Origin of the sequence: Corallococcus sp. CA041A, assembly GCF_003612075.1 — a bacterium.
In the GTDB taxonomy this organism is placed as follows: domain Bacteria; phylum Myxococcota; class Myxococcia; order Myxococcales; family Myxococcaceae; genus Corallococcus; species Corallococcus exiguus.
In genome coordinates, this window is the sequence record NZ_RAWF01000027.1 from 1 (window position 1) to 51,940 (window position 51,940).

43 protein-coding genes and 1 pseudogene are annotated in these 51,940 nt (G+C 69.7%); 28 read left to right on the top strand and 16 right to left on the bottom strand.

Annotation, left to right across the window (positions count from 1 at the left end):
- The 7 genes from D7V77_RS07505 to D7V77_RS07535 form a co-directional block, all read left to right on the top strand.
- A partial coding sequence (locus D7V77_RS07505) for a tol-pal system YbgF family protein (RefSeq protein WP_233596747.1) occupies positions 1-671 on the top strand: 671 nt, incomplete at its 5' end.
- Positions 672-698: 27 nt separating this feature from the next.
- Positions 699-1,913, top strand: a complete 1,215-nt coding sequence (locus tag D7V77_RS07510; protein ID WP_120575581.1) for a LysM peptidoglycan-binding domain-containing protein — start codon at positions 699-701, stop codon at positions 1,911-1,913.
- 140 nt (positions 1,914-2,053) lie between these two features.
- Entirely contained in the window at positions 2,054-3,184 is a 1,131-nt protein-coding gene (locus D7V77_RS07515) for a DNA-processing protein DprA (RefSeq protein ID WP_120575582.1), read from the top strand.
- A 23-nt stretch (positions 3,185-3,207) separates the two neighbouring features.
- Positions 3,208-5,799, top strand: a complete 2,592-nt coding sequence (gene topA / locus D7V77_RS07520; RefSeq protein WP_120575583.1) for a type I DNA topoisomerase — start codon at positions 3,208-3,210, stop codon at positions 5,797-5,799.
- 163 nt (positions 5,800-5,962) lie between these two features.
- Positions 5,963-6,718: a MotA/TolQ/ExbB proton channel family protein gene (locus D7V77_RS07525; RefSeq protein ID WP_120575584.1), complete on the top strand. Its 756-nt coding sequence runs from the start codon at positions 5,963-5,965 to the stop codon at positions 6,716-6,718.
- A 25-nt stretch (positions 6,719-6,743) separates the two neighbouring features.
- The gene (locus tag D7V77_RS07530) at positions 6,744-7,268 is read left to right on the top strand and encodes a biopolymer transporter ExbD (RefSeq protein ID WP_120575585.1); all 525 of its coding nucleotides are present in this window, start codon (positions 6,744-6,746) and stop codon (positions 7,266-7,268) included.
- Between the two features lie 2 nt (positions 7,269-7,270).
- Positions 7,271-7,849: a biopolymer transporter ExbD gene (locus tag D7V77_RS07535; protein WP_120575586.1), complete on the top strand. Its 579-nt coding sequence runs from the start codon at positions 7,271-7,273 to the stop codon at positions 7,847-7,849.
- Positions 7,850-7,911: 62 nt separating this feature from the next.
- On the opposite strand, the gene D7V77_RS07540 is transcribed toward D7V77_RS07535, so the two are convergent.
- Positions 7,912-8,304, bottom strand: coding sequence for a TraR/DksA C4-type zinc finger protein (locus D7V77_RS07540; protein ID WP_120575587.1), 393 nt, complete (start codon positions 8,302-8,304; stop codon positions 7,912-7,914).
- Positions 8,305-8,532: 228 nt separating this feature from the next.
- Between D7V77_RS07540 and trmFO the strand changes: the two genes are divergently transcribed.
- The 11 genes from trmFO (at position 8,533) to D7V77_RS07595 (ending at position 22,636) form a co-directional block, all read left to right on the top strand.
- Positions 8,533-9,897, top strand: coding sequence for a methylenetetrahydrofolate--tRNA-(uracil(54)-C(5))-methyltransferase (FADH(2)-oxidizing) TrmFO (trmFO, locus tag D7V77_RS07545; RefSeq protein ID WP_120575588.1), 1,365 nt, complete (start codon positions 8,533-8,535; stop codon positions 9,895-9,897).
- Positions 9,894-11,513, top strand: a complete 1,620-nt coding sequence (locus D7V77_RS07550; protein ID WP_120575589.1) for a PD40 domain-containing protein — start codon at positions 9,894-9,896, stop codon at positions 11,511-11,513. Before trmFO ends, D7V77_RS07550 begins: the two co-directional genes overlap by 4 nt.
- A 103-nt stretch (positions 11,514-11,616) precedes the next feature.
- A complete protein-coding gene (locus D7V77_RS07555; RefSeq protein WP_120575590.1) occupies positions 11,617-13,887 on the top strand; it encodes a kinesin in 2,271 nt (756 codons plus the stop codon).
- Positions 13,888-13,951: 64 nt separating this feature from the next.
- Positions 13,952-14,854, top strand: a complete 903-nt coding sequence (locus tag D7V77_RS07560; protein ID WP_120575591.1) for a tyrosine recombinase XerC — start codon at positions 13,952-13,954, stop codon at positions 14,852-14,854.
- Between the two features lie 24 nt (positions 14,855-14,878).
- Positions 14,879-15,268 (top strand): DUF1801 domain-containing protein, encoded by a 390-nt coding sequence (locus D7V77_RS07565; protein ID WP_233596748.1) that lies wholly within the window; start codon positions 14,879-14,881, stop codon positions 15,266-15,268.
- 80 nt (positions 15,269-15,348) lie between these two features.
- Positions 15,349-15,876: an ATP-dependent protease subunit HslV gene (hslV, locus tag D7V77_RS07570; RefSeq protein ID WP_120575592.1), complete on the top strand. Its 528-nt coding sequence runs from the start codon at positions 15,349-15,351 to the stop codon at positions 15,874-15,876.
- A 12-nt stretch (positions 15,877-15,888) separates the two neighbouring features.
- Complete coding sequence (gene hslU / locus D7V77_RS07575; RefSeq protein ID WP_120575593.1) at positions 15,889-17,286, top strand: ATP-dependent protease ATPase subunit HslU; 1,398 nt, start codon at positions 15,889-15,891, stop codon at positions 17,284-17,286.
- Positions 17,287-17,345: 59 nt separating this feature from the next.
- Positions 17,346-18,572 carry an aspartate aminotransferase family protein gene (locus D7V77_RS07580; RefSeq protein ID WP_120575594.1) on the top strand — a complete coding sequence of 409 codons (1,227 nt, stop codon included), beginning with the start codon at positions 17,346-17,348 and terminating at the stop codon, positions 18,570-18,572.
- A gap of 92 nt (positions 18,573-18,664) precedes the next feature.
- Positions 18,665-19,990, top strand: a complete 1,326-nt coding sequence (locus D7V77_RS07585) for a tetratricopeptide repeat protein (RefSeq protein ID WP_120575595.1) — start codon at positions 18,665-18,667, stop codon at positions 19,988-19,990.
- A gap of 18 nt (positions 19,991-20,008) precedes the next feature.
- A complete protein-coding gene (gene dnaK, locus D7V77_RS07590) occupies positions 20,009-21,856 on the top strand; it encodes a molecular chaperone DnaK (RefSeq protein WP_120575596.1) in 1,848 nt (615 codons plus the stop codon).
- Between the two features lie 3 nt (positions 21,857-21,859).
- Positions 21,860-22,636, top strand: a complete 777-nt coding sequence (locus D7V77_RS07595) for a tetratricopeptide repeat protein (RefSeq protein WP_120575597.1) — start codon at positions 21,860-21,862, stop codon at positions 22,634-22,636.
- 18 nt (positions 22,637-22,654) lie between these two features.
- Here D7V77_RS07595 and D7V77_RS07600 read toward each other — a convergent pair whose 3' ends face one another.
- The 6 genes from D7V77_RS07600 to D7V77_RS07625 all read right to left on the bottom strand — a co-directional run bounded on the left by D7V77_RS07600 (position 22,655) and on the right by D7V77_RS07625 (position 32,182).
- A complete protein-coding gene (locus D7V77_RS07600; RefSeq protein WP_120575598.1) occupies positions 22,655-23,137 on the bottom strand; it encodes a MaoC family dehydratase N-terminal domain-containing protein in 483 nt (160 codons plus the stop codon).
- 2 nt (positions 23,138-23,139) lie between these two features.
- The gene (locus tag D7V77_RS07605) at positions 23,140-23,535 is read right to left on the bottom strand and encodes a MaoC/PaaZ C-terminal domain-containing protein (RefSeq protein ID WP_120575599.1); all 396 of its coding nucleotides are present in this window, start codon (positions 23,533-23,535) and stop codon (positions 23,140-23,142) included.
- Between the two features lie 123 nt (positions 23,536-23,658).
- The gene (locus tag D7V77_RS07610) at positions 23,659-29,361 is read right to left on the bottom strand and encodes a myxosortase-dependent M36 family metallopeptidase (protein WP_120575600.1); all 5,703 of its coding nucleotides are present in this window, start codon (positions 29,359-29,361) and stop codon (positions 23,659-23,661) included.
- A gap of 545 nt (positions 29,362-29,906) precedes the next feature.
- Positions 29,907-31,076, bottom strand: coding sequence for an SDR family oxidoreductase (locus D7V77_RS07615; protein ID WP_172809084.1), 1,170 nt, complete (start codon positions 31,074-31,076; stop codon positions 29,907-29,909).
- A 23-nt stretch (positions 31,077-31,099) separates the two neighbouring features.
- Positions 31,100-31,696: a dephospho-CoA kinase gene (gene coaE / locus D7V77_RS07620; protein ID WP_120575602.1), complete on the bottom strand. Its 597-nt coding sequence runs from the start codon at positions 31,694-31,696 to the stop codon at positions 31,100-31,102.
- 3 nt (positions 31,697-31,699) lie between these two features.
- Complete coding sequence (locus D7V77_RS07625) at positions 31,700-32,182, bottom strand: hypothetical protein (RefSeq protein ID WP_120575603.1); 483 nt, start codon at positions 32,180-32,182, stop codon at positions 31,700-31,702.
- 135 nt (positions 32,183-32,317) lie between these two features.
- On the opposite strand from D7V77_RS07625, the gene D7V77_RS07630 reads away from it, so the two are divergent.
- The 5 genes from D7V77_RS07630 to D7V77_RS07650 all read left to right on the top strand — a co-directional run bounded on the left by D7V77_RS07630 (position 32,318) and on the right by D7V77_RS07650 (position 37,808).
- A complete protein-coding gene (locus tag D7V77_RS07630) occupies positions 32,318-32,830 on the top strand; it encodes a multiheme c-type cytochrome (RefSeq protein WP_120575604.1) in 513 nt (170 codons plus the stop codon).
- Positions 32,831-32,841: 11 nt separating this feature from the next.
- On the top strand, positions 32,842-33,462 hold the full coding sequence (yihA, locus tag D7V77_RS07635; RefSeq protein ID WP_120575605.1) for a ribosome biogenesis GTP-binding protein YihA/YsxC: 621 nt from the start codon (positions 32,842-32,844) through the stop codon (positions 33,460-33,462).
- A gap of 39 nt (positions 33,463-33,501) precedes the next feature.
- The gene (locus tag D7V77_RS07640; protein ID WP_120575606.1) at positions 33,502-35,163 is read left to right on the top strand and encodes a DUF6178 family protein; all 1,662 of its coding nucleotides are present in this window, start codon (positions 33,502-33,504) and stop codon (positions 35,161-35,163) included.
- Positions 35,164-35,380: 217 nt separating this feature from the next.
- Positions 35,381-36,664, top strand: a complete 1,284-nt coding sequence (locus D7V77_RS07645) for an O-antigen ligase (protein WP_120575621.1) — start codon at positions 35,381-35,383, stop codon at positions 36,662-36,664.
- Positions 36,654-37,808, top strand: coding sequence for a glycosyltransferase (locus tag D7V77_RS07650; protein ID WP_120575607.1), 1,155 nt, complete (start codon positions 36,654-36,656; stop codon positions 37,806-37,808). The genes D7V77_RS07645 and D7V77_RS07650 overlap by 11 nt, the downstream gene beginning before the upstream one ends.
- 551 nt (positions 37,809-38,359) lie before the next feature.
- Here D7V77_RS07650 and D7V77_RS07655 read toward each other — a convergent pair.
- A complete protein-coding gene (locus D7V77_RS07655) occupies positions 38,360-39,322 on the bottom strand; it encodes an ornithine cyclodeaminase family protein (RefSeq protein ID WP_120575608.1) in 963 nt (320 codons plus the stop codon).
- Between the two features lie 146 nt (positions 39,323-39,468).
- Here D7V77_RS07655 and D7V77_RS07660 point away from each other — a divergent pair, with 146 nt between their 5' ends.
- Both D7V77_RS07660 and D7V77_RS07665 read left to right on the top strand, forming a co-directional pair.
- Entirely contained in the window at positions 39,469-42,381 is a 2,913-nt protein-coding gene (locus D7V77_RS07660) for a serine/threonine-protein kinase (RefSeq protein ID WP_120575609.1), read from the top strand.
- 148 nt (positions 42,382-42,529) lie between these two features.
- Positions 42,530-42,970 carry a hypothetical protein gene (locus D7V77_RS07665; protein WP_120575610.1) on the top strand — a complete coding sequence of 147 codons (441 nt, stop codon included), beginning with the start codon at positions 42,530-42,532 and terminating at the stop codon, positions 42,968-42,970.
- On the opposite strand, the gene D7V77_RS07670 is transcribed toward D7V77_RS07665, so the two are convergent.
- On the bottom strand, positions 42,971-44,182 hold the full coding sequence (locus D7V77_RS07670) for a serine/threonine-protein kinase (protein WP_120575611.1): 1,212 nt from the start codon (positions 44,180-44,182) through the stop codon (positions 42,971-42,973). It abuts the gene before it with no gap.
- A gap of 53 nt (positions 44,183-44,235) precedes the next feature.
- On the bottom strand, positions 44,236-44,793 hold the full coding sequence (locus D7V77_RS07675) for a hypothetical protein (protein ID WP_120575612.1): 558 nt from the start codon (positions 44,791-44,793) through the stop codon (positions 44,236-44,238).
- A 182-nt stretch (positions 44,794-44,975) separates the two neighbouring features.
- Here D7V77_RS07675 and D7V77_RS07680 point away from each other — a divergent pair, with 182 nt between their 5' ends.
- A complete protein-coding gene (locus tag D7V77_RS07680) occupies positions 44,976-46,058 on the top strand; it encodes an SMI1/KNR4 family protein (protein ID WP_120575613.1) in 1,083 nt (360 codons plus the stop codon).
- 28 nt (positions 46,059-46,086) lie between these two features.
- Here D7V77_RS07680 and D7V77_RS07685 read toward each other — a convergent pair whose 3' ends face one another.
- A complete protein-coding gene (locus D7V77_RS07685; protein ID WP_147452009.1) occupies positions 46,087-46,452 on the bottom strand; it encodes a hypothetical protein in 366 nt (121 codons plus the stop codon).
- A 108-nt stretch (positions 46,453-46,560) separates the two neighbouring features.
- Positions 46,561-47,043: pseudogene (locus D7V77_RS07690) on the bottom strand (dihydroorotate dehydrogenase (quinone)); the annotation flags it as partial.
- A 94-nt stretch (positions 47,044-47,137) separates the two neighbouring features.
- Between D7V77_RS07690 and D7V77_RS07695 the strand changes: the two are divergent.
- Together D7V77_RS07695 and D7V77_RS07700 are read left to right on the top strand one after the other, a co-directional pair.
- Entirely contained in the window at positions 47,138-47,824 is a 687-nt protein-coding gene (locus D7V77_RS07695; RefSeq protein WP_233596749.1) for a TIGR02269 family lipoprotein, read from the top strand.
- Positions 47,824-48,525, top strand: a complete 702-nt coding sequence (locus tag D7V77_RS07700) for a double-CXXCG motif protein (protein WP_120575616.1) — start codon at positions 47,824-47,826, stop codon at positions 48,523-48,525. Before D7V77_RS07695 ends, D7V77_RS07700 begins: the two co-directional genes overlap by 1 nt.
- Positions 48,526-48,611: 86 nt before the next feature.
- On the opposite strand, the gene D7V77_RS07705 is transcribed toward D7V77_RS07700, so the two are convergent.
- The 4 genes from D7V77_RS07705 to D7V77_RS07720 all read right to left on the bottom strand — a co-directional run.
- Positions 48,612-49,685, bottom strand: coding sequence for a quinone-dependent dihydroorotate dehydrogenase (locus D7V77_RS07705; RefSeq protein ID WP_120575617.1), 1,074 nt, complete (start codon positions 49,683-49,685; stop codon positions 48,612-48,614).
- A 3-nt stretch (positions 49,686-49,688) separates the two neighbouring features.
- Complete coding sequence (gene add, locus D7V77_RS07710) at positions 49,689-50,681, bottom strand: adenosine deaminase (RefSeq protein ID WP_120575618.1); 993 nt, start codon at positions 50,679-50,681, stop codon at positions 49,689-49,691.
- 36 nt (positions 50,682-50,717) lie between these two features.
- Positions 50,718-51,422, bottom strand: a complete 705-nt coding sequence (locus tag D7V77_RS07715; protein ID WP_120575619.1) for a Smr/MutS family protein — start codon at positions 51,420-51,422, stop codon at positions 50,718-50,720.
- A 24-nt stretch (positions 51,423-51,446) separates the two neighbouring features.
- Positions 51,447-51,940, bottom strand: a 494-nt coding sequence (locus D7V77_RS07720) for a DnaJ domain-containing protein (RefSeq protein WP_233596750.1), incomplete at its 5' end; no start/stop codon positions are given.

A 51,940-nucleotide genomic window follows, 5' to 3' on the forward strand; every position in this document is an offset into this window, starting at 1 on the left:
CCGCCGCGTCGTCCCCGAAGGCCCCCGCGAGCGCGAAGCCGGAGGCCGCCTCGCCGGAAGTGGGCGAGCCGCTGGGTCTGGCGCCGGCGGAGTTGACGGTGGTCCGGCTCAAGCCGAAGAAGGAACCCGCGCCGCGCATCAACACGGCGGTGGCGGTGATGGAGCCGGACACCGACCAGATGGAGATGTTCATCTCTCCGGTGGAGGGCTCGTCGGGGACGGGCTCGGTCAGCCTGGGAGGCTCGATGGCCTCCACCACGGCCACCCGCATGGAGCCGCCGGAGAAGGATCCGGACATCCTCGACGCCGAGTACGAGCGCGCGGTGGCCATGCTGCGCACCGGCAACGTGGAAGGCGGCGTGGAGACGCTCACGCGCTTCGCGGCGGAGAACCCGCGCCACCCTCGCGCCGACAACGCCCTGTACTTCAGCGGCCTGGGCCAGATGGGGCTCAAGGACGCGACCGGCGCGGCCAAGACGTTCGAGAAACTCATCAAGAACTACCCCGCCGGGGATGCCGTCCAGGACGGCATGCTCCGGCTCGCGGAGTGCCGGGTGCGGCTGAACCAGGCCGTGGATGCCCGAGCCCTCTATACCCGCGTCGTCACCCAGTTCCCGGGGACGGCCGCCGCCACGCAGGCGGAGCAGCGGCTCGCCGCGCTCTCGCCGTAAGCCCTTTTTGTGAAAGGAAGTCGTCCGATGCGCTCCCGGATCCTCGCCTCCCTGCTCGTGCCCCTCACCGTCGCGCCGGCATGGACGGCTTTCGCCCAGGACGCGCAGGAGGATGAATCCCAGTCGTCCTCCGAGACGGAAGGGCAGGACATCTCCGACGACGTGGAGCAGCGCCCCACCTCCGTCACGCTCCCGCCCGGCGCCGCGCAGGGCCGTGAGAGCGCGCCCGGTCAGGTGCACACGGTGGAGACGGGCGACACGCTGTGGGACCTGTCCCAGCGCTACCTGGGCAGCCCCTGGTACTGGCCCAAGGTCTGGTCCTACAACCCGCAGATCGCCAACCCGCACTGGATCTACCCGGGCAACAACGTGAAGTTCTTCCCCGGCGGCGAGGAGGTGCCCTCGCGCGTGGAGGCCGGTGACCTGCCCTCCGACGACGTGGCTGCGCCCACGGACGTGAGCGGCGGCCGACTGGTGTCGGTGGTCGGGAAGATCGGCTTCGACCCGTCCGCCTCCAGCCCGGTGACGACCAAGGGCTTCGTGACGACGCGCGAACTGGACGAGGCGGGCCGCATCGAGGGCTCGACCTCCGAGGCGCTGATGCTCTCCGCCCCGGAGAAGGTCTACCTGCGCTTCAAGAAGCGCGGGTCCGCCAAGATTGGCGACCGCTACGTCATCTTCCACACCGTGGAAGAGGTGAAGCACCCGGTGTCCAACGCGCGCACGGGCTACCTCACGGAGCTCCTGGGCACGGTACAGGTCGTCTCCATCAACAACGACGTGGTCACCGCGCGCATCATGGAGACGTGGGACCCCATCGCCCGTGGCGACCTGGTGGGCCCCTCCAGCGAGAAGCTGTCGGAGCGCATCGCCCCCAAGCCCAACAGCAAGGAGATCCCCGGCTTCGTGCTCACGCCGATGACGCCGGGCCAGACGCTGCTGGGCGAGCACAACTTCATCGTCGTGGACCGCGGCACCGCGGACGGCGTCCAGGTGGGCAACACGTTCACCATCGAGCGCCGCGGCGACCCCAGCAAGGACGTGCTCGGCCGCAGCGACTACAAGATGGGCGACGCGGGCAAGGAGCAGAAGGCCTACCCCTGGGAGGCCGTGGCCCAGTGCATGGTCACCGAAGTGCGTGAGCGCACCTCCAACTGCCTGATGACCCGGTCCATGGTGGAGATCTCCGCCGGCGACCGCGCCACCATGCGCAAGGACGGAACGCCCACCGCCAGCCGCTGACCCAAGGCGGCGATCGGCAGGAATGCTGCATTCCGACCCGCCCGGGAAGGGCGGGTCGCTTGACCCTCGAAGAACCGGTGTTATGTGTCACGCCCCTCCCGGGACCACCTCTATATAGGTGGGAAACAGGCGGGGACGGCATGGCGGACACAAACACGGATACGCACCTACACTGGGACGAGCAGCGCGCCACCCTGGCGCTCTGGGCCATTGCTGGCCTGGGGCCCCGGACGTTGGACGCCGTGCGCGCGTTCGCCGGTGGGGCGCTGTCCCGGCTCGCGTCCACGCCCGTGCGGGACTGGGTGGCGGACGTGCCGGTGCCCGCGACCGTCCGCCAGCGGCTGGCCGCCGTCGCATCGCTGGACGCCCTGGCGTCCCGGACGGAAGAGGCCTGTGCCCGGACGGGGCTCCAGGTGGCCTTCGCGGGCTCGCCGGCCTATCCCGCCCGGATGGTGGGGCTGGAGGACGCGCCCCCGCTGCTGTTCTTCCTGGGCAACCCGGGGCCGCCCCGCCGCAGGCTGGCGATGGTGGGCAGCCGCCATCCGGATCAGGGCTTCCTGCCGTTCGCGCGCTCCTTCGCCCGGAAGGTGGCGGAGTCAGGGGTGGGGGTGGTGTCGGGCGCGGCGGAGGGCGTGGACCGGGCCTGCCACTGGGGCGCGCTGGATGTGGGCGCGGAGACGTGGGCCTTCCTGGGCTCCGCGCTGGACGCGTTGGACCCCGCCCAGGCCCGGATGCTGCCCCACTTCCTGGAGCGGGGAGGGGTGTACTTCAGCGAGCTGCCGCCGGGAGTCCGAGCGAGCACGACGACCTTCCCCCGGCGCAACCGGCTCATCGCTGGCGCGTCGGATGCGGTGCTGGTGATGCGGGCGGGGGAGGGTTCCGGGGCCCTGTACACGGCGGAGGCGGCGCGGGTGCAGGGCCGGCCGGTGTTCGCCCTGCCCGGGGACGTCTGGCAGCCGGCCGCGGCGGGCTGCAACGCCCTGCTGGCGGACGGGCTGGCCCGCGCATGTACGTCCGCGGAATCGATTTGTGCGGTGGTGGGCGTTCACCCGGTCCGCGCGGTGCCTGCGGGGCGGGACAGTGGGTGGTGGGAGGCGCTGTCGGCGGAAGCGCGCGGGGCCTATGGGCTGTTGGACCGGGCTCCCCGTTCGTTCGACGAGGTGCTCGCCGCAAGCCCGCTGTCGCCCGCGGCGCTCACGAGCGCCCTGGTGGAGTTGGAATTGTCGGGGCTGGTGGTCCAGCACCCGGGTAAACGGTACGAGAAGGTCTAGAGGCAGTTCGAGGTAGGAGAGCCATGGCCACGCGGAAGAAGACACAGGCGGCGCAGACGGAGGCGGCGGCGGAGGAGGAGACGCCCAAGAAGGCGGCTGCGAAGAAGCCGGCGGCCAAGAAGGCCGCCAAGAAGAAGACGGCGGCGAAGAAGACGACCGCCAAGAAGAAGACGGCGGCCCGTCGCCGTGGCGCGGACGCCGAAGAGCTCCCCACCGTGGACGCGGACGCCGAAGAGGAAGTGCCCGAGCGCCGTGGCAAGGGCCCGCACTACCTGGTGGTGGTGGAGTCGCCCGCCAAGGCCAAGACGATCAAGAAGTACCTGGGCTCCGGCTACACGGTGAAGGCCTCCGTGGGGCACGTGAAGGACCTGCCCAAGAGCAAGATTGGCGTCGACGTGGAGGACGACTTCAAGCCCGAGTACACGGTCATCAAGGGCAAGGAGAAGGTCCTCAACGAGCTGAAGAAGATGGCCAAGACGGTGGACCGCGTCTTCCTGGCGACGGACCCCGACCGCGAGGGCGAGGCCATCGCCTGGCACATCAAGGAGGAGCTGGGCCACCCGGACTCCCTGCGGGTGACCTTCAACGAGATCACCAAGCGCGCCGTGCAGGAAGCCATCGCGCAGCCGCGCCAGCTCAACCAGGACAACTACGACTCGCAGCAGACCCGCCGCATCCTTGACCGGCTCGTCGGCTATCAAATCTCGCCGCTGCTCTGGAAGAAGATCCGCCGGGGCCTGTCCGCCGGCCGCGTGCAGTCCGTGGCGGTGCGCCTCATCGTCGAGCGCGAGGCGGAGATCAAGGCCTTCCAGCCCGAGGAGTACTGGACGCTGGACGCGCTGGTGCAGGGCCCGCAGGGGCCGCCGCCCTTCAAGGCGAAGCTGTCCCGCGTGGACGGCAAGAAGGTGGAACTCAAGGACCGCGCCACCACGGACGGGCTCGTCGCGGAGCTGAAGGACGCGCCCTTCACCGTGGCGAAGGTGGACCGCAAGGAGCGGCGCCGCAACGCGCCCGCGCCCTTCATCACCTCCAAGCTCCAGCAGGAGGCGGCGAACCGGCTGCACTTCACCGCCAAGAAGACGATGACGCTGGCGCAGAAGCTGTACGAAGGCGTGCCGCTGGGTGAGGAGGGCCAGACGGCGCTCATCACGTACATGCGCACGGACTCCACGCGTCTGTCCGACGACGCAGTGACGCAGGTGCGCGAGTTCATTGGCCAGAAGTACGGCGCGGACTACCTGCCGCCGGAGCCCATGGTCTACAAGAGCCGCAAGAGCGCCCAGGACGCGCACGAGGCCATCCGGCCCACGTCCCTGGAGTACCCGCCCGAGCGCGTGCGTCCCTTCTTCGACGCCATGGACGAGCTGGACATGTTCCGGCTCTACGAGCTCATCTGGAACCGCTTCGTCGCGTGCCAGATGAAGCCCGCCGTGTACGATCAGACGGCCGCGGACATCACCGCGGGCCGCGCCACCTTCCGCGCGTCCGGCAGCACCCTGAAGTTCCCCGGCTACCTGGGCGTCTACGGCGCCGGCCTCACGCCGGAAGAGGAGTCCGAGCGCGACAAGGCCAAGGCCGCCGGTGAAGAGGGCGCCGAGGACGTGGTGGGCGAGCTGCCCCCGCTCAACGAGGGCGAGGTCCTCTCGCTGGACAAGCTGCTCAACGAACAGCACTTCACCCAGCCGCCTCCGCGCTTCAGCGAAGCGACGCTGGTGAAGGAGCTGGAGGAGCGCGGCATCGGGCGTCCGTCCACGTACGCGGCCATCCTCTCCAACATCCAGGACAAGAAGTACGTGGAGAAGCTGGAGAGCCGCTTCCGTCCCACGGACCTGGGCCAGATGACCAACGAGCTCCTGGTGAAGCACTTCCCCCATGAGCTGGACGTGTCGTTCACGGCCAGCATGGAGGAGAAGCTGGACCAGATCTCCGACGGCGGCGCGTCCTGGAAGACGGTGCTGCACGACTTCTACGGCCCCTTCAAGGAGACGCTGGAGAAGGCCGAAGCGGAGATGCGCGACGTCAAGCGCGAGGAGATCAAGACCGACATCGCCTGCGAGAAGTGCGGCAACCCGTTCGTCATCAAGTTCGGGAAGATGGGCCACTTCCTCGCCTGCTCGAACTACCCCGACTGCAAGAACACCAAGGACTTCAAGCGGGACGCCGAGGGCAAGATCGTCATCGTGGAGGAGGAGACCACGGACGAGAAGTGCGAGAAGTGCGGCAAGCCCATGGTGATCAAGCGCGGCCGGTTCGGGCGCTTCATGGCGTGCTCGGGCTACCCGGACTGCAAGACGTCCAAGCCCATCTCCATTGGCGTCAACTGCCCGGAGTGCAAGGTGGGTTACCTCACCGAGCGCCGCAGCGGCCGCGGGAAGATCTTCTTCGGCTGCAACCGGTATCCGGAGTGCAAGTTCGCCGCGTGGGACCGTCCGCTGGCGGAAGCCTGCCCGCAGTGCGCGTCGCCCTACCTCTTGCAGAAGTTCTCCAAGCGGGACGGCGCCTACATCGCCTGCCCGAACAAGGAATGCGACTACCGCCGCGAGGTGGTGGAGCCAGCCATTCCGGGGGCTTCCACGGAGGCAGCGCCTGCTCCCACGCCCACCGTGGAAGCCTGAGCGCAAAAGCCCAGTCATTCCAGGGGGGTAGGCTCTGCCCCCTGGCTTGACACCCTCGCAGGCGAAGTCCTAGAAGTCCGGATTGCTCCCGGCCCACCAGCATGCCTCCTGCCCGTTTCGCGGCAGGAGTGCGCGCGGGGGCAGCGAAAGGACGCGGTCCGCGATGATTCCCTCCATGAATGAGTTGCTGCGTGTGGTGGTGGCCGAGGCCGCTCCCGCCGCGGCGGGCCATGCCTCTTCGGGAGGCCTGGGGGACTTCATCGTCGGCGCGTTCAAGGCCGGCGGCCCGTTCATGTTCGTGAACCTGTTCTGGCTGGCCGCCTCGCTGGCCGTGATTGGCGAGCGCGCGGTGACGCTGCTCTTCCGCTACCGCCTCAACGCGACGGCGTTCATCGAGCAGGTCCACAAGATGGTCCGCAGCGGCAACCTGGACCGCGCGGTGAAGTTCTGCGGCATGGCGCCGCGCTCGCCCCTGGCCCGCGTCATCCGCGCGGGGCTCATCAACGCGAACCGGGGTGAGCTGGAAGTGGCCAAGGCGGTGGAGGAGGCGCTGGCGGAGTACACGCCGCACGTGTCGCGCCGGGTGCAGTGGCTGTGGTCGCTCGCGAACATCGCGACGCTGGTGGGCCTGGTCGGCACCATCGTGGGCCTCATCGGCACCTTCCGCGCGCTGGGCAACGTGCCGGCGGAGCAGAAGCAGGCGCTGCTCTCCAACGGCATCTCGGAGGCCATGTACAACACGGGCTTCGGGCTCTCCATCGCGGTGCTCTGCATCGTGTCGCACCTGTTCTTCAGCAACTACTCCAAGAACATGGTGGAGCTGGTGGAGCTCAACGCGCTGAAGCTGGAGAACCTCCTGTCGCGCCGGGGCTCGCTGGAAGTCATCCCCTCGGACTCCGACGTCCGCGCCGCGTCTTGAGCCGCCGAAAGGCACCGGACACGCCATGGCGTTCCACTACTCGCGCCGAAAGCTGAAGCCGAGGGAAGAGGAGGAGGCGGGCGAGCTGAACATCGTCCCGTACCTCGACATCCTCATGAACCTCATCATCTTCATGCTGCTGTCGATTACCGGCCTCACCGCCTTTGGCGCGCTCAACGTGAACGCGCCCAGCTACGGCGCCACCGCGGGGGCGGGAGGGGACGCGGACGCGCCCAAGCTGAACCTGTCCGTGCTCATCTCCCAGAAGGGCCTCTTCATCCGAGGCGACAGCGCGGACGCCGCGCCCGCGGAGGGTGGGGCGCCCTCGGTGCCGCTGCGCGCGGATGGCACGCACGACTTCGCCGCGTTGAACGCGCGGATGGTGAAGCTCAAGGCCGCCTTCCCGAAGGAGACGAAGGTCATCGTCGCGGCGGATCCGGACATCCCCTACGACGCGCTGATCCAGACGATGGACGCCCTGCGTGAGACGACGGGCACCGTCGCCGAGCGCAAGCTGCTCTTCCCCGACGTCACCCTGGGCGTCCTCTAGCCATGTCCGAGACCGCGCCCCTGTCCGCCGAAGAAGCCGACCAGCTCGCGCGCATGCGCTACCGCCGGGCCCTCGCGCGCAAGAAGCGCAAGGAGCGCGAGGCCGCCAGCGAGGTGAAGGAGCTCAACATCACCGCGATGATGGACATGATGACCATCATCCTGGTGTTCCTCCTGAAGTCCTTCGCGTCGTCCTCCGCGGCCATCACCGCGTCCGAGGATGTCCGGCCGCCGGTGTCCTCCACGCGCGCCACGCCGAAGGACACGGTGGCCATCACCATCACCCCCAAGAACATCATGGTGGGGGACAAAGAGGTGGTGCGGCTGGAGAACGGCCGCATCCCGGCGAACCAGCTCCAGGGCGAGCGCCTGGTGCTCGGGTTGGACGCGCAGCTGAAGAAGGAAGTGCAGAAGCTCAAGTACATCGAGGAGCGCAACCCGGCGGCGCCCTTCACGCACGAGCTGTCGGTCATCGCGGACAAGATGGTCCCGTATGACCTGCTGCTCACGGTGCTCTACACGGCGGGCGTGAACGAGCTGCAGAACTACCGCTTCATCGTGCTCCAGCGCGACGCGGAGTAGCCGCCGGACACTCGACTCCCCCGCGCGGGATGGACGCACGGGGGAGCGCTCGGACGGCTTCGCTAGAGGGACAGGCTGCCCACGTGGCGCGCGGCCTCCCGCGTCTCCTGCTCGTGCACGGCGGCGTCTTCCTCACAGCGGATGGCGAAGGGCATGGCCTCCAGCCGGTCCAACGAGATTTCGTTGCCGCAGTCCACGCACTCGCCGAACACGTCGTTCTCCATGCGGCTCAACGCGGCGTCGATGAGCATGATCTCCCGGCGCTGCGCTTCGATGAGCGTGGAGAGCGTGTAGTCCGCCAGCTCCGCTTGCGCCTGTTCCTCGTACTCGGGATCACGCTCCTGATCCTTCAGGGCGGCCAGCTCCCGGCGGGCCCCCGCCTGGGCGGTCTCGGTCGTCCTGCGACGCTCCTGCAACAGGCCCCGGATCTTCAACAAGTCGTTGGCTCGGCTCATGGCTGCGTCACTCCCATCCCAGATTCGAGGTTGTAGGGCGCTCGCTCGGACGCTTCCCGTCCCGAGCGAAGACCGCGAGAAACCTAGGGTTGGATCCCAGGTGGGGAAACCTCACCTCCCATTCCGCACGCATGGTGGGACGTGGGGCAGGCGGGCGGACGTGAAAGGGCGTGGCCTCTCTGCTAACAGGGCCCTTTGGGGTCCCGGTGCGGGGGCCCGGAGGCATGCATGTCGGACGCGAAGCAGCAGCGGGTGACGGTGATTGGTGGCGGCCTGGCGGGGACGGAGTGCGCGTATCAGCTGGCGCGGCGTGGCGTGCCGGTGGTGCTGCGCGAGATGAAGCCGCACAAGCGCTCCCCGGCGCACAAGTCGGACACGCTCGCGGAGCTGGTGTGCAGCAACTCGCTGCGCTCGGACAACCCGGAGAGCGCCATTGGCCTGCTGCACGCGGAGCTGCGCGCGCTGGGTTCGCTGGTGCTCTCCAGCGCGGACCTGCACCGCGTGCCCGCGGGCGACGCGCTGGCGGTGGAGCGCGAGGGCTTCTCGCGGGAGATCACCACCCGGCTGGTGTCCGGCGCGGGCGTGGAGATTGTCGGCGGCGAGGTGGAGAGGCTTCCGGAGGACGGCGTGGTGGTGGTGGCCACGGGGCCGCTGACGTCGGAGGCGCTCACGGTGGACCTGGAGCGCCACGTGGGCACGAAGCTCTACTTCTACGACTCCATCGCGCCCATCCTGTCGGGAGACTCCATCGACATGGACATCGCGTTCCGCCAGAGCCGCTACGGCAAGGGCGGCGGGGATGACTACCTCAACCTCCCCATGACGAAGGACGAGTACTACCGCTTCGTGAACGAGGTGAAGGCGGGCCAGAAGGTGGTGCCGCACAGCTTCGAGGAACCGAAGTACTTCGAAGGGTGTCTGCCCATCGAGGTGATGGCGGAGCGAGGCGACGAAACGCTGGCCTACGGGCCCATGAAGCCCGTGGGCTTGAAGGACCCTCGCACGGGGACGGACCCGTACGCGGTGGTGCAGCTGCGCATGGAGGACCGGGCGGGCACGGCGTGGAACATGGTGGGCTTCCAGACGCGTCTGACCTGGGGTGAACAGAAGCGCATCTTCAGCACGTGCATCCCGGGCCTCCAGAATGCGGAGTTCCTGCGGATGGGGCAGATCCACCGCAACACGTTCATCGACTCGCCCCGCCTGCTGGCGGAGGACCTGTCGTTGAAGACGGAGCGGCGGGTGTTCTTCGCGGGACAGGTGACGGGCGTGGAGGGCTACGTGGAGAGCGCGGCGTGCGGCTACATGGTGGCGCTGGCGGTGCACGCGCGGCTGACGGGCACCGCGTTCGTGCCGCCCCCGGCCACGACGGCGCTGGGGTCGCTGTACCGGCACCTCACCGGGGAAGCGCACCCGCCGGATCACCCGCACCAGCCCACCAACGTCATCTACGGCCTGTTCCCGCCGCTGTCCGGGCGGATGAAGAAGGCGGACAAGCGCGCGGCCTACTCGGCGCGGGCGAAGCAGGACCTGGCGGCCTGGCTGCCACTCGCGGGCGTTGTCGCCCAGACGGAAGGACAGACGAGCGCATGATGCGAACCGGGATGGTGGGCCTGCTGGCCCTGCTGGCGGTGTCGGGGTGCAAGAAGGGCGAGGACAACGCCGCGCCCTCCCAGCGCAGCGCCGCGCAGGGGGACACGGTCCGCAGCGCGGCGAAGGGCACCGCGGTGGTGGGCGGGCAGGGGCAGTTGCTCGCGGCGGGGCGCGCGGCGGACTTGCGCCTGTCTCCGGACGGGCAGTTCGCCACGTTCCTGCTCAACGGGCAGAAGCCCCGGCTGGACGGCATTCCGCCGCAGATGCTGATGGGCTCGCTGCACGTCGTGCCGACGGCGGGCGGGAAGTCGCGCGCGCTGGGCGACGGCGTGACGAACGTGCCGGGCAGCCTGCTGTTCTCCCAGGACTCGAAGCACCTGCTGTACGTGACGGGCTACAACCCGGCCTCGCAGTCCGGCGAGTTGAACGTGCTGTCGCTCACGGACGCGGGCGCGGAGCCGGTGAAGCTGGGCACGGCGGTGAGCTACCTGCTGCCGTCTCCGGACGGCGTGAGCGTGGCCTTCGTGGACGCGGGCACGCTGAAGCTGGGCAAGCTGCCGCAGGGGCCGTTCCAGGACGTGGCGGGCGAGGTGAGCACCGCGCAGTTCACCCCGGACGGCAAGACGCTGCTCTTCAAGCGCCGGCTGTCAGCGGCGGGCGGGCTGGCGGCGGTGACGGTGGGCTCCACGGAAGCGCCGCGCAAGCTGGCGGATCAGGTGGGCGACTACCAGGTGTCCTCCGACGGCAAGCACGTGGCCTACCAGGTGCGCAGCGAGGCCGTGCGCGGGATGTATGACCTGTTCCTCGCGGACGTGCCCGCGCTGAAGGGCACGAAGCTGGCCACGGGGACGAAGGCGTTCGGCTTCTCGCCGGATGGCCAGTGGCTGGCGCGCACGGAGAACGGCAAGCCGGAGCAGCTGGGCGACCTGCACGTGGGCCCGGCGTCCGGAGGCGCGGGGCGCAAGGTGGGCGAGGCGGTGGAGGAGATGGCGTTCGCGCCGGACTCCAAGGCGGTGGCCTTCCTGGAGAAGTATGATCAGCCGTCGCGCGCGGGCGCCCTGGGCGTGGCGTCGCTGCCGGACGGCGCGCCCAAGCGCGTGGGGGACCGGGTGCCCAACTTCGTGTGGGGCTCGGACAGCCGCTACGTGGCGTTCCTGTCGCGCTTCGTGAAGCCGGTGTTCTCCGTGGACCTGATGCTGTACGCGCTGGGCCAGGAGAAGGCGGAGAAGGTGCAGCCGGGCGTGTTCGGCTACGGCTTCGCGCCGAACAACAGCGCGGTGGTGTTCCGCACCAACTGCATCCGCAACGGCCGCGCGTGCGACTTCAAGGCCGTGGACCTGAACGAGAAGCAGGCCGAGGCGAAGACGTGGATGCAGGGCATCTTCAGCTACAAGATCTCCGAGGACGGGGCTCGCGTGCTCGCGACGTACGCGCGCATGGACGCGGACACCTACGACGTGGCCGTCTACGACGTGAAGTCGGGGGCGCGGAAGACGCTCGACCAGGGCGTGCAGGTGCCCGTGTACTTCGCGGGCAAGGATGACGCGCGAGCCGTCTACATCATCGGCCAGGGGCAGAATCCCGGCGTCTACAGCGCCGTCGCCACCGCGCAGTAGCGGGTGACCCAGGGCAGGGAGGCCGCCGGGGCCTTCCTGCCTGGGCGCGACCTGATGTTGAGGCGTGCACACCCGGACAGGGTGTGCTGTCTTCTCGCGCCGAATGGCACAGCTCGTCTATCGCCGCTATGGCGGCTCGCTCCAGGTCGACATCCCCGATTTCAACACCCTCACCGAGGCGGTGAGGATCCCCGCGACGCAATGGATGGCGCTCGCGTGCCCCATGGAGGGCATCGCGTGTGATCCGCGCTTCCTGACGCTGATGGACGCGGACGGCAACCGCCGCATCCGCGTGGAGGAACTGCGCGGCGCGGTGGATTGGACGGCGGCGCGGCTGACGGACCGCAAGGGCGCGGACGCGGGCAGCGACGTGCTGGAGCTTTCGGCGCTCTCCGATACGGCATCCAACCTCAAGGGCGCGGCGGAGCTGGTGCTGCGCACGCTCAACGCGCCGGACACCACGCGCCTGTCGCTGGAGCAGCTGCGCACCAGTGACAAGGCGCTGCGCGACGCGGGCAAGAACGGCGACGGCCTCATCGCGCCGGTGTCGCTGCCGGAGCGACTGCGGCCCCTGGCCCAGTCCATCATCGCGGCGTTCCCGCAGGTGACGAACCGCGCGGGCCTGGCGGGCGTGGACGTGGGCCTGGTGAAGCGCTTCCGGGACGAGCGCACGGCCCTGCTCGCGCACCTGGGCGGCCGGGATGCCGTGTTCACCTGGGGCACGGCGAGCCTGGAGCAGGCGAAGCGCGTGCACGATGTGGCGCCGCTGCTGGACGGCTACTTCGTGCAGTGCCGGCTGGTGGCCGCGCAGCCGGAGGCCGCCGCCAGCCTGCGCCTGCGCGCGGACCGGGTGGAGGGTGCGCTGGGTGACCTGGGCGCCATGGGCAAGGCCGCGAACGAGCTGCCCATCGCGCCCCCAGACCCGAGCGGCGTGCTGGTGTGGGCGCGGCTGTACCGCGGCGCCGGCTACGAGAAGCTGGAAGCCTTCCACCAGGAGGTGGCGACGCCGCTGCTGGGCGACGGCGTGAAGCTGACGGACACGGCCTGGCGCGAGCTGTCCTCGAAGGCGGAGGCCATCCTCGGCTGGCAGGCGAAGCGCGACGCGAGCCCCCTGCACGCGGTGGCGGACACGCTGGGCACGGTGTCGGATGAGGAACTGGACGCGCTGGAGGCGGTGAGCCGCGAGGACCTGTCGCTCAAGCCCACGCTGGACGTCATCGCGGAGCTGGAGCGGCTGGTGCTGTACCAGCGTTGGCTGCTGCAGTTCGCCAACAACTTCATCAGCATGCCCAACCTGTACCTGCCCAAGCGGCGGGCGCTGATGGAGCGGGGCACGCTCATCCTGGCGGGGCGCAAGTACACGCTGTCCGTGCTGGTGACGGACCGCGCGGCGCACGCGGCGCTGACGGGGCAGGGGACCACCTGCATCCTCTACGTGAAGGTGCTGCCCCGCGACGCGACGGATGGCTACGAGGTGGCGGTGCCCGTCACCGCGGGCCGCAGCACGGAGCTCGTCGTGGGCAAGCGTGGCGTGTTCTACGACGTGGACGGCAAGGAGAGCGACGCCATCGTCACGCAGGTCATCCGCCAGCCCGTGTCGCTCTGGGAGTCGATGACCATGCCGTTCATGCGCATCGGCGCGTTCATCACCAGCAAGGTGGAGGGGCTGGCCGCGTCCGGGGAGAAGGACTTCGATTCATCGCTGGAGTCCGGCTACAAGCAGACGGTGACCGCGCCTCCACCCACGGCGGCTCCAGCCCCGGCGGCCGCTGCGCCCGCGGCGGCTCCCTCGGGAGGCGGCATCGCGGGGGTGCTCGCGGCGGGCGGCATCGCGTTCGCGGCGCTGGGCTCTTCGCTGGCGTTCATCCTCACGCAGGTGAAGTCGCTCACGCTGGTGGACGTCATCACCGCGGCGACCATCCTGGCCATCGTGGTGATGGCGCCCGCGGGCTTGCTCGGGTGGCTGAAGCTGCGCCGGCGCAACCTGGCGCTGCTGCTGGAGGGCTCCGGTTGGGCGCTCAACGACCGGCTGATGCTCACGCGCGGCGTGGCGACGCTCATCACCCGCAAGCCGAAGCTGCCGAGCAACGCGCGCGTGGACCACGCGGACCTGGTGCGCGGGGCGCTGCGCCACACTCAGGACGACGACGAGACCGAGAGCATGTCGGTGGGGGCCCGCATCGGGCTCACGCTGGTCATCCTCTTCGTGCTGGGCTGGCAGGTGCGCGTGCCCGTCACGGAGTGGCTGTGCACGTACCACTGGCTGTCCGAGGACGCCTGCCGCGTGCTCTTGCCCAAGCTGGTGCCCACCGAGCTGCCAGCGGGGGCCATTCCCGTGGTGCCAGTCGCCCCCGCTCCGGCGCCCGCGAAGTAGGGCGGGGCTCGCGGACCGACACGAATCTTGCGAGGCTCGGGGAGGCCCCTAGGCTTCCCCGACCATGTCGACCCTGTCCCCGCTGCTGGAGCAGTTCAAGGTCCACCTCGAAGGCGAGAAGGGCGCGTCCCCTCACACGGTGCGCAACTACCTCATCGACCTGGTGGACTATGAGCGCTACCTCGTGGAGCGGATGAAGCTGTCACTGCTCGCGGGCACGCACGCGGCCATCCGCGGCTACCTGGGCACGCTCGCGGTGGACCACGCACCGTCGAGCCGCGCGCGGCGGCTGGCCAGCATCAAGTCGTTCTACAAGTACCTGGTGCGCCAGAAGCTGCTGTCCGCCAGCCCCGCGAAGCTGGTGAAGAGCCCCAAGCTGCCGAAGTCGCTGCCCAAGGTGCTGCCGGTGGAGGAGGTGTTCGCCATCCTCGACATGCCGGACGTGAAGACGGTGCTGGGGCTTCGCGACAAGGCCATCCTGGAGATGCTCTACGGCGGCGGCCTGCGCATCAGCGAGCTGTGCGGCCTGGACCTGCTGGGCGTGGAGCGCAGCAGCCGAATCGTCCGGGTGATGGGCAAGGGCAGCAAGGAGCGGCTGGTGCCGCTCAACGCGAAGGCCATCCGGTCCCTGGAGGCATACCTCGCGCGGCGCGGCGAGCTGCTGGCCGAGGTGCGCGAGGGCCAGGATCCGGATGCGCTCTTCCTCAACTTCAAGGGCGGCCGGCTGACGGCTCGGAGCATCGCGAGGCACCTGGACGCGTACGTGCTCAAGCTGGCCCTGGCGCGCAAGGTGAGCCCGCACGCGATGCGCCACTCGTTCGCCACGCACCTGCTGGGCGGTGGCGCGGACATCCGCAGCATCCAGGAGCTGCTGGGCCACGCAAGCCTGTCCACCACGCAGAAGTACACCCACGTGACCTTCGAACAGCTGCAAGAGGTCTACGACTCCGCGCACCCACGCGCGTGACGCAGCGGAAGGAAGGAGCCGGAGATGGCGAACCGGGGCGGCGAAGTCGAACAGTTCATGGCGGAGCTCGAGCACCCGCTGAAGGCTGAGATCGAAGTCGTGCGCGCGGCCATCCTGGCCTCCGACGCCAGCATCACCGAGCGCATCAAGTGGAAGGCCCCCAGCTTCGTCCACTCGGGTGATGACCGCGTGACGTTCCGCCTGGCCCCCAAGGGCATCTTCCAGGTCATCCTCCACCGGGGCGCGAAGGTGAAGGACGTGGCGGGCTTCGCCTTCGAGGACGGCTCCGGGCTGGTGGAGTGGCTGGCGAAGGACCGGGGTGTGGTGACGCTGCCGGACGCGAAGACGGTGAAAGCGAAGAAGGCCGCCCTGGTAAAGCTGGTGGGCCGCTGGATGAAGGCCACCGCGACCTGAGCGCCTTCGCAGGGTGAGGGAGCGGACAGCCGCGCGGTTTTTGTGGGTCGCGGCCGGGTGGTCTTGTTAAACCCCCAGTCATGTTCCACGGAACCACCATCCTCTGCGTCCGTCGCGACGGGAAGGTCGTCATCGCGGGCGACGGCCAGGTCAGCCTCGACAAGACCATCATGAAGAACACGGCGCGCAAGGTGCGCAAGCTCGGCGAGGGGCAGGTGCTCGCCGGCTTCGCGGGCAGCACCGCGGACGCCTTCACCCTCTTCGAGCGCTTCGAGGCCAAGCTCAAGGAGCACCAGAAGAACCTGGCCCGCGCCTGCGTGGAGCTGGGCAAGGACTGGCGCACCGACCGCTTCCTCCGCCGCCTGGAAGCGCTGCTCATCGTCGCGGACAAGGAGAAGACCTTCATCCTGTCCGGCGCGGGCGACGTCATCGAACCGGACCACGGCATCGCCGCCGTGGGCAGCGGGGGCCACTACGCCCTGGCCGCCGCGCGCGCCCTCCAGGCGCACTCGCCGCTGTCCGCCCGCGACATCTGCACGCAGGCCATGGCCATCGCCGCGGACATCTGCGTCTACACCAACGCCAACGTCACCTACGAAGAGCTCTGAGAGGACCGCCCCGTGGCCGAGTCGCGCAAGTTGTCCGCCTTCACGCCTCGCGAGGTCGTCAGCGAGCTGGACCGTTACATCGTCGGGCAGAACGACGCCAAGCGCGCCGTCGCCATCGCGCTGCGCAACAGGTGGCGCCGCCAGCAGGTGACGGACGACCTGCGGGATGAAATCTACCCGAAGAACATCATCATGATCGGCCCCACCGGCGTGGGGAAGACGGAGATCGCCCGCCGCCTGGCGAAGCTGTCCCAGGCCCCCTTCGTCAAGGTGGAGGCCAGCAAGTTCACCGAAGTGGGCTACGTGGGCCGCGACGTCGAGTCGATGATCCGCGACCTCGTCGAGGCCGCCATCGCGCTGGTCCGCGAGGAGGAGACGGAGAAGGTCAAGCCGCGCGCGGAGGAGCTGGCGGAGGACCGGCTGATGGAGCTCATCAAGAACGGCGGGCAGACGCGCACGCCGTCCTCTCCGCCGTTCGGCTTCTCGCCTCCTCCGACCCCCGCGCCCTCGCCGCTGGGCGAGAACGAGCGGGAGAAGCTGCGCGCCCAGCTGCGCGCCGGCACGCTGGATGATCAGACCGTGGAGGTGGAGACGAACGAGAGCTCCCCCACGTTCATGCGCAACTTCAGCGGCCAGGGCATGGAGGAGATCGGCGTCAACCTCCAGGACCTGTTCAAGAACATGCCGGGCATGAAGAACACCCGGAAGCGCAAGCTGCGCGTGCCGGAGGCGCTCCAGGTGCTGCGCGCGGAAGAGGCTCAGAAGCTGGTGGATCCGGACCGCGTCCAGCGCGAGGCCGTGGCGCGCGCCGAGTCCAGCGGCATCGTCTTCATCGACGAAATCGACAAGATCGCCAGCCGCGAGGGCGGCAAGGGCGGCGGGGGCCCGGACGTCTCGCGCGAGGGCGTGCAGCGCGACATCCTTCCCATCGTGGAGGGCTCGGCCGTCAACACCAAGTACGGTCAGGTGAAGACGGACCACATGCTCTTCATCGCCGCGGGCGCCTTCCACGTCTCCAAGCCGGCGGACCTCATCCCGGAGCTCCAGGGCCGCTTCCCCATCCGCGTGGAGCTGGAGCCGCTGTCCGGCGACGACCTGGTGCGAATTCTTCGCGAGCCGAAGAACTCGCTCTTGCGCCAGTACACCGCGCTGCTCGCCACGGAGGGCGTGCGGCTGTCCTTCACGGACGACGCGGTGGCGGAGCTCGCCCGCATCGCCCAGCAGGCCAACGAGCGCACGCAGAACATCGGCGCCCGGCGGCTGCACACCGTGCTGGAGCGCTTGCTGGACGACGTGTCGTTCACCGCCAGCGAAATGGGACCTCGCGATTTCCAGGTGGACGCCGCTTATGTGCGCGAGCGCCTGGCCGCCATCGTCCAGGACGAGGACTTGTCGCGCTACATCCTCTAGCGCGCTAGGGTCCGCCGCGTCGCCACACCGCGTCGTCAGGAAGAGAGAGGTACACCCCCTTGCAAACGCCGCCGTCCCCAGCATCCGCCCCTGGTAACGAGAACCTCATCCAGAAGGCGAAGCAGCACCTGCTGCAGAACTACAAGCAGCAACCCATTGCCCTGGTGCGCGGGCAGGGGACGCGGGTGTGGGACGCGGATGGCAAGGAGTACCTGGATTGCATTGGCGGCATCGCCGTATGCGCCCTGGGCCACTGCCACCCGGAGGTGGTCGCGGCGGCCAAGGCGCAGCTGGACACGCTGTGGCACGTCTCCAACGTCTTCTACTCGCAGCCGCAGATCGACCTGGCCGCGCAGCTCACCGAGTGGGCGGGACTGCCGCGCGCGTTCTTCTGCAATTCCGGCGCGGAGGCCAACGAGGCCCTCATCAAGCTGACCCGCAAGGTGATGAAGGACCGGGGACAGCCCGAGCGCTTCGAGATCCTCACCTTCGAGAAGAGCTTCCACGGCCGCACGCTGGCCACCGTCACCGCCACCGGCCAGCCGAAGTACCACGCAGGCTTCGAGCCGCTGCCCCAGGGCTTCCGGCACCTGCCGTTCGGCGACCTGGAGGCGGTGCGCCGCGCCGTGGGGCCGTCCACCGCCGCCATCCTGGTGGAGCCCATCCAGGGCGAGGGCGGGGTGCGCATGGCGCCCCCGGGCTATTTCCAGGGCCTGCGCGCCCTCTGTGACGAGAAGGGCCTGCTCCTGCTCGTGGACGAGGTCCAGACGGGCATGGGCCGCACCGGCCAGCCCTTCGGCTTCATGCACCACGGCATCCGGCCGGACGCCATCAGCATCGCCAAGGCGCTGGGCAACGGGCTGCCCATGGGCGCCATGCTCTGCCGCGAGGAGCTGGCGGTCAGCCTCTCCGCGGGCACCCACGGCTCCACCTTCGGCGGCAACCTGGTGTCCGCCGCCGCGGGCAACGTGGTGCTGCGCCTGATGCGTCAGCCCGGATTCCTGGAAGAGGTGCAGGCCAAGGGGGAGTACTTCCTCGCTGGCGCACGCGCGCTCCAGGCCGCGCTGCCGGAAGGCCGCATCAAGGCCGTGCGCGGGCAGGGGCTGCTCTTGGGCGTGGAGCTGGACCGGGAGGTCGCCCCCGTCATCGCGAAGCTGCGCGATGCCGGGATGCTGGTGAACTCCGCCGGGGACGTGACGCTCCGGTTCGCCCCGCCCCTCATCATCACCCGGAACGAACTGGACGAAGCGCTGGGCATCCTCCAGCGTGTCCTCCCCACGCTGTAGAAGGGGGAGCGGTTTGGCGGTGCCGGGAGGTTTGACGCCCTGCTTCCCGGACACCTACACTTGGGGATTCGCCAGCCTGCGGAACTGACACCTTGAGCGCGCCCATCCCCATCGTCGGCCTGGGGGGCAGGACCGACCACATCGCCACGGTGCCCCACCTGGACCCGGCCCGTATCCAGCTCAGCCCCGAGGAGGGCTCCGTGCTGGCATTGGTGGGCCGCGTCGAACGCATCGACGCCGTGCTGTCCCGCTCCTCGCTGGGCGAGGCACGCACCATCGCCGTGCTGCTGGCGCTGCGCGCCAAGGGGGCCATCGTGCCCGCCCGGGTGGTGCAGCGCGCCCCGTCCGCCGCCCCGGCGGTGGATGCCTCCATGGCGGAGGAGGTGGACCTGGATCCCGACCAGAAGCGCGACATCATCGAGATGGAGCGCTCGCTGGAGAGGATGGACCACCACGCGGTGCTGGGCGTGGCCCGGGGCGCGAGTCCCCAGGAGGTGAAGCAGGCGTATTACAACGCGTCCCGCCGCTTCCACCCGGACCGCTACTTCGGCAAGAACCTGGGCAGCTTCCGCGCCCGGCTGGAGCGCATCTTCAAGCGCCTCACGGACGCCCACAACGCCCTCAGCCGCCAGGAGCCGACGCGCGCCCCCGACGCGCCCCCGGCCCCGGCCGCTCGCGTCCCGACGACGCCTCCGCCGGCCGCCGCGCCCCCGCGGACGGTGTCCGGCAGCAACTTCGCGGCGATGATGCCCCCCTCCGTTTCGGGGGCGCGCCCGCCCTCGGGGTCGTTCTCCACGGTGCCGCCTCCCGCCGCCTCGCCCCCGGACGACGCGGAGTCCGAGGCCCGCCGCGCCGAGCGCCAGGCCCGCTTCGCTCGCCACCCGTACATGGCGCGCAGCCACAAGCTCACGGAGCTCATCGCCCGGGGCAGGGCGGCCACCGCGCGCGGGGACTTCGAGCGGGCCTACCAGGACTTCAACCACGTGCTGGGCCTGGACCCGAAGAACCGCGAGGTCGCGCAGCTGCTGGTGGAGGCGCGCCGCAAGCACGACCTGACGCGCGCGCAGGCGGAGGTGGAGCGCGGCCAGGAGCTGGAGATGCGCGGCGACTTCGCCGGGGCGCAGGCGGCCTACCGGCTGGCCGTGTCGCTCAACGGAGACAACCCGGAGGCGGCCTTCCAGGCGGCGCGCGTGGGCCGGGAGCTGGCGCAGGATGCGCAAGAGGTGATGAAGCTCGCGCAGCGCGCGGTGGAGCTGAAGCCGGGGCGCGCGGACTACCAGCTGCTGCTGGCCCACGTGCTCCTGGTGGCGGGGCAGAAGAAGCAGGCCAAGCACCACTTCGAGGAGGTCGTGCGCCTGGACCCCGACAACGCCGACGCTCGCGCCGCCCTCAAGAAGCTGCGCTGGACGTTCACGTGATGAGGTGCATGCGTCCCCATGGCTGCTGAGCCCGAACCGCTGATTGGCATCGACCTGGGGACGACGAACAGCCTCGTCGCCACGGTGCAGGACGGTCAGCCCATCATCATCAAGAACCGCACCGGCCAGCCCCTCACGCCGTCCGTGGTGGCGGTGTCGAAGAACGGCAAGCGCCTGGTGGGTGGCATCGCCAAGCGCCAGGCCATCACCAACCCGCAGGAGACGGTGTCCGCGGCCAAGCGCCTCATCGGCCGCAAGTACTCCTCGCACCCGGTGCAGGACGCGCTGCGCGCGCTCACGTACCAGGTGGTGTGCGGCGCGCACGACGATGTGCGCATCCGGCTGGCGGGCCGCGACCTCGCCGTGCCGGAGGTCAGCGCCATGATCCTGGCGGAGCTGAAGGCGGACGCGGAGGCGCACTTCGGCCGGCCCGTCACCCAGGCCGTCATCACCGTGCCGGCCTACTTCAACGACGGCCAGCGCCAGGCCACCAAGGACGCGGGCCGCATCGCGGGGCTGGACGTCCTGCGCATCATCAACGAGCCCACCGCGGCGGCGCTGGCCTACGGCTTCGGCCGCACGGTGAACGGGAAGATCGCCGTGCTGGACGTGGGCGGCGGCACCTTCGACGTGTCGGTGCTGGAGATCAACAACGGCATCTTCGACGTGGTGGCCACCGGCGGTGACACCTTCCTCGGCGGCGAGGACTGGGACCACCGCATCATCGAGTGGATGGTGTTCGGCTTCGCCAAGGAACACGGCATCGACCTGCGCAAGGACCGCATGGCGCTGCAGCGGCTGAAGGACGCCGCGGAGAAGGCGAAGGTGGAGCTGTCGTCGGTGAAGGAGGCGCAGGTGCACCTGCCCTTCATCTGCACGCCGCCGGGTGGAGGCGCCGCGCTGCACCTCCAGTCCACGCTCACCCGCGAGAAGCTGGAGGAACTCACGGCGGACCTGGGCGAGCGCCTGGTGGGCATCACGTCGGAAGTCCTGGGCGAGGCGAAGGTGCGCCCCTCGGACCTGAAGGAGGTCATCCTCGTGGGGGGCATGTCGCGCATGCCCCGCATCGTGGAGCAGGTGCGCCAGTACTTCCGCCGCGAGCCCTGCAAGGGCGTGCACGCGGAGGAGGTCGTGGCCCTGGGCGCCGCCATCCGGGCGTACGCGCTGGTGGGCCAGCAGAGCGAATTGCTGCTGCTGGACGTCACGCCGCAGAGCATGGGCGTGGCCATCGCCGGCGGCTACGTGCGGCGGCTGATTCCTCGCAACACCACCGTGCCCACGTCCGCCACGGAGGTGTTCGCCACCTCCAAGGACTTCCAGCGCACGGTGAAGATCATGGTGCTCCAGGGCGAGCACGAGCTCGCGCACCACAACGAGCTGTTGGGCGAGTTCCTCCTCACCGGCCTGCGCGAGGCGCCGCGCGGACAGGTGGAGATTGAGGTGACGTTCGACATCAACGCGGAGGGCATCGTGTCCGTGTCCGCGCGCGACCGCGACACGGGCCTGCGCCAGTCCATCACCGTCACCGCCTCCAGCGGCCTGACGGAGGACGAGCTGCGCCGCATCATGGACGAGCAGCGCGACTGGCTGGTGGCGGCGCGCAACACCGAGGAGCTGAAGGCCAAGCGCGTGGAGCTGGAGATCCTGGCTCGCGACCTGGTGGACGCGCTCTCCCGCGTGCGGCTCATGCCCGGGGCCGGAGGCCTGTCGCCGGACGTCATCGCCCGCGCGGAGGCCGCCCTGGATTCCGCGCGGCAGGCGCGCGGCGTGGAAGACGTGGGCGCGCTCACCCGGGCCTGCGAGGCCCTGGCCCAGAGCCTGCCGCTGTTGCGCTCGGCCGGCCCGCGCGGAACGCCGGGGAGGTAGGCGATGAACGCGCTCCGCGCCAAGGCGCTGGTCGAAGCCGGGTTGCTGCTGCGACTGAGTGGCGACATGGCCGGCGCGGAGAAGCTGTTCACCCGGGCCCTGGAGCTGGACCCGGGCAACGCGCGCGCGCGCCGGCTGCTGGGGCGGGACGGCCCGGTGGAGGCCGGCGGGGACACCGGCTGGAACCTGACGGGCCCGGATCAGGAGGCGGACTGGGGCGTCTGGGCCGGTCCCTCCGAGCCCGGCCCTGTGCAAGCCCCCTTGCGTGAATCCGTGAGCCTGCCCGAGGGCACGGGCGTGCGCGGCGACGCGTTGGACCTCATCGCGGAGGCGCACCGCACGCAGGAGTTCGGGCTGCCGGACACCTTCACTCCGGCGGGCGGGCTGCCGGAGGGCTCGGAGGTGGAGAGCCTGCTGCGGGGCGCGGAGGACCTGCTGGCGCTGGATGACCACTCCGGCGCGGTGGAGCTCCTGCGCCGGGCCCAGTTCCTGGCGCCGGAGAACCCGCGCGTGGAGGCGCTGCGCGACCGCAGCGAGCGCATCCTGGTGGCCATGCTGGAGGCGCGGCTGGGAGATTTGCACCGCATGCCGCGCGTGCGGTTGCAGCCGGACGACATCATCTGGCTCAACCTGGACCACCGCGCGGGCTTCGTGCTGGCGCAGATTGACGGCGCGGTGAGCTTCGACGACCTCTTCGCGCTGTCCGGCATGTCGCGCCTGGACACCGCGCGCATCCTCGCGCAGCTGCTCGACGAGGGCATCATCGCCCCCGGCGAGTAGGCGCACGGGGCATCCGCGTCACCCGGGGCGGATGACGGCCGTCCACACGCCGCGCACCACGGGCTCGCCCTTCGCGTTGCGCGTCTCCGTGGTGACGACGAGGAAGTCCATCCCGGCCTTGCGGTACAGCTCCGTGATTTCGCCCGTGGTGGTGAGCACGTCCCCCGGGCGCATCACGCCCAGGAACTCCAGCTCCTGCTCCCCGTGCACCAGCCGCACGCGGTCCACGCCGAGCTCCGGGTCCGCGATGGCGGCGCTGAAGGGGCGGATGGCGAACACCACCGCGAAGCTGGGGAAGGCGATGACGTCGCCGTACGGGCCCGCCTGGGCCGCCTCCTGCGAGTAGAGCAGGGGACTCACCTGCGCCGGGGGCTCGCCGAAGGTGCCCGCGGAGGGCACGGAGCCTCCGAGGATGAGGGAGAACTCGCGCAGCTTCTCCCGGCCAATCTCATAGGTGAAGGGGCCGTACGCACGGCCGACGAACTTGGGGTCCAGGGCCATGGCTATCCGAGCGAGGTTTCGACGACGGCGCCCCGGAGGACGGGCTCGCCGCGCTGGTTGGTGGCGGTGACTTCCGTGGTGAGCCGGCCGTCCGCGACGGCGGTGACGCGGCCCTGGAAGGTGACGGTGTCCTCTGGCAGCACCGGCCGGGAGAAGCGCACCCTCACCCGGCGCACCAGCCCCGGGTCTCCCACGAAGACGGCCACCGCCTCCACTGCCCAGCCCAGCGAGCAGAGCCCCTGGAGGATGACGCCGTTGAAGCCGGCCTGCCTGCCCACCTCCGGGTCGATGTGGATGGGGTTGTAGTCCCCGGAAGCGCCCGCGTAATACACCGGCCGCAGCCGGTCGCACTGGCGGACGTGCGTGAAGGTGTCTCCCACCTGGAACGTGCGTGCCATGAGGCGCGCGAGCCTACCGCATCCCTTTGTCCGTGGATGCCCACGGGAAATGAAGAAGGGGCGGCCCCCACTCGCGTGAGGACCGCCCCTCGTCACTTCAGGGCTTCAGGATGAAGCGCCGGCTTACGCCTTGCGACGGCGAGCGAACGCCATCGCCGCGAACAGCGCCATCAGCGGCGCCATGCCGCCAGCGGAGCCGCCCGTGGAGGAGCAGCCGCCGCCGTCGTCGTCGGCCTTCGGCACGGAGACCTTGATCTCGGCGGTGCTGGTGGCACCGGCCGCGTCCTTCACCGTCACGGTGAAGGCGTAGTTCTCCAGCGTCTTCTTCGCCGGCGGGGTGAAGCTGGCCTCGGCGGCGTTGGCGCCGGTCAGCGTCACGGACGGGCCACCCGTCTGGGCCCAGGTGTAGGTCAGCGTCTCGTTGTCCGGATCCGTCGACGTCGCGGCGTCGATCTTCACCAGCTCACCGCCACGCACGCCCGAGATGACCCGGACCTTGGCGACCGGCGCCTGGTTCACCTGCTTCACGTTGACCGTGTAGACGTACGGGCCAGAGATGGCGCCGTCGGAGTCCGTCACGGTCAGGCTGAAGGCCAGGGCCGTGTCGGCCTGGACCTGCGGCGCGTTGAACGTCAGCTTCGCAGGGACGGCATTCGCGGTGGGCACCGTGGCGCCACCGACCTGGGTCCAGGCGAAGGTGAGCTGGTCACCGTCCGGATCCGTGATGCCGGAGGCGTCCAGCTCCACGGCCTCGCCCTCGTTCACCGTGATGGCGGCCGGAGCCTCGCCCACCGGGTGACGGTTCGTCTTGCGCACCGAGACGTTGACCAGGTCCGACGTGGACACGCCGGCCGCCGTCACCGTGAGCTTGAACGTGAGCTCCGTGAGGGTCGCCACGTCCGGCGCAGTGAAGGTCGCCGTGGCGGAGTCGGCGTTGGTCAGGGTGACAGTGGGCGTGCCGCCCGTCTGCTCCCAGAAGTAGGACAGCGCGTCGCCGTCCACATCCGAGCCCGAGCCGTGCAGCGTCGCCGTGTCACGCGCGCCCACCTCGAAGTCCGCGCCGGCGTTGGCTACCGGAGCGCGGTCCACGTTGTTCACCGTGACGTTGACGGTGTCCGTGGCGGACTTGCCGTTCGCCGTCACCGTGAACTTGAAGACGAGCGTCGTGGTGGCCGTGACTTCCGGCGCCGTGAAGGCCAGCGTGGCCGTCGTGGCACCCGTCAGCTGCACCGCGGTGCCACCGATCTGCTCCCACTGGTAGCTGAGGGTGTCGCCATCCGCGTCCGCGCCAGTGCCTTCCAGCGTGACCGCCGTGCGCTCATCCGCCGCGATGTCCGCGCCGGCGTTGGCCGTCGGAGCGCGGTCCACGCCCTTCACCGTCACGGTGACGGTGTCGGTGGCGGACTGGCCATTGGCCGTGGCGGTCAGCGTGAAGACGAGGTCGGTGTTGAAGGCGACGTCCGGGGACACGAACGTCGGCGTGGCCGTGTTCGCGCCCGTCAGCACCACCTGCGGGCCGGAGGTCTGCTCCCAGCTCAGCGTCACGGTGTCGCCATCCGCGTCCGTGCCGCTGCCGTTGAGGGCCGCCTGCGTGCGGGTGTCGACCGCGAAGTCCGCGCCGGCGTTGGCCACCGGAGCGCGGTCCACGTTCTTCACCGTCACGGCGACGGCCTTGGTGGACTTCGCGCCGCTGCTGTCCGTCACGGTGACCGTGAAGTTCAGCTGCGTGTCCGCCGTCACTTCCGGAGCCAGGAACGTGGCCTTCGCGCGGGTGGCGTTGGTCAGCGTCGGCTTCGGCGTCGCGGGGCTCGTCTGGACCCATGAGTACGTCAGGGTGTTCGCGTGAATCACATCCGCGTCCGTGGAGCCGGAGGCGTCCAGGGTCACGGGCGTGGTGTCACGCTCGTTCACCGTCGCCGGCGCGGTAGCCGCGGCCACCGGGGGCTGGTTCACGTTGTTGATCTGGATGTCCACCGTCTTCGGGGCGCTCGCCTTGCCAGTCGCGTCGGTGACGACGAGCTGGAAAGTGAGGGTGTCCGTGTAGTCCACGTCCGCCACGAAGCTCGGCGTCGCGGTGTCCGCGCCGTTCAGGGAGACGGGCGTGGCACCACCGGTCTGCGTCCAGCTGTAGGTGAGCGCTTCACCCGCGGCGGCGTCCGGGTCGAAGCTGCCCGTGCCGTTCAGGGTGATGGTGGCGCGGTTGAGGACGCCGCCGACGAGGGTGCCCTCGGCGACCGCCGCCGTGCCCACGCGCGACGGACCCGCGTTGGCCACCGGAGGCACGTTGCACGCGCCCGCGGAGGCCGGCTGATCCGCCTGGCCCTGGAACACCGGCGTGGCGCCCTCGAACTTCACGTTGTCGATGTCCAGGCCGTACCCGCCGACGGCCACGTCACCGCCGATGCGGAAGCGGAAGCGGACGTTCTTGAGCTCCAGGTCGGGGAAGAAGGTCCCGAAGTTGATGCTCGCGGCCGTGAACGCCGGGAAGCCCGCGCTCGCCTGCGCCATCGCGGCGCGATCCTCGAGGGGGTTGCCGCCGCCCGCGGCGATGTAGTCCACGTAGCCCGGATCCGCGTCCACCACCGGGTACAGATCCCAGGGGTCGATCCAGTCGATGCCGTCGACCGTGAACTCGAGCACCGCGCCGTCGTAGGAGGCGTTGGAGTCGAACTCGAAGGAGTGGCGGTAGTTGTAGCTGATCACGAAGTCGGCCGCGTCATCCACCGTCAGCCAGGGGCTGGTGATGGTGGTCTCCGCGATCGTGCCCGGGTCGCCGCCGTGCGCGTAGCGGTTGGCCGGAGAGCCGGACAGCGTCCAGTCGCCAGAGGACGACAGGTTCTGCGACACCGTCCACCCGGTCAGGCCGCCCTCGAACGTCTCCGTGTCGCTGGTGGTGGGGACGTTGTCGTAGTTGACGCGCGGGTCGTACGTCGCCGTCTTCGCCGCCGCCGGGATCTCCGTGGAGTCGAAGGCGACCTTGATGCCGGCGCGCGCGGGCGAGCCGGACACCGCGGTGACGTTGACGGGCACGGTGATGGTGGCGGAAGCCCCGCGCGACAGGGCGGGGATGTTGATCGCGGCGCCGCCCGGGAACTCCATCGTCGCCGTGGTGCTGGTGCTGCTGACGGTGCCGGAGAAGGCGCTCAGCCCGTTGCCGCCCACGTTGCGCACGGTGATCTTCAGCTCACCCTGCTCACCGATGTCCAGGATGCCGTCCTGGTCGCAGCCGCCGGCGTTGTCGGTCAGCGTGATGCTGGTGACCTCCAGGTTGCCACCCGTGGCGAAGCTCTCCGTCACGCTCAGGTGGTCGAACGCGTCGCGGTCCGGCGACTTGGCGCCGAAGCCCATGCCGCGCTTGGCGAAGGCCGCCACGAAGCGCTGGTAGTCCGCCGGGTCGCTCGCGAGCGCCACGGCCAGCACCGCGTCACGCGCTTCCGTGAAGGTCGGCGCGTTCGGCGTCGCCTTGTAGGACGCGACGAGGTACTGCTTCATGCGGTTCTGCGCTTCCGCGAACGGGTGCGCGTTCAGCAGGCTCGCGTAGCACTCCCACAGCGCGGTGGCCCACACCTCACCGCTGTTGTGGACCTCGCTGTTGATGTCCGTGCGCGTGCCCGCGTCCGTGGGCAGGGTGGTGAAGTTGGCGATGTGCTTGAACGTGTAGCCGTTCTTGCTCATGTCCGTCGAGTAGGGCAGGCGACGGATGCCGAAGTAGTAGCCCTGGTTCTTGCCACCGCTCGTGACGTAGCCCGCGGTGCTGTAGACGCCCTGCCAGTTGCTGTTGCCCGCCTTGGTCCGGTCGGACTCGCGAACCTGCATCAGCATGGCGTGGAAGTCGCCCCAGCCCTCGCCCATCGAGCGGCCCTGGTTGTTGCTCAGGCCCGCGGCGTTACCGATGAGGCGGTTGCTGATGTAGTGACCCCACTCGTGCGCGACGATGCCGTTGTCGAGCGTACCGTCGCGGTCCAGGTCCGGCGTGCGCAGGAACTTCACGGCCACCGGCTCGGTCGCCGCCTTCCACGCGTTGGCCGCGGCCAGGGTGATCATCAGGGACGGCGTGTTGATCTTGGCGTCGTCCGTGCCGTTGCCAGCCATGCTGATGGTGCCGGCGGCGTTGTTCGCGATGACCGTGGCGATGGCGCCCGCGTTCTGCGCGTTGAGCGACTTGATGACGAAGTTGCACGTACCGCGGTCGATGAGGGCGATCTTCCCGGTGAAGGTGCCCGCGGGGAACGCGGCGCAGCCGTCCTTGTTGGTCTCCGGGATCTGGATCTCACCCGTCACGTCGTACGCATTTTTGCCGTAGCTGGCGGAGCCGGCCTCGTAGACACCGGCCAGGGCCGCGGGAGCCGTCACGGACAGCTCGGGCGTACCGTCGAACACGTACATCTGCATGCGCGGCGACGCACCGTCGGCCGGCGTGCTCATGTTCGCGTTGTTGCGGCCGCCGTAGTCCTGCGCCTGGGCCTGGATGGGGTCGCCTTCCACGCCGCCACGGCCGAAGTTGAACGACTGGGCGTTGCCCGCGGCCTCGTCGAAGCCGGCGTCGTAGAACCAGTCGTGCAGGAAGTTGTTCACGTAGAACAGGTTCACCACCGAGGCCTTGATCTGCTCGGTGCTGGAGGCCGGGGCCTTGGCCGTGTCGTAGACGTACGCGAAGGTGTTGTCGCTCGTCGTCTCCGCGCGCTTGTCGTTCGTGCCGGGCTGGAAGCCATCCGGCGCGTTCAGGTCCGCGTACGCGTCCACGTTGTTACCAACGGTCTGCGTGGCGTTGGCCGGCAGCCAGGGGTCGTTCTTGCTGTAGGGGCTGTTGGCCAGGGTGATGTTGTTCGCCGGGCGGTTCAGCGGGGCCTGGTAGCCGTCCTGGGTGCCCGTGGGGTGCGGGGTCGCGTCGTTGCCCTGGGGACCGTCCTCCGGGACGAACGGGGACGCCTGGTCCGCCCAGACCTTGTACGTGAAGGCCGTGCCCGCGTCCGCGGACAGGTCGTTGCGGAAGAGGACCTTGCCGGTGGCCGCGGAGACCACGTAGCCGAAGTACTGGCTGGAGCGCGCGGCCTTGGGGCCGGCGTTCACTTCCACGTACCAGGCCGGCTCCAGGTTGCCGGCCAGCATGAAGTACACCTGCCGGGCGCGGGCCGGGACGGCCAGGTCCTGCGGCAGCGCGGACTTCGTGGCGGGGGACAGCTCGAAGAAGGTGTAGTCACCCTTCGTGCCCGCGTTGATGAACGAGGTGGCCTGCGTGCCGGAGCCCGTCAGGTCCTTGAACGCGCCGGACACCGCGTCCGCGGCGCCCAGGTTGAAGCCGGCGCGCGCCTTGCTGCGCGCGGAGAGCGCCAGCTCGGACGGGGCCAGGTAGCCGCTCACGGCCACCAGGCGCAGGTCCTGGCCCATGACGACCTTGATCTCGTTGCGGAAGACGGGGATGCCACCCACCGACTGGGTGAAGGTCGCGATGATGGCGCCCTTGCCGGTGTTGTGCATGGAGCGCAGGTTGGCGCCCGCGACGTCGTCACGCGTCAGGCGGTAGTTGTCCGCCACGGACTGCAGGTGCGCGCGCGCCGCGTTCTCCGCCGTCATGCCGGCGCGGATGACGGACTTGGACTGCGCACCATCCTGCGTCGCCCACGCGAACGTAGGCACGCCGAGCCGCTGCTCGGTCTGCTCGATGCGAAGCCCGCGGGACACCGCCGTGTTCGAATCCACGGCGAGAGAGCGGGAGTCCCGCTGCTCCAGGAACGCGTCGAAGTTCGACCGCTCCTTGGCCCACGCACTGGTACCCGCGATGGGCACCAGCAGCAGGCTGGTCAACAGCTTTTCCCTGAGACGCATGCGCCTTCCTTCTTGGGGGTGATGAACTGCAGGACGAGGGGACTGCGAGTGACGACGACTGCGACAGGAGAAGTCCGCCGGGGGAGGCGGACCGCTCCTTACGGATGGTGGACCCTGGGTGGACAACAGCCCGATAGGAAACGCAGCCCAACGCCACAGGTCGCATTGGCGACGTGAGCGGGGAACTCAGCGTGGAAAGGCGGCACGCGCGAGGCGAGCAGGGCGGGTGCGAAGCGCTGCGACAAGCTGGACAGCCGGGGCGCCATACCCGAACCCGGGGCGGCCCATCCGAATCGACTGTCTACGGTCACCGGCAAGCGCTGCTCTCCAACCCACTCTTCTGGCCGCGGTTGTCTTCACCGCGCCAGATTCAGTGGGAGCGCATGCTAACCAGGACACTGTTTCGTTGCATAGAGGGGGGGCCCCTCAATTTTGCGTTAGCAACCCAGTAACAATTGGCAGTCTGGAATAAGCCGTAGCGGCCAGGCGGGCGCGAGCGTGTGACACGTGGCGCGCCGCACCTTGCCTGCGGGCCCGAACCCTGTTCAGCGGCGCGAGCGCGGTGCCGGCGCGCCTTCATCCGAAGAGGGCAGTGGACCGTGGTCCAGTGGATCCTCGACCTCCGCGCCCTCCTTGCGCTGCTTGTACTGTTCCCGCACGTAGGCGACGAGCTGATCCAGGTACGACGACAGCGGCGGACACCGCACGCCGGTGCCGTCGAGCAGCTCCAGCGTGTTGTGGCAGTTGTAGATGGCCAGGTGGTTCACGTAGCTGATGGCGGCGCGCTGGGGCCGGGCCAGCTTCTCCAGCACGGGCAGCCGCAGCATCACGTCCGCGGCGCGCGCGGACAGGTTGAAGCGCGGCAGCCGCTTGTGGGACTTCTCCGCGATGAGCTCGTACACGCGCCGCGCGCTCATGGGGTTGGGGTCCACCAGGTGGAAGATGCGCCCCTTCGCGCGCGCGTCACGCGACAGCCGCCACACGGCCTCCACCACGAAGTCCACCGGGACGACGTTGAGCGGCGCCACGCCGTTGCCCGGCAGGGGCAGCGGCACCACCAGCGGGGAGGTGACGAGCAGGATGCCCAGGTAGTAGGGGCCCTCGAAGCGATCGATTTCGCCCGTGCGCGAGTCGCCCACCACGCTGGACGGACGGAAGATGGTGACGGGGAGGGTGGCGGAGGCGCGCTGCACCAGCCGCTCCGCCTGGAACTTCGTCTCCTCGTAGGCGTTGCGGAAGGACTGGCCCCGGTCCAGCTCGTCCTCGGCGATGACGCCCACGCGGTCGCCGGACACGTAGCAGGTGGAGAAGTGGTTGAAGCGGGAGAGGTTCTCGCAGTCGCGCGCCAGCTCCAGCAGGTTGCGCGTGCCGTCCACGTTCACCCGCCACGCGGTCTCCTTGGGCACGCCCAGCTGCGATACGGCGGCCAGGTGGAAGATGTCCGTCACCCGTTCGCACAGGCGCTGGTACTCCTCGCCGGACAGGCCCAGGTGCATGTCCACCGCGTCACCGGTGAGCAGCTCCACGCGCGCGCCCTTCACCTTCGCCGCGAGCGACTGCGCCTCCTTGAAGGCCTTGGGCTGCACGAGCGCGTAGATGTGCCCTTTCGGGTCCTCCCGCGCGATGTGCTCCACCAGCCGCTTGCCGATGAAGCCCGGGTAGCCGGTGATGAAGTAGGTGCCAGGGCCCTGCCGCGTCTTGGACGTCTCGCTCATGCTCGGCGCAGCATAACCGCCCGTCAGCCGTGTGCGAGCATCGCCCGCCACACCGCCTCCACCTGAGGGCGGGTGGCCTCCGGCGCGCCGCTGTTGTCGATGACCCAGGTCGCGTGCTCGCGCTTGTCGTCCAGCGCCATCTGCGCCTGGAGCCGCGCCTCCGCCTGGTCCGCCAGGAGCCCGTCGCGCGTCATCAGCCGCGCCTTCTGCACCTCGCGCGGCACCCACACCACGGCCACGCCCTCCATGGCCTGGTGCAGCCCCGTTTCGATGAGCAGCGGCACGTCGTAGACGGCGTGGGTGACCCCTTCCGCCTCCAACGCCTGGAGCTTCTGGAGGAAGAGGGCGCGCACCTCCGGGTGCACGATGGCGTTGAGGGCGGCCCGCTCCTCGGCGTTCGCGAAGATGTGCGCGCCCAGCTTCACCCGGTCCAGGCGGCCGTCGGGGCCCACCACGCCGGGGAAGCGCTCGTCGATGCGCCTCAGGCCGGGCGTGCCGGGCTCCACCACCTCGCGGGCGAGCACGTCCGCGTCCAGCACGCGCGCGCCCAGCTCCCGCAGCATCCGGCTCACCGTGCTCTTGCCGGAGGCGATGCCACCCGTCAGTCCGAAGACGTGCACGGGCTACTTCGCGGCCTTGGGGGTGGTGAAGACGAAGGACTGCACCGTCTTGCCGTCCTCGTTGAAGAAGATGGCCACGCCCAGCTTCACGTAGAGGAAGTAGGTGCGGAAGTCGTCCGTCAGCTTGCGCAGGTAGCAGGGCGTGGCGGGCATGGCGCCGGCCGGGCACGCGGGGCCGTAGCTGTTCTCGATGGTGTCCTTCTCGATGACGGGCCCGGGGAACACGTCGATGCGCTCCACCATCTGGGTGGCCGGGTCCACCTTGAACTGGGCCTGGGTGGTGCCCTTGATGGCCTCCTTGGCGAAGTAGGCCAGGATCTCCTTGCCCTCCTGGCTCATGGTCCGGGACGGCTCCCCGAACTTCTTCACCACGTCCTCCTTCTTGGAGGACCCGGGCTCGATGCCCTGCCACGGCTTGGCGGAAGCAGGCAGGGAGACGGCAGCGACGGCAACGGCGAACAGGACGGCAATCACGGGGGTGCGCATCTCGACTCCTCCCTAGCGGATCAGGCAGGCACGCCTCAAGGTCCGTTACCTCAAGCCACGCAGCTGTCCACCCGGTATTCAATCACGAACGAGACGCCTTGCCCCCTCCAGGGGCCTCTGCTACGTGCTCAAGGCATGTCTTCTCGTGCCTTCCGGGTCTTTTCAGCCCTCTTGCTCGCCGTTTCCGGCGGCCTCGCCGGCGCCGCGGACTTCACGGGCCCCGACAGCTGCAAGGGCTGCCACCCGGAGGCATACGACGCGTGGATGAAGTCCAAGCACGCCCGTGCGACCGAGACGCTGGCGGAAGGGCAGAAGAAGGACGCGCGCTGCCTGTCCTGCCACGCGCCGGACCAGGCGGAGCAGCAGCTGGCGGCCGTCACCTGCGAGACATGCCACGGCGGCGGGCAGTACTACTCGCCGTCCTACGTGATGAAGGACCCGGAGCTGGCGCGGCTGGTGGGGTTGGTGGACCCGTCGGAGAAGCAGTGCCGCACCTGCCATGACGCGTCCTCGCCGTCCCTGCGCCCGTTCGACTTCAAGGAAGCGCTGAAGGCCATCGACCACTGGTCCGCCGAGCGCGCTCGCAAGCAGCAGACCCGGGCGGACGCCGCCCCCTCCACGCCGGCTCCGGCCACGGCGAAGAAGTAAGTGACCTCCGCTTGATCAAGATCCTCGATTCCCGCTTCGTCACCACCGCCGTGGAGCTCAAGGGGCTGCCCACGGACCACGGCGCGGAGGTGGCCTTCGTCGGCCGCTCCAACGTCGGCAAGTCGTCCATGATCAACGCCCTGACGAACCGGCGGAAGCTGGTGCGCGTGTCCAACACGCCGGGGCGTACCCGCACGCTCAACTTCTTCGACATCGACCTGGACCGCGACGGCGTGCGCCACACGGTGCGCCTGGCGGACCTGCCCGGCTACGGCTTCGCCAAGGCGAGCAAGGCGGACAAGGCCCAGTGGCAGGAGATGATCACCACCTACCTCAAGAACCGGCACCGGTTGGAGGTGGTGGTGAGCATCATCGACGCGGAGATTGGCCCCACGCCGGAGGACATGCAGACGCTGGACTACCTCCAGGAGCACAACCGCCGCATCCTCGTCGTGGCCACCAAGGTGGACCGGCTGACGAAGGCGCAGCGCAAGCCCCGGCTGCACAAGGTCGCGGAGCAACTGGAGCTGCCCCGCGAGGCGGTCATCCCGTTCTCCTCCACTGAGAAGCTGGGCGTGGAGGAGGTCTGGGGCACGCTGCTGGACACCTTCGGCAAGGCCACCCGCGTCTGAGGCTGCCGGCCGTAGGCGCGCTGTGGTAGCACCCCCGGCGTGTCCCAGAACGGCAAGACGAATGGTGGTGGTTCGCCCCTCGCGCCTCGCGAGGAGCGTCAGCGGTTGATGCGCCTGTCCCCGCGCCAGCGGGTGGCGGCGCTCTTCGATGCGGAGGATACGGCCGCGCTGGTGCGCTCGCTGCCCGCGGAGGACCTCTACGTCACCATCCAGGAGGTGGGGCTGGCGGACACGACGGAGCTCGTCCAGCTGGCGTCGCCCGCGCAGTTCCGCACCTTCGTGGACCTGGGCGGCTGGGCGAAGGACAAGCTGGACCCTCACGCGGTGCTCACCTGGCTGCGCGCCGCGCGCGGCGACGAGCAGGAGGACTTCCTGCGCAAGGTGCACGCGGTGGACCTGGAGGTGGTGGAGACGCTCCTCAAGGAGTTCACCGCCGTCCACGACCTGGAGGAGAACCCGGACGTCAACCCGCAGGGCTTGACGATGGAGACCCCGGAAGGGCGCTACCTGGTGGAGGTGAAGGTGGAGGGCGTGGAGGCGTCCGCCATGCGCGCGCTCCTCAATGATCTCATCGCGGAGAACCCCTTCGAAGCGGTGCGCCTCTTCGAGGCCGTGCGCTGGGAGATTCCCTCCGAACTGGAGGAGACCGCGTTCCAGTTCCGCCGCGCGCGCCTGTCCGACCTGGGCTTCCCGTCGCTGGAGGACGCGCTCGCCCTCTTCAGCCGCGTGGACGTGCCGCCGCGCCCCACGGGGCCCGGGACGCCCGCGCTCAGCGCCACGGGCGGCCACCTGGACTACCTGGAGGCGGCCTTCCGGGACCTGTCCGACGTGGAGCGGATGAACGCGGAGGACGAGCTGCGGGAAGTGGCCAACGCGGTGCTCGTCGCGGAGCTGGGCGACCCGGGCGACCTGGACGCCGTGCGCCGCGTGGGCGAATGGGTACGCGACTACCTGTCGCTGGGCCTGGAGCACCTGACGGGCGCCGACCCGGCGAAGGCGCCGGACGTGCTGCGGGATACGCCCCTGCGCCGCGTCTTCCAGGTGGGCTTCACGCTGACGCTCCAGCTCAAGTACCGCGCGGATCGCCTCTTCAAGGCGCCCTTCATGAAGCTGGAGGACGTGCCGCTGGTGCTCCCGGAGGAGGCCGCCGCGCTGGAGGCCCTGCGGCGCAAGCGTCCCCGGCGGGCGCTGCGCGTCCCGGGCGCGGAGCCCGTTCCGTTCCGTTCGCTGCGGGAGGTGGCCGGTTCGGAAGCACTGCTCGCGCGCGCGGAGGGACAGGTGGCGGCGCTGGGCGCGCTCCTGGGCGGCTCCGAGGACGCGGCGCACACGGTGCTGGCGCGCTTCGGCGTGTCGCTGGACGTGCTGGGCGTGGAGCGGCTGTGGGCGGCCGTGGTGGGCATGGCCGTGCTGGAGGAGGGCGTGGACGTGCGGCCCGTGCCGCTGGGGCGCACGGTGGAGCTGGGCCAGCGCCTGTTCGAAGGCACTCCGGATGCGCCTCGCCTGCGTGCGAGCGCGGCGGAGCGCGCGGTGGCGGCGCTTTCGCCCGTGGTGCCGGAGCCCGCGCGTGAGGAGCTGCGTCGGGTGGTGAACGTCACGCTGGCGCGGCTTCTGTCGGAGCTGGGGCCGGCGTGGCTGCGCGAGGGCCGTTTGGATCTGATCGCCTCCGCGGTCCTACCGATGGAGAGCGCCCCGGTCCCGTAGCTTTTTCAGCCTTGCCCGGCCCGGCGGTCGCGGGCGAGCCCGCAACCTCCCGAAGATACAGGCCTCCCGCGTTGCCATCTTCTGGCACGCGCGCTGCTTTGCCCCTCGCCCGCCAGCTGTTTGCAAACGGCTGTTTGCAAACGGCAGACGGAAATCCACGAGGGCCAGGGGCACGCGTGTGACGGGACGAGCGACCGACAGCGAAGGGGTGGCGTACATGGGACCGGGCGCGGTGGGGCAGCGTCGCGACGTACTGGCTTTCTACATGCTCGCGGGGTTCGCGGCGGTGATGTACGCGGTGCCGGGTGAGTGGATCCCCGCGCTGGAGCCGCTGCGACTCGCGCTGCTGACTTCAGGGCTTGGCGCGGGCCTGATGGTGATGCGCCGCATTGGCAAGGCGGAGCCTCTCTTCTTCGACGGCGCGCGGGGCATCGCGCTGCTGGCGTTCTCGTCGCTGGCGTTCTGCTCGGTGGCGTGGAGCGTGAACCCGGAGGTGACGCGCTTCCAGGGCGTGGAGCTGCTCAAGCTCACGGCCATCTACCTGACGCTCGTCAACGTCATCACCACGCCCAAGCGGCTGGCGGTGGTGGCAGGCGCCATGGTGCTGGGCGCCATCGTGACGTCCATTGGCGTCATCAACTGGTACATCGTCGGCGAGAACATGGTGGAGGGCTTCCGTTCGCGCTGGGTCGGCGTGTACGCGGACCCCAACCACATGGCCATGAACATGGTGCTGGTGGTGCCGCTCGCGGTGGCGTTCCTCGCGCGCAAGAGCACCCCGTGGGTGTTCCGCGTGCTGTGCGCGGTGTCCGCGGTGCTGGCGGTGGTGGCCATCGTGTTGTCGCACTCGCGCGGCGGCTTCATTGGCCTGTCGGTGGCGATGGCCATGTGGGCCATCCGCGAGAAGCGCCGCATGCAGGCCATCGTGCTGGGCACCGTGTTCGTCGCGGGCCTGGCGGTGTTCGCGCCCAAGAGCTTCTGGCAGCGCAATGAGACGGTGGCGTCGTTCCACGAGGACGCGTCCGCCATGGGCCGCGTCTACGCGTGGCAGGTGGCCAGCCGCATGAGCCTGGACAAGCCGTTGCTCGGCGTGGGCGCGGGCGGCTTCCGCTACGCCTGGTTCGAGTACGCGCCGCCAGAGGCGCACCGCGCCTACGTGGCGCACAACATCTTCCTCGACGTCATCGGGGAGCTCGGGTGGATTGGCCTCCTGTGCTTCCTGGTGTTCTCGGGCGGAGCCGTGGGCGGGGCCGCGGCCGCGTCGGCGGACTCGGAGATGGGATGGCTGGCACGCGCCTTACTGGCGGCGGTAGCGGGCTACCTCGTCTGTGATTTGTTCTCGGGCTACATCCTGTCCGCGCACTGCTACGTGCTCTTCGGCCTGGCCGCGAGCGCGCACCGCATCGCGCAGGCACGGGAGCGAGCCCTGGCGGTGGGGAGGCAACCGGCGATGAATCCCGCGCCGGTGGCCACGTGGGAGGGGTCTGGGCATGCGGCGTGAGGATGCGCGGATGGGGCAGGAGCCCCTCCGCCTGGTGCAATTCACCCGGTCGTTCCACATTGGCGGCACCGAGGTCCAGGTGCTGGAGCTGCTGCGAGGCCTGCCCTCCAGCTATCAATTGCAGGTGTCTGTGTTGGAGGACGCGGGGCCCTTGATGGGCTCCGTCTGGAAGCTGGGGCACGCGCCGGAGGTGTTCTCACTCAAGGGCTCGCTCGTGCAGCCCAACACGCTGCTGCAGATCCACCGGATGGCCCGCTGGCTCAAGCAGCACCGCGTGCAGCTGGTGCACGTGCATGACTTCTACTCCAGCATCATCGCGGTGCCGGCCGCGAAGCTCGCGGGCGCGAAGGTCATCGTCGGCCGGTTGGACCTGTCCCACTGGCAGGGCAAGGCCCGCCGCCTGCTGCACGCGCAGATGACGCGCATGGCGGATCACGTCATCGCCAACGCGGAGGCCATCCGCCAGCTGCTCATGAACGAGGAGGGGCTGCCCGCCTCACGCATCTCCGTCATCCACAACGGCCTGGACCTCCAGCGCTTCGACGCGCGCGCGGCGGAGGGGCTCAAGGACACACTGCCCGAAACCAACGGAGTGCCCACGGTCCTCCACGTGGCCAACATGAACCACCCCGTGAAGCGGCAGGAGGACCTGCTGCTCGCCCTTGCCATGCTGCGTCATGAGGGGACGAAGCTGAACGCGTGGTTCGTGGGGGACGGGCCGCGCCGGCCGGGGTTGGAGAAGATGGCGCACGAACTGGGGGTGGCGGACGGGGTGCACTTCCTCAAGCACCGCACGGACGTGCCGGCCCTCTACGGTCAGGCCACCTTCGGCGTCCTGTGCTCCACGGCGGAGGGCATGTCCAACGCGGTGATGGAGGGCATGGCGGCCGGGCTGCCCATGGTGGTGACCCGGGTGGGCGGCAATCCGGACCTCATCTCGGACGGCGAGCGGGGCCTGGTGGTGGAGCCGGAGCGGCCCGCCCAGCTGGCCCAGGCCTTCCGCCGGCTGCTGGCCAACCCCAAGGAGGCCCGGAAGATGGGCAAGGCCGCCCGGGGCTTCGTCGCCCGCGAGCTGTCCCTGGAGAAGATGGTGCGCCGACATGACGCGCTGTACCGCCAGGTGGCAGGACTGCCCCCAGGCTGAAACCGCCCCCAGGGGCCGGCAAATGTCAGACCGATCCGGATAATCCACGCCCGTCCTCAGCAATTGGGGGCGGGCGCGTTTCGTAGAAAAGGGAGGCGGTTTCTCCCCGAGGACCTGCGTGTGCGCAGGTTATAGATGGGAATAGCTCGATTTTCGTGGAGATTGATGGGCAAGGCGTGGTAATGGCGCCTCGGGCATTGCCGGAAGCGGCAGGCGTGCTCACCCTGGGTGTGGCGGATCAGGCGGGTGGAGGAATCACCGCCGGTACGCAGGGGTTTTTTGAAGGAAACGGACGCCGAGCGCGGGGCCCGGAACACGGGACGCGGGGCGGATGGCTGGAAACATGAAGGTGGCGTGGGGTGGGCTGACAGGCCGCTCTCCACATCCGCCGCGACTTTACGAGGCCCTGCCAGTCGGCACGCGGCCCGGGGCGCTCGCCGGTAAAACTCCAAGGTGCCGGCGAGCGCTCTCTTTTTTGCCTCACAACGCCGCCCCCGTGCGCCCTTCAGGGTCGTCTCCGCGAGGAGGATGCACCGGGTGGGATACGGGCGTCAGGCGTCCTCGACCAGATCGAACCGCTGGCCCACGCCCTTCGCCAGGGCGACGTCGTAGAGCGCGCGGGCCAGGGCCACGTCCTGCACGGCGAGGCCGGTGGAGTCGAAGACGGTGACCTCGGTGCCGGTGCGGCCGGGCTTCCGGCCAGCGACGACCTCTCCCAGGGTCCCGGCGAGCTGCTCGGCCTGGATGAGCCCGTCGTGCAGCGGCACGTTGACCTCGCCGGAGTGGAGCGCCTGATCCGCGTCGTCGATGAAGACGCGCCCTTCGACGAGCAGTCGCGGATCCAGCTCCTGCTTGCCGGGGGCGTCCGCGCCCATGGCGTTGATGTGGGCGCCGGCCTGGACCCACTCACGGCGGACCACCGGGGCGCGCGCGGGCGTGGCGGAGCAGACGATGTCCGCGCCGGAGGCCTCCTGGAGGCTCACCACGCGGCCTCCCTTCTCTTTCTGGAGTGCCTCCGCGGCCTGGGCGGACGCGTCCGCCAGCAGCAGCTCCAGGTCCCCGAAGAGGGCGCGGTGCGCGTCGATGAGGACACGCGCCTGCACGCCGCAGCCCACGAGCCCCAACGTGCGCGGCTGCTTCTTCGCCAGGTACTTGGACGCGATGCCGCCGGCGGCGCCGGTGCGCCACGCGGTGAGCAGCGTGCCGTCCAGGATGGCCAGCGGGGACGCGGTGTCCGGGTCGCTGAGCACGTACACGGCGCGCACCGTGGGCAGGCCGTGCTTGCGAGGGTTGTTCGGATGGGCGTTGACCCACTTCACGCCAGCCGCGCCGTCGAGGAACGCGGGCATGGCGCGGAAGTCGCCCTCGTACTTCGGCAGGGACAGGTACACCTTGGGGGGCATGAGCGCGTCACCGCGGCCATGCGCCAGGAAGGCGCGCTCGACGGCTTCCAGACCGAGCTCGACGGTGTAGAGGCCGCGCAAGTCTTTGGCGCTGAGGAGGAGGGTGGGCATGGGCGCGCTATAGCCAATCGCCTCTGACCGTGTGCGTCGTGCCCGATGTGCAATGTCTGCCATTGGGCATTGTCACAATCACTACCCGGAGCAGGTAGGCAGGCACGGATAATGGGGAAAGGCGGGTTCAGGATAGGCTGGGGGCGATGAAGACCTCCCGGCCCACTGAAGACACCGGTTCCCAGGCGCCGAACACGGACCACCCGACGGGTGACTCCAGCTTGCCGGAGCGTCCGCTCCACGCGACGCGCGTGGGCCGCTATGTGTTGCTGGCGCGGCTGGGCAAGGGCGGCATGGGCGAGGTCTTCGAGGCCTTCGATCCGGAGCTGCGCCGCACCGTCGCCATCAAGCTCCTGCACGAGCGGCGTCTGCCTGACGAGGAGGAGGACGCCCGCGCGCTGCGGCTGGTGCGCGAGGCCCAGGCCATGGCGCGCCTGTCCCACCCGAACGTGCTCACGGTGCACGACGTGGGCACACACGAGGGCCGGGTGTTCATCGCCATGGCGCGGGTGGAGGGCGGCACGCTGCGCCAGTGGCTGCGCGAGGGGCCGCACCCCCAGCGCCAAGTGCTGGCCGTATGCCGGGCGATGGGGCAGGGCCTCTCGGCGGCGCACGCTGCGGGGCTGGTGCACCGCGACTTCAAGCCGGACAACGTGCTGCTGGGCCGGGACGGCGGCGTCTGGGTGACGGACTTCGGCATCGCGTCCGACGCGGGCGTGGGCACGGAGGCCGGGCCCGCGGTGCCACCGGCCGCGCTGTTGGAAGGGCCGCTCGACACAAGGCTCACGGCGACGGGCGCGCTGGTGGGGACGCCCGCGTACATGGCGCCGGAGCAGTACGCAGGCCGGGGCCCGGACGCGCGCGCGGATCAGTTCAGCTATTGCGTGTCCGTCTACGAGGCGCTCACCGGTCAGCGCCCCTTCGAGGAGGGAACGCTGCGGCGCATGGCCGTCACGCTGCTGGATTCGCAGCGGGCCCCCCAGGGCGCGGTGGTGCCCCGGGTGGAGCTGGAGCCGCCCGCGCATCCATCCGTCCCGGGCTGGGTGCACCGCGTGCTCGCGCAGGGCCTGGCGGTGGCGCCGGAGCAGCGCTTCGCGTCCATGGAGGCGCTGCTGGCGGCGCTGGAGCGCGACCCGGAGGCGGGACGGAAGAAGCTCGCGGGCCGCTCCATCGCGGTGGTGGCCGGGCTCTTCCTGGGCGTGGGCGTGGCGTGGGTGCGTCCCACGCCGTGCAGCGGCGCGCCCAAGCTGTTCGCCCGCGTTTGGGGTCCCACGCAGAAGGCGGCGGTGGCGGAGGCCTTCGAGAAGAGTGGCGCGAAGGACGCGGATGGCGCCTTCGACCGGGTGGAGCGCGCGCTGGATGCCTACGCGTCCGAGTGGAGCCGCATGCATCGCCAGGCCTGCGAGGCCACGCGCGTGACGGGAGAGCAGCCGGAAGCGCATCTGGCATTGCGCATGTCGTGTCTGGACCGGCGCCTGCGGGCGGTGGACGCGCTGGGGGCTGAGTTGGCGCACGCGGATGTGGCGCTGGTGCAGCGCAGCGCGGAAGCGGTGGATTCGCTGCGCGGCGTGTCTGGCTGCGCGAACGTGGAGGCGCTCTCCGCCGCGGTGCCCCCGCCGGAGGACCAGGCGGCGCGCACCCGCGTGGACGCCGTGCGCAAGGACGTGGCGCATGCGCAGGCGCTGCTCGACACGGGCCGTTACGCGCAGGCGGTGCCCGTGGCCAAGGCCGCAGTGGAGGCGGCGCACGTGACGCACTACCGGCCCGTGGAGGCGGAGGCGCTCCATGTGTTGGGCTGGGCCCACCACCGCATGAGCCAGTCGCGCGACGCGCGGGCTACGTGGCACGAGGCCATGGCCGCCGCCACGGCGGGACGGCATGACGAAGTGGCGCTCCAGGTGGCCACGGAGCTGGTGCTGGGACTGAGCGGGGATCCCGAATGGTTCCCCGAGGCCCACCTGTGGAGCGCCCAGGCGCACGCGCTCATCGAACGGCTGGGCTCCGCGCCGGACCTGGAGGGACGGCTCGCCAACCACGAGGGCATCCTCGCGCTGAACGAGGAAGCGCTCGACGCGGCGGCGGAGCACTACACGCGGGCCCTGGCGCTGCGCGAGCGCACCCTGGGGCCCACGCACGTGGACACCGCGAAGGTCTACAACAACCTGGGCATGGTGATGCTGCGCCAGGGCAAGAAGGCGGAGGCCACCGCGCTGTACCAGAAGGCGCTCGCCATCTACGAGGAGCGGCTGGGCCCGGTGCATCCGCTGCTCGCGGGCACGCTCACCAACCTGGGCTTCGCGGAGCAGGAGTCAGGCAACCTGCCGAAGGCGCTGGAGTGGCTACAGCGCGCGTACACGCTGCAACAGCAGACGCTGGGGCCGCTCAATTCCCAGACGTTGCTGCTGCTCCACGACATCGCGTTGGTGCAGGAGTCGCTGGGCGCGCCGGACCGGGCGCTCGCGCTGCACCGGCAGGCGCTGGAGGGAATGCGTCAGGGTTTTGGCGCGGAGAGCCGCGAGGCCATTGATTCGCTGAAGGCGCTGGCCGGCGCGGAGGAGCGGTTGGAGCGGGACGCGGACGCGCTCGCGCACTTCCAGGAAGGGCTGGCGCTCCAACGAAAGGTGTTGCCACCAGAGGAGTTCGCGGTGGACACGCTGGAGGAGGACGTAGGGCGGCTGATGGTGGCGCAGGGCCGTCCGAAGGAGGCGGTGCCGCTGTTGCGCGCGGCGCTGGACTCCAAGTCGCGCTCGCTGGGCGCGGACCATGCGCGGACCATCCACAGCCGCACCGCGCTGGGGCTCGCGTACTTCCTGCTGGGGCAGGGCGACAGCGCGCGAGAGCTTTTGGAGACATCCGAGCGGGTGCTGGCCCCGCTGGGCTGGAACCCGGTGGACGCCGCAATGACGCACTTCGCGCTCGCGCAGGCACTCTGGGGTCAGCCCGCGGAGCATGCGCGGGCTCTGACGCTGGCGAACAAGGCCGAGGATGGCTTTGCTCAGGGCGGCAATATGACGCGGCGCGAGCTGGCCGCGGTGCGGCAATGGATTGCAAGCCGATAGGCTTTGCCGCCTTTTGAACGGACCGTTCTTGTCGGGAATTTTCCTGAAAGGCTTGCGCTGGTCTGGGGAGTCGAGATTGTCTAATCTGAATCCCTGTCGGACGGCTGGGCGCCATGCCGGTGCCCCCTCGGACAAGGAGTCCCCCTTCATGCCTGGAATGTCATTGCTGCGCGTCGTCGTCGGCGTCTGCACGGGTCTGGCGTTGACTGCGTGCGGTGGGCCCATGACGCCCGAGGAGGCCGCGGCCGAGGAGGCTTCACTGGCCACGACGGAGGCCGCGCTGGGCTCGTGCGCGAACTGGTCCGAGTGGATCAACTCGGGCGGGCAGTATTGTTCGGACAACCGCGCGTGTGGCGTCTATTGGTATTGTGAGGGTGATCCGATGGCGGCTGCTCCCCGTTCCATCACGGGGGGCGGGCCTGAGCACCTCCCTCCGCCGTGCGACGATGGCAGCTACCCCTACCAGCGCGGCAAGCCGGGCCTGTTCAATCAGCAGTACAGCTATCGCGTGTGTTTCGACGCGGGCGGCACCTACACGCACACGGAATATCAATACCAGTACGCCTTCAGCGGGACCTGCGGCTGCTGATCAGCTCCACCACCAGGCCGCCGCGGCGATCAGACTTCCCGCAACGGAGACGGCCACCCACTTGAGCCACAGTGCTTGTGAGGACGGTGGCGGTGTCTCTTCGGAGGGCCGGAACCGCTTCGCGGGAGGAGCGGGCTCCGGCGGCCGGGACACCGGGCGCTGGGGCCTCAACGCCTGGGTCGGCGCCTCCGAGCGCAGTGGAGGCGCGGGCTCCAGGGGCAGGGTGGGCAGGACCTCCGGCTTCATCACCTCCGTGGGCTCGGAGGCGGGAGGCTCGGGCAGGGCCGGACGGAGCCTCCGGGGCTTCGCTGGGACGCCGGTGGGTGGCTCCATCAGCCGGGAGGGGAAGAGCGGGGACTCGCCCAGCCGGGCCAGCTCCGCGCGGAGCTCCTTCGCCACGGCGGCGGCCTCCGTGGGCCTGTCCTTGCGGCCCTTGGCGAGCAGTGCTTCCACCAGCGACACCAGCGACGCGGGAATCCCCGGGCGCTGCGGCGTGAGCGGTGGCGGAGCGTCATACAGCACCGACTCCATCACCGCGCGGCCGCGCTGGATGGGAAACGGCCGCCGTCCGGCGAGCAGCTCGTAAAGGCAGATGCCCAGCGAGTACAGGTCCGCGCGCGCGTCCAGGACCTCGTCGCGGATCTGCTCCGGGGACATGTATGCCAATTTCCCCATCACCACGCCGGATGTCGTCTGCGTGCCTTCCGACGTCTTCACGATGCCGAAGTCCGCGATCTTCACCGTGCCGGTGTAGGACAGCAGCAGGTTGTCCAGGGACACGTCGCGGTGGATGAGCTCCATCCACTTGCCCGACTCCGGGTTGACGAACTGGTGCACGTACGCGAGCCCGTCACAGGCCTGCGCGATGGCATCCAGGATGGGGCCTGGTGGCAGCAGCTCCGGCCGGCTCGCCGCGTGGATGTGCGCGAGGCTGGAGCCCGCGACGTACTCCATGGACAGGTAGACCTGGTCGTCGATGACGCCCGTCTCCAGCACCCGCACCACGTTGAGGTGGTGCAGTCCGGCGGCGACCTCCGCCTCACGCAGCAGTCGGCGGCGGAAGCGGACGTCGGCGGCGTGCTCGGAGTGGATTCGCTTGAGGACGACCGGCTCTTCCCAGCCCTCGCGTTCCGCGAGCGAGACGCGCCCCATGCCGCCTTCACCAATGTCCCGCAGGACGCGGTACGGCCCGAATCGCTGGACGTCGTTCATTCCGGGGCAAGCCTACCGTCACTCACGCCCGGAACGCAGGATCACGCAGCGGGTCAGCCGCCGACCCGAGCCGGGTCGCTGGCCTGGAGCTCCTCTTCGGCCCCGATGCGTCCCTGGCCACTGCCGGTGTGCTTGGAGCCCGCGGACCGGGAGCTATCGCCCGTCGCCACCCGGCCACGGCGGGAGCCTTCCGGCGCGTCCGCGCCCACCAGCTTCGCGAACAGGTCGCGGACCCGCTCGGCCAACTTCTGGAAGGGGGAGGATGGCTTCGGCCTGGCCGCGCCCGCCGCCCCGCTCTCCGAAGGCACGAAGCTGCACGAGACGGAACCGGAGTGGCCACCGCCCTGGCCCCTCACGCTGGAGCCGGAGGCGCAGGGCCGCGCCTGGCCGCCCTCACCCACGGGGCCGCGATGGAGGCGGTCCTGGATCAAGAGGCCAGGCCGGTCATGGCTGGGGCCGCCCTGGAAGAGGTCCGGCGGATCCCTGTAGCCCTGGGCGCTGCTGGAGGATCCGTGCCCGCCAGCCAGGCTCTGCCCGGACGCGCGATGCACCGGAAGCTGGGTGGGCTGCTCGGGCTGCGTGGGGCTCGACAGCGGGCGGGAGATCTTCACGAAGCACCTCAGGACGGAGTTCCTGAAACCATCATCGGACCCACCACGTTCCGAGTTTCCGAGGAGTCCCGGAAAACCGAAGACGCGTCTGGGATGCAGCGCGTCAGCGTTCAAAGCCAGACAGCGCTTCCGCGCCCACCAGAAGGTGGAGGGAAGGGGTGCGACAGGTATGGTGCGGCGCGATGACGACCGCCCCGCGCCCCAAGAGCGTTCCTCCTGAAGCCACCTTCGATGCCTCCACCAAACTCTGGCGATGCGGAGGTCCCAACGACGCGCGCGAGCGCCTGTGGATCCATCCGTCGGGACTGCTGCTGCTCGACGCCACGCGCAAGGACGGCAAGCTGGATGGAGAGATCAAATGGTCGCTCGGCATCCACGAGATGTCGGAACACGCACCGCGCCTGGCCATGCAGGAGGCGCTTGGGCTGCCGAACGGGCCGAACAATACGATGATCGCGACGTTCGCGGACGGCGCGCTGGTCGAGGTGCGCTTCCGCCCCGGCTTCGACTTCCCGGACGAGCTGCGGATTGAACTGCGTGATGGCGTCATCGACGGTGCCCTCGAGTGGGTCGTCGGCCCGGTCGATGGCGCCCTGTTCGAGTACGCCGGCACGAAGCTCCTGCACAAGATCTTCAAGGTCCCGAAGCCCTGGCCTCATCGCCTGACGGCGGTGTTCGCCAAGGGCAAGCTGAAGAGCACGACGTTCTTCGCCAAGGACGGCACGCCGCTCGACGTGAGCAAGCCCACGCTCACCGAGTGGGGGGAGAGCACCGAGGCGAGCACCCTGGCCGGCTACATCGAGCGCGGTGACTTCGCGGCCGACGCGGCGCGCTTCTTCCCGAAGGCGCCCCGCGTGTCGAAGCCCGGCAGCAAGAAGGTTCGTGCCGTTCCCGCGGGTCGTGCGCTGGACGAAGTGGTGATGGGCGGTGGCGTGCCGTCGATGACCCTCGCCTTCGACTTCGACAGCTACGGCTTCGACTGCAAGAAGGAGGACCTGGCCGGTGCGAACGACGACAAGTACGTCGGCATCGCGAGCGACGGCTCCGGCGAGATGTTCCTCCTCGACGTCACGACGGGAGCGGTCGTCCGCTACGCGCACGAGGAGGGCTCTGTCTCGCCGGCCTTCGCCTCACTCGATCAGCTCGCCTTCGCGCTCCTCCGCGTAGAGGCGGCCGCGAAGAAGCTGATCCCGAAGGCGAAGGTCTCGGCGTTGTTCAAGCGGCTGGACCTCAAGGTGGCCGCCGCGCTCCTGAAGGAGTACTGAGCGCGCGTGCGCGGGAGGAACGGCGTCTTCAGTCCCTCCGGTGGGGCGTGCAGGGGGGATCGCCCTGCGTCCCGCCGGAGTTGCCCCGGCCGCCCGCGCGGATGCTGCTGCCGGAGGCGGTCGTGCCCGGGCCGCCGGGGCCCTGTGAGGGCTTGAACTTGTCCCGGTCCTCGATGCCCTGTCCGCCACTCGAGGCGCTCGCGCCGACGCGGATGCTGCTGCCTGAAGCACCCTGCTTGCTGTCACCCACGTTCGAGCTGGCCACCGGCCCGTCGAAGACGTCGGAGGGGCTCTGCTCCGCGGGCGGCTTCGGCGGGACCGGCTGCGGCACGGAAGGGCGCGGCGTGAAGGTCGGCGACGCGGGCGGGGACGACGGCGGACGGGAGATCTTCACGGCGCACCTCGAAGGGCGGAAGACGTCCCACAATCATCGCCCGCACCCTGTCCCGAGTTTCCTGTGTCGCCAGGAAGACAGGTTGCCTGCCCCGGAGGGCAGGTGGGCCTATGCGGGCATGCCTTCGCGAGCGTCCACGCCAATCACATCGCGCACGGAGGCGAAGCCGTCCCGGGCCAGCAGGGCGCCCAGCTCCGGGAGGATTCGGTCCACCATGCCCGGGCCCTCGTAGATGAAGCCCGTGTACACCTGCACCACGGTGGCGCCCGCGCGCAGCTTCTCGTAGACGTCCTGCGCGGTGAACACGCCGCCCACGCCGATGAGAGGCAGGGCGCCCTTGCCGCGCTGGTACGCGCGGCGGATGACGGCGTTGGACAGCTCGCGCACGGGGGCGCCGGACAGGCCGCCGGCCTCCTTCGAGTGCGGGTGCTCGAAGGGGCGGGTGAGGGTGGTGTTGGTGGCGATGAGCCCGGACAGTCCGCGCGCCATCGCCACGTCCACGACTTCATCCACGGCTTCGGGCGTGAGGTCCGGGGCGATCTTCAGGAACAGCGGCGTGCCCGGGGCCACCGGGAAGGCCGGTCGCTGTCGGCGACCGGATGAAGTGCTGCCCGCGCGGACATGCTCGCGACGGTGAGCTGTGCGGAAGACTGCGGCTTTCACGTCCGGGGGCCATATGCGTTGGATGCTTGGGCTGCTGCTCGTTGTCAGCTGCGCGCCAGCTGGAGTGCACCGGCTAACGCCCGAGGAGGTGTGGCGGGAGGCGGGAACGACGGCAGGATGTCGCGATGACACGCACGACATCTGCACCGCGGCGCTGTGTGCCGGCGAGGGCTGCGCGCTGTACCGCTGCGAGGACCTGGTGCCCGGGCGCGTGGTGCGGACGCGAGGCGCCACGGTGGCACCACTCCTCGTCGCGCCTGGAAGTGGCGCGCAACGCAACTGGGGAAATGCCCAGGGACTTCCAGGCGGTGCGCAGCCCATCATGGTGTTTCGCTGGCACAGGCGAGAGCCGCTGCCCAGCGAACTGCGTCGGCAGCAGGCCATTGAAGAATGGGCGAGGCGACCGAAGGAGCGGCACCACATCTTCCCCCAGGCCTTCGAGCGTCGCTTCGCGCGCAGAGGCATCGATGTCCACCAGTACGTGATTGCCATTGATGCCGACCTGCATCACAAGATTCACCGCGGAGAGGCAGGCGGGCCGTGGAATCGCGAGTGGGAGGAATGGCTTGAGCTGAAACGGGACCGCGCCAGGAAGGTGGAATACTTCGAGCAGGCGTCGGCCATGATTCAAAAGCACGGCCTCTTCGGTCTGACCATGACGTACTGGCAAGTCGTCGACCTGAGTCCCCAACCTGTGAGGGATGACTGATGCGGTACTACAGGGTGCGCGCATCGCAGGAGTCATGGCGGTGGAGCGGGCGCTACGACGCCGAGCATCGATGGGTGCTGCCAGGGGTGGACTGTCCGCGCTGCGGAACCTGGGCGGGCGCGGGCGCGTACCCGACGGTGGACTTGAGCGGGACGGGGGCACTCGCGAAGGAACTCGAGGAGACGCTCTGGCCGACGACGGTGGCCGAGTACCGCCGGATGGCCGCGGCCATCACGCCCTTGGTGGCGGTGGACCAGGAGGTGACGCCAGGCTGCGCCTTTGGGCCACTTCGGGGCACCGCGTCCGGTGACTTCGGCCCGCTGACGGCGTGGCCTGGCTGGCAGCTGCTGGTGCGCGAGGACGCACGGGCGGCCCTTCGCGAACTGCCGCTGCAAGGCGTGGAGGCGGTGCAGGCGCAGCTGCAGGGGAGCAGGGGACAGCTGTACGAGGTGGAGGCGCGCCCCATCGGCCGCGCCCACTACGCCTCGATGACGCCGGACAGCCCGTCCTGCGACTACTGCGACCACCAGGGCGGCTTCAGCCTCGCCACCGACTGGGCGCTGGACGCGGCCACTGTGCCATCGAGCGACGTGTTCCGCGTATGGGGAACGGGGGTGATGGTGGTCTCCGAGCGGTTCGCCGCGACGCTGGACAAGCTGGGCCCGAGCGACGTCGAGCTGCGCGAAGTGCCGACACGCTGACGGAGCCGTGTCAGGAGTTGCGCGGAGAGTCCTGGGTGACTTCCCCGGCGTAGGGGTGACTCAGGAGCGCGAAGAAGAGGACTCCCCTAGCGAGCGTCCACGCCAATCACGTCGCGCACGGAGGCGAAGCCGTCCCGGGCCAGCAGGGCGCCCAGCTCCGGGAGGATTCGGTCCACCATGCCCGGGCCCTCGTAGATGAAGCCCGTGTACACCTGCACCACGGTGGCGCCCGCGCGCAGCTTCTCGTAGACGTCCTGCGCGGTGAACACGCCGCCCACGCCGATGAGGGGCAGGGCGCCCTTGCCGCGCTGGTACGCGCGGCGGATGACGGCGTTGGACAGCTCGCGCACGGGGGCGCCGGACAGGCCGCCGGCCTCCTTCGAGTGCGGGTGCTCGAAGGGGCGGGTGAGGGTTGTGTTGGTGGCGATGAGCCCGGACAGTCCGCGCGCCATCGCCACGTCCACGACTTCATCCACGGCTTCGGGCGTGAGGTCCGGGGCGATCTTCAGGAACAGCGGCGTGCCCGGAGCCACGGCTTCCATCCGTTCACGCACGGCGAGCAGCAGCGCGGACAGCTGCTCTGGCTCCTGCAGCTTGCGCAGGCCCGGCGTGTTGGGCGAGGACGCGTTGACGACGACGTAGTCCCCCAGCGACGCGAGCGCATCCACGCACGCCACGTAGTCGTCCACCGCGCGCTCCAGCGGCGTGTCCTTGTTCTTGCCGATGTTCACGCCCAGCGGGCCGGGCTTCCACGAGCGGGCCTTGAGGCGCTCCGCCGCGGTGGCCGTGCCGTGGTTGTTGAAGCCCATGCGGTTGATGACCGCGCGGTGCTCCGGCAGGCGGAACAGGCGCGGCTTCGGGTTGCCCGGCTGGGCCTTCGGCGTGACGGTGCCAACCTCCACGGCGGAGAAGCCGCAGGCGAACAGCCCGTCCACGGCCTCCGCGTCCTTGTCCAACCCGGCGGCGAGCGCCACCGGGTGGGCGAACTTCAGCCCCGCCAGCTCCACGGACAGGTCCATGGGGGCACGGCGCAGCGTGTGCTCGCGCATGGCGCGGCAGCGGGCGTTCCACTTCCCCAGGGCCGCGAGCCCCGACATGCCCAGCCGGTGCGCGGGCTCCGGGGGCAGGCTGAAGAGCAATGCGCGAGTCAGGCCGTACATGCGTCAGGCCGGGATGAAGGACGCCTCGCGCGCCCACGCGAGTGCCTGGTCCACCTGCTCGGTGGTGAGCAGGTTGTTGGACTCGACGATTTCAATCTCCCGCCGCATGTCCGTCTCCAGCAGGTAGGGGCCGTCCGTGTTGATGGTGAACTTCACCTTGCGGTCCCAGAACGTCTGCATGATGTGCTTGAGCTCCTGCAGGTCCGCCACGGCCTTGGTGTGGATGTTGGACGTGGGGCACAGCTCCAGCGTGATGTTGTTCTCACGCAGGATCTTCATCGCGGACTCGTCGTACGCGGCGCGGATGCCGTGGCCGATGCGGTGGGGCTTGAGCTTCTCCACCGCCGCCATCAGGCCGTTGGCGCCCGTGCCGGCCGTCTCGCCGGTGTGCACGGTGCACTTGAGGCCGGCCTTGCGAGCGCGGGCGTAGAGATCCTCGTACTCCGAGAGCGACGACTTGTGCTCCATCGCGTCGCGCTCCGTGCCGGCCAGGTCGATGCCGTACACGCCGCGCGAGCGGTACTTGATGGCCTTCTCCACGATGATGCTGTTGAGCTTGTGGTCGAACTCGCGGGCCAGGCAGAAGATGAGGCCCACCTTCACGCCGTACTCCAGCGTCGCGCGGTCCATGCCCCGCAGCGCCGCGTGGATGATGTGGTCCAGGTCCAGCTCGCTGGAGAGGTTGCGCTTCATCGGATTGAAGCGCAGCTCAATCTGCGTGACGCGGCTGCCCCGGTACTCCTTGCCAATCACCTCGTAGACGGAGCGCTCGATGGCGCTGGGAGAGGATTGGATCTTCTCCGTCCAGGTGTGGAGGATCTTCAGGTAGTCGTCGAGGCTGCCCACCTTGCCCGGACGGGAGGTGATCAGCTCCACGAAGTCGAAGTAGTTCTTGACGGGGAGCTTGAAGCCCTGCTGGTGGGCAATGGACCACAGGATGTGCGGAGCCACCGCGCCACCCACGTGGATGTGAAGGTCAATGAGGTCGCGAACCATGGCGGCATGTATGCACAGCCACGGCCACGCGTAAAGCTATCGGCGCAGCAGCACGTAGACGGCGCCAGCCCCGCCGTCCTGCGGACGGGCAGTGGAGAACGCCAGCACCATCCGCTCCAGCCGCTTCTGCGACAGCAAGTCGCGCACCGCGTCCTTGAGCACCGGGATCTGATCCTTGGAATTCAAACCGCGCCCGTGGACGATGAGCACGCAGCGGCGCTTGGCACGGCGGCTATCGGACAGGAAGCGCTCCACGGCGGCCTGGGCCTCGCGCTGCGTCTTGCCGTGGAGATCCAGCCGGTCCTGCACGGAGAAGTCGCCCCGGCGCAGCGAACGCAGCAGGTTGGGGTCGGTGCCGGGGGAGGCGCCCTCGAAGGCCGCGTCCGAGCCGGTGAAGGACAGGGGCCCGTCCACGGCGACCAGGTCGGAGAGCTGCGCGAGCGCCTCCGCGTTGTCGTCGATGATCTCCGGCAGGCGCGGGTTCGTCTTGGGGGCCTCGCCGCGGTTCGTAATCTGGTGCACGCCGTCCATGGCGGAGAAGAAGAGGCCCACGTCGTCGTCTTCCGGACGCGCCTTGGGGGCCTTGGTGGGCTTCTGCGCGACGGTCTTCTTCTTCGAGGCCTCCGCGGCGGCGGCCGCTGCCTTCTCCTGCTTCTCCTGGTCCTGGAGCGTCTTGATGGCGGACTTGAACGGGTTGTTCTGGAACTCCGCTTCCTTCTTCTTCGGGGGACGCTGGCTCATGGGATTCCTGTCTTCTAACCCGGGCTACAGGCCGCGCAGCCTCCGGATTTCCTCGTAGGCGTCGCGGGCGGCCTGGAAACGGCGGGCGGCCTGCTCGGCGGCCTTGGGCGCCAGGTGGGCAGCCTTGTCCGGATGGAAGCGGGCGGCGAGCTTGCGGTAGGCGCTCTTCACCTCCGCGTCGGTGGCGTCCGGGGGGAGGCCCAGCGTCTGGTAGTGGGCGGTGGCGTCGCCCAGGTGCAGTTCGGCCAGGGCCTGAACCTTGGCGTCGGGGACGTCCAGGCCTTCGGCCATGCGCTTCAGGGCCTCGCGTTCGGAGCGCTGGAGGGGGCCGTCCGCGAGCGCCATCTCATAGAGCGCGTCCAGCAGGCGGAGCCGTTCGCCCGAAGGCAGGGAGTCCGTGTTGATGGTGAACTTCACCTTGCGGTCCCAGAACGTCTGCATGATGTGCTTGAGCTCCTGCAGGTCCGCCACGGCCTTGGTGTGGATGTTGGACGTGGGGCACAGCTCCAGCGTGATGT

Excerpts from the sequence above, each read along its gene's own strand:
- D7V77_RS07510 (WP_120575581.1), top strand. The coding sequence starts at position 699 with ATGCGCTCCCGGATCCTCGCCTCCCTGCTCGTGCCCCTCACCGTCGCG.
- D7V77_RS07515 (WP_120575582.1), top strand. The coding sequence starts at position 2,054 with ATGGCGGACACAAACACGGATACGCACCTACACTGGGACGAGCAGCGC.
- topA (WP_120575583.1), top strand. The coding sequence starts at position 3,208 with ATGGCCACGCGGAAGAAGACACAGGCGGCGCAGACGGAGGCGGCGGCG.
- D7V77_RS07525 (WP_120575584.1), top strand. The coding sequence starts at position 5,963 with ATGATTCCCTCCATGAATGAGTTGCTGCGTGTGGTGGTGGCCGAGGCC.
- D7V77_RS07530 (WP_120575585.1), top strand. The coding sequence starts at position 6,744 with ATGGCGTTCCACTACTCGCGCCGAAAGCTGAAGCCGAGGGAAGAGGAG.
- D7V77_RS07535 (WP_120575586.1), top strand. The coding sequence starts at position 7,271 with ATGTCCGAGACCGCGCCCCTGTCCGCCGAAGAAGCCGACCAGCTCGCG.
- D7V77_RS07540 (WP_120575587.1), bottom strand. The coding sequence starts at position 8,304 with ATGAGCCGAGCCAACGACTTGTTGAAGATCCGGGGCCTGTTGCAGGAG.
- trmFO (WP_120575588.1), top strand. The coding sequence starts at position 8,533 with ATGTCGGACGCGAAGCAGCAGCGGGTGACGGTGATTGGTGGCGGCCTG.
- D7V77_RS07550 (WP_120575589.1), top strand. The coding sequence starts at position 9,894 with ATGATGCGAACCGGGATGGTGGGCCTGCTGGCCCTGCTGGCGGTGTCG.
- D7V77_RS07555 (WP_120575590.1), top strand. The coding sequence starts at position 11,617 with ATGGCACAGCTCGTCTATCGCCGCTATGGCGGCTCGCTCCAGGTCGAC.
- D7V77_RS07560 (WP_120575591.1), top strand. The coding sequence starts at position 13,952 with ATGTCGACCCTGTCCCCGCTGCTGGAGCAGTTCAAGGTCCACCTCGAA.
- D7V77_RS07565 (WP_233596748.1), top strand. The coding sequence starts at position 14,879 with ATGGCGAACCGGGGCGGCGAAGTCGAACAGTTCATGGCGGAGCTCGAG.
- hslV (WP_120575592.1), top strand. The coding sequence starts at position 15,349 with ATGTTCCACGGAACCACCATCCTCTGCGTCCGTCGCGACGGGAAGGTC.
- dnaK (WP_120575596.1), top strand. The coding sequence starts at position 20,009 with ATGGCTGCTGAGCCCGAACCGCTGATTGGCATCGACCTGGGGACGACG.
- D7V77_RS07595 (WP_120575597.1), top strand. The coding sequence starts at position 21,860 with ATGAACGCGCTCCGCGCCAAGGCGCTGGTCGAAGCCGGGTTGCTGCTG.
- D7V77_RS07600 (WP_120575598.1), bottom strand. The coding sequence starts at position 23,137 with ATGGCCCTGGACCCCAAGTTCGTCGGCCGTGCGTACGGCCCCTTCACC.
- D7V77_RS07605 (WP_120575599.1), bottom strand. The coding sequence starts at position 23,535 with ATGGCACGCACGTTCCAGGTGGGAGACACCTTCACGCACGTCCGCCAG.
- D7V77_RS07610 (WP_120575600.1), bottom strand. The coding sequence starts at position 29,361 with ATGCGTCTCAGGGAAAAGCTGTTGACCAGCCTGCTGCTGGTGCCCATC.
- D7V77_RS07615 (WP_172809084.1), bottom strand. The coding sequence starts at position 31,076 with ATGAGCGAGACGTCCAAGACGCGGCAGGGCCCTGGCACCTACTTCATC.
- D7V77_RS07625 (WP_120575603.1), bottom strand. The coding sequence starts at position 32,182 with ATGCGCACCCCCGTGATTGCCGTCCTGTTCGCCGTTGCCGTCGCTGCC.
- D7V77_RS07630 (WP_120575604.1), top strand. The coding sequence starts at position 32,318 with ATGTCTTCTCGTGCCTTCCGGGTCTTTTCAGCCCTCTTGCTCGCCGTT.
- D7V77_RS07645 (WP_120575621.1), top strand. The coding sequence starts at position 35,381 with ATGGGACCGGGCGCGGTGGGGCAGCGTCGCGACGTACTGGCTTTCTAC.
- D7V77_RS07650 (WP_120575607.1), top strand. The coding sequence starts at position 36,654 with ATGCGGCGTGAGGATGCGCGGATGGGGCAGGAGCCCCTCCGCCTGGTG.
- D7V77_RS07655 (WP_120575608.1), bottom strand. The coding sequence starts at position 39,322 with ATGCCCACCCTCCTCCTCAGCGCCAAAGACTTGCGCGGCCTCTACACC.
- D7V77_RS07660 (WP_120575609.1), top strand. The coding sequence starts at position 39,469 with ATGAAGACCTCCCGGCCCACTGAAGACACCGGTTCCCAGGCGCCGAAC.
- D7V77_RS07665 (WP_120575610.1), top strand. The coding sequence starts at position 42,530 with ATGCCTGGAATGTCATTGCTGCGCGTCGTCGTCGGCGTCTGCACGGGT.
- D7V77_RS07670 (WP_120575611.1), bottom strand. The coding sequence starts at position 44,182 with ATGAACGACGTCCAGCGATTCGGGCCGTACCGCGTCCTGCGGGACATT.
- D7V77_RS07680 (WP_120575613.1), top strand. The coding sequence starts at position 44,976 with ATGACGACCGCCCCGCGCCCCAAGAGCGTTCCTCCTGAAGCCACCTTC.
- D7V77_RS07695 (WP_233596749.1), top strand. The coding sequence starts at position 47,138 with ATGCTTGGGCTGCTGCTCGTTGTCAGCTGCGCGCCAGCTGGAGTGCAC.
- D7V77_RS07700 (WP_120575616.1), top strand. The coding sequence starts at position 47,824 with ATGCGGTACTACAGGGTGCGCGCATCGCAGGAGTCATGGCGGTGGAGC.
- D7V77_RS07705 (WP_120575617.1), bottom strand. The coding sequence starts at position 49,685 with ATGTACGGCCTGACTCGCGCATTGCTCTTCAGCCTGCCCCCGGAGCCC.
- add (WP_120575618.1), bottom strand. The coding sequence starts at position 50,681 with ATGGTTCGCGACCTCATTGACCTTCACATCCACGTGGGTGGCGCGGTG.
- D7V77_RS07715 (WP_120575619.1), bottom strand. The coding sequence starts at position 51,422 with ATGAGCCAGCGTCCCCCGAAGAAGAAGGAAGCGGAGTTCCAGAACAAC.